This is a genomic window from Enterobacter cloacae complex sp. P16RS2 (assembly GCF_014982155.1).
Taxonomy (GTDB): domain Bacteria; phylum Pseudomonadota; class Gammaproteobacteria; order Enterobacterales; family Enterobacteriaceae; genus Enterobacter; species Enterobacter cloacae_M.
In genome coordinates this window covers 56,666-105,966 of sequence record NZ_JADCKW010000034.1, presented here as the reverse complement: position 1 = coordinate 105,966, position 49,301 = coordinate 56,666, and the positions used below count along the sequence as shown (strand labels likewise).

The 49,301-nt window shown below is 53.6% G+C and carries 48 protein-coding genes and 1 pseudogene; 21 read left to right on the top strand and 28 right to left on the bottom strand.

Going from position 1 to position 49,301, the window contains the following annotated elements:
* From INF68_RS19965 to INF68_RS19955, 3 genes are all read left to right on the top strand, one after another.
* Positions 1–329, top strand: a 329-nt coding sequence (locus tag INF68_RS19965) for a fimbrial protein (protein WP_193525404.1), incomplete at its 5' end; no start/stop codon positions are given.
* A gap of 22 nt (positions 330–351) precedes the next feature.
* The gene (locus tag INF68_RS19960; protein WP_126786868.1) at positions 352–1,164 is read left to right on the top strand and encodes a hypothetical protein; all 813 of its coding nucleotides are present in this window, start codon (positions 352–354) and stop codon (positions 1,162–1,164) included.
* 55 nt (positions 1,165–1,219) lie between these two features.
* A complete protein-coding gene (locus INF68_RS19955; protein WP_126786867.1) occupies positions 1,220–2,056 on the top strand; it encodes a hypothetical protein in 837 nt (278 codons plus the stop codon).
* A gap of 32 nt (positions 2,057–2,088) precedes the next feature.
* Here INF68_RS19955 and INF68_RS19950 read toward each other — a convergent pair whose 3' ends face one another.
* Together INF68_RS19950 and INF68_RS23315 are read right to left on the bottom strand one after the other, a co-directional pair.
* On the bottom strand, positions 2,089–2,775 hold the full coding sequence (locus INF68_RS19950) for a replication protein P (protein WP_126786866.1): 687 nt from the start codon (positions 2,773–2,775) through the stop codon (positions 2,089–2,091).
* Positions 2,772–2,993 carry a hypothetical protein gene (locus INF68_RS23315; protein ID WP_227412918.1) on the bottom strand — a complete coding sequence of 74 codons (222 nt, stop codon included), beginning with the start codon at positions 2,991–2,993 and terminating at the stop codon, positions 2,772–2,774. Before INF68_RS23315 ends, INF68_RS19950 begins: the two co-directional genes overlap by 4 nt.
* A 233-nt stretch (positions 2,994–3,226) precedes the next feature.
* Between INF68_RS23315 and INF68_RS19940 the strand changes: the two are divergent.
* Positions 3,227–3,736 (top strand): annotated as a pseudogene (locus tag INF68_RS19940) (site-specific integrase); the annotation flags it as partial.
* A 48-nt stretch (positions 3,737–3,784) separates the two neighbouring features.
* On the top strand, positions 3,785–4,720 hold the full coding sequence (gene ttcA / locus INF68_RS19935) for a tRNA 2-thiocytidine(32) synthetase TtcA (RefSeq protein ID WP_047741809.1): 936 nt from the start codon (positions 3,785–3,787) through the stop codon (positions 4,718–4,720).
* A 42-nt stretch (positions 4,721–4,762) separates the two neighbouring features.
* On the opposite strand, the gene dbpA is transcribed toward ttcA, so the two are convergent.
* From dbpA to INF68_RS19920, 4 genes are all read right to left on the bottom strand, one after another.
* Positions 4,763–6,136: an ATP-dependent RNA helicase DbpA gene (dbpA, locus tag INF68_RS19930; protein WP_126786865.1), complete on the bottom strand. Its 1,374-nt coding sequence runs from the start codon at positions 6,134–6,136 to the stop codon at positions 4,763–4,765.
* Positions 6,137–6,163: 27 nt separating this feature from the next.
* Entirely contained in the window at positions 6,164–6,337 is a 174-nt protein-coding gene (locus INF68_RS23450; RefSeq protein ID WP_305089335.1) for a hypothetical protein, read from the bottom strand.
* Positions 6,338–6,619: 282 nt separating this feature from the next.
* Complete coding sequence (zntB, locus tag INF68_RS19925; RefSeq protein WP_023312017.1) at positions 6,620–7,603, bottom strand: zinc transporter ZntB; 984 nt, start codon at positions 7,601–7,603, stop codon at positions 6,620–6,622.
* Positions 7,604–7,756: 153 nt separating this feature from the next.
* On the bottom strand, positions 7,757–8,899 hold the full coding sequence (locus INF68_RS19920; RefSeq protein WP_126786879.1) for a methyl-accepting chemotaxis protein: 1,143 nt from the start codon (positions 8,897–8,899) through the stop codon (positions 7,757–7,759).
* A gap of 456 nt (positions 8,900–9,355) precedes the next feature.
* On the opposite strand from INF68_RS19920, the gene INF68_RS19915 reads away from it, so the two are divergent.
* From INF68_RS19915 to INF68_RS19900, 4 genes are all read left to right on the top strand, one after another.
* On the top strand, positions 9,356–11,485 hold the full coding sequence (locus INF68_RS19915; protein WP_126786864.1) for a bifunctional diguanylate cyclase/phosphodiesterase: 2,130 nt from the start codon (positions 9,356–9,358) through the stop codon (positions 11,483–11,485).
* Positions 11,486–11,577: 92 nt separating this feature from the next.
* Positions 11,578–12,810, top strand: a complete 1,233-nt coding sequence (locus INF68_RS19910) for a sensor domain-containing diguanylate cyclase (RefSeq protein WP_109843986.1) — start codon at positions 11,578–11,580, stop codon at positions 12,808–12,810.
* Positions 12,807–13,025, top strand: coding sequence for an Ecr family regulatory small membrane protein (locus INF68_RS23525; RefSeq protein ID WP_126786863.1), 219 nt, complete (start codon positions 12,807–12,809; stop codon positions 13,023–13,025). Before INF68_RS19910 ends, INF68_RS23525 begins: the two co-directional genes overlap by 4 nt.
* Positions 13,026–13,242: 217 nt before the next feature.
* On the top strand, positions 13,243–13,806 hold the full coding sequence (locus tag INF68_RS19900) for a DJ-1/PfpI family protein (protein ID WP_033145709.1): 564 nt from the start codon (positions 13,243–13,245) through the stop codon (positions 13,804–13,806).
* Between the two features lie 90 nt (positions 13,807–13,896).
* On the opposite strand, the gene INF68_RS19895 is transcribed toward INF68_RS19900, so the two are convergent.
* Positions 13,897–15,513, bottom strand: a complete 1,617-nt coding sequence (locus INF68_RS19895) for an ABC transporter substrate-binding protein (protein WP_126786862.1) — start codon at positions 15,511–15,513, stop codon at positions 13,897–13,899.
* A gap of 185 nt (positions 15,514–15,698) precedes the next feature.
* On the opposite strand from INF68_RS19895, the gene mpaA reads away from it, so the two are divergent.
* Complete coding sequence (gene mpaA, locus INF68_RS19890; protein WP_126786861.1) at positions 15,699–16,412, top strand: murein tripeptide amidase MpaA; 714 nt, start codon at positions 15,699–15,701, stop codon at positions 16,410–16,412.
* Here mpaA and ycjG read toward each other — a convergent pair.
* On the bottom strand, positions 16,403–17,368 hold the full coding sequence (gene ycjG / locus INF68_RS19885) for an L-Ala-D/L-Glu epimerase (protein WP_126786860.1): 966 nt from the start codon (positions 17,366–17,368) through the stop codon (positions 16,403–16,405). The two genes, mpaA and ycjG, sit on opposite strands and share 10 nt — an antisense overlap.
* A 107-nt stretch (positions 17,369–17,475) precedes the next feature.
* Here ycjG and tpx point away from each other — a divergent pair, with 107 nt between their 5' ends.
* Together tpx and INF68_RS19875 are read left to right on the top strand one after the other, a co-directional pair.
* Positions 17,476–17,982 (top strand): thiol peroxidase, encoded by a 507-nt coding sequence (gene tpx, locus INF68_RS19880; RefSeq protein ID WP_023335907.1) that lies wholly within the window; start codon positions 17,476–17,478, stop codon positions 17,980–17,982.
* A 275-nt stretch (positions 17,983–18,257) separates the two neighbouring features.
* Positions 18,258–19,466 (top strand): aldose 1-epimerase family protein, encoded by a 1,209-nt coding sequence (locus INF68_RS19875; RefSeq protein ID WP_126786859.1) that lies wholly within the window; start codon positions 18,258–18,260, stop codon positions 19,464–19,466.
* A gap of 37 nt (positions 19,467–19,503) precedes the next feature.
* Here the strand turns inward: INF68_RS19875 and tyrR are convergent, their stop codons facing one another.
* The 3 genes from tyrR to INF68_RS19860 form a co-directional block, all read right to left on the bottom strand.
* Positions 19,504–21,045, bottom strand: a complete 1,542-nt coding sequence (gene tyrR / locus INF68_RS19870) for a transcriptional regulator TyrR (RefSeq protein WP_023335909.1) — start codon at positions 21,043–21,045, stop codon at positions 19,504–19,506.
* Positions 21,046–21,157: 112 nt separating this feature from the next.
* On the bottom strand, positions 21,158–22,210 hold the full coding sequence (locus INF68_RS19865; RefSeq protein ID WP_126786858.1) for a YcjF family protein: 1,053 nt from the start codon (positions 22,208–22,210) through the stop codon (positions 21,158–21,160).
* Positions 22,207–23,604, bottom strand: coding sequence for a YcjX family protein (locus INF68_RS19860; protein WP_023312030.1), 1,398 nt, complete (start codon positions 23,602–23,604; stop codon positions 22,207–22,209). Before INF68_RS19860 ends, INF68_RS19865 begins: the two co-directional genes overlap by 4 nt.
* 155 nt (positions 23,605–23,759) lie before the next feature.
* Between INF68_RS19860 and INF68_RS19855 the strand changes: the two genes are divergently transcribed.
* Complete coding sequence (locus INF68_RS19855; RefSeq protein ID WP_126786857.1) at positions 23,760–24,770, top strand: LacI family DNA-binding transcriptional regulator; 1,011 nt, start codon at positions 23,760–23,762, stop codon at positions 24,768–24,770.
* A gap of 34 nt (positions 24,771–24,804) precedes the next feature.
* Here INF68_RS19855 and INF68_RS19850 read toward each other — a convergent pair whose 3' ends face one another.
* The 15 genes from INF68_RS19850 to pspA form a co-directional block, all read right to left on the bottom strand.
* Positions 24,805–25,719 carry an OmpG family monomeric porin gene (locus tag INF68_RS19850; RefSeq protein ID WP_109843978.1) on the bottom strand — a complete coding sequence of 305 codons (915 nt, stop codon included), beginning with the start codon at positions 25,717–25,719 and terminating at the stop codon, positions 24,805–24,807.
* Between the two features lie 66 nt (positions 25,720–25,785).
* Positions 25,786–26,868 (bottom strand): ABC transporter ATP-binding protein, encoded by a 1,083-nt coding sequence (locus tag INF68_RS19845; protein ID WP_109843977.1) that lies wholly within the window; start codon positions 26,866–26,868, stop codon positions 25,786–25,788.
* Between the two features lie 10 nt (positions 26,869–26,878).
* Positions 26,879–27,547, bottom strand: coding sequence for a beta-phosphoglucomutase (gene pgmB, locus INF68_RS19840; protein ID WP_126786856.1), 669 nt, complete (start codon positions 27,545–27,547; stop codon positions 26,879–26,881).
* Positions 27,537–29,816 (bottom strand): glycoside hydrolase family 65 protein, encoded by a 2,280-nt coding sequence (locus INF68_RS19835; RefSeq protein ID WP_126786855.1) that lies wholly within the window; start codon positions 29,814–29,816, stop codon positions 27,537–27,539. Before INF68_RS19835 ends, pgmB begins: the two co-directional genes overlap by 11 nt.
* Positions 29,810–30,868: a Gfo/Idh/MocA family protein gene (locus tag INF68_RS19830; RefSeq protein ID WP_109844031.1), complete on the bottom strand. Its 1,059-nt coding sequence runs from the start codon at positions 30,866–30,868 to the stop codon at positions 29,810–29,812. Before INF68_RS19830 ends, INF68_RS19835 begins: the two co-directional genes overlap by 7 nt.
* An 11-nt stretch (positions 30,869–30,879) precedes the next feature.
* Positions 30,880–31,668 carry a sugar phosphate isomerase/epimerase gene (locus tag INF68_RS19825; protein WP_126786854.1) on the bottom strand — a complete coding sequence of 263 codons (789 nt, stop codon included), beginning with the start codon at positions 31,666–31,668 and terminating at the stop codon, positions 30,880–30,882.
* Positions 31,669–31,685: 17 nt separating this feature from the next.
* Positions 31,686–32,738 (bottom strand): zinc-binding alcohol dehydrogenase, encoded by a 1,053-nt coding sequence (locus tag INF68_RS19820; RefSeq protein WP_126786853.1) that lies wholly within the window; start codon positions 32,736–32,738, stop codon positions 31,686–31,688.
* 28 nt (positions 32,739–32,766) lie between these two features.
* A complete protein-coding gene (locus tag INF68_RS19815) occupies positions 32,767–33,609 on the bottom strand; it encodes a carbohydrate ABC transporter permease (RefSeq protein ID WP_126786852.1) in 843 nt (280 codons plus the stop codon).
* Positions 33,596–34,477: a carbohydrate ABC transporter permease gene (locus tag INF68_RS19810; RefSeq protein ID WP_023312040.1), complete on the bottom strand. Its 882-nt coding sequence runs from the start codon at positions 34,475–34,477 to the stop codon at positions 33,596–33,598. Before INF68_RS19810 ends, INF68_RS19815 begins: the two co-directional genes overlap by 14 nt.
* A 22-nt stretch (positions 34,478–34,499) precedes the next feature.
* Positions 34,500–35,792 (bottom strand): ABC transporter substrate-binding protein, encoded by a 1,293-nt coding sequence (locus tag INF68_RS19805; RefSeq protein ID WP_126786851.1) that lies wholly within the window; start codon positions 35,790–35,792, stop codon positions 34,500–34,502.
* A 14-nt stretch (positions 35,793–35,806) separates the two neighbouring features.
* Positions 35,807–37,504 (bottom strand): sugar phosphorylase, encoded by a 1,698-nt coding sequence (locus INF68_RS19800; protein ID WP_126786850.1) that lies wholly within the window; start codon positions 37,502–37,504, stop codon positions 35,807–35,809.
* A gap of 198 nt (positions 37,505–37,702) precedes the next feature.
* Entirely contained in the window at positions 37,703–37,927 is a 225-nt protein-coding gene (pspD, locus tag INF68_RS19795; protein WP_126786849.1) for a phage shock protein PspD, read from the bottom strand.
* Between the two features lie 12 nt (positions 37,928–37,939).
* A complete protein-coding gene (pspC, locus tag INF68_RS19790; RefSeq protein WP_126786848.1) occupies positions 37,940–38,299 on the bottom strand; it encodes an envelope stress response membrane protein PspC in 360 nt (119 codons plus the stop codon).
* On the bottom strand, positions 38,299–38,523 hold the full coding sequence (gene pspB / locus INF68_RS19785; protein WP_023312045.1) for an envelope stress response membrane protein PspB: 225 nt from the start codon (positions 38,521–38,523) through the stop codon (positions 38,299–38,301). Before pspB ends, pspC begins: the two co-directional genes overlap by 1 nt.
* A 49-nt stretch (positions 38,524–38,572) precedes the next feature.
* The gene (pspA, locus tag INF68_RS19780; RefSeq protein ID WP_193525403.1) at positions 38,573–39,241 is read right to left on the bottom strand and encodes a phage shock protein PspA; all 669 of its coding nucleotides are present in this window, start codon (positions 39,239–39,241) and stop codon (positions 38,573–38,575) included.
* Positions 39,242–39,407: 166 nt separating this feature from the next.
* On the opposite strand from pspA, the gene pspF reads away from it, so the two are divergent.
* The 7 genes from pspF (at position 39,408) to INF68_RS19745 (ending at position 46,856) form a co-directional block, all read left to right on the top strand.
* The gene (gene pspF, locus INF68_RS19775) at positions 39,408–40,385 is read left to right on the top strand and encodes a phage shock protein operon transcriptional activator (protein WP_126786847.1); all 978 of its coding nucleotides are present in this window, start codon (positions 39,408–39,410) and stop codon (positions 40,383–40,385) included.
* A gap of 88 nt (positions 40,386–40,473) precedes the next feature.
* Entirely contained in the window at positions 40,474–42,114 is a 1,641-nt protein-coding gene (sapA, locus tag INF68_RS19770; RefSeq protein ID WP_126786846.1) for an ABC transporter substrate-binding protein SapA, read from the top strand.
* Complete coding sequence (sapB, locus tag INF68_RS19765) at positions 42,111–43,076, top strand: putrescine export ABC transporter permease SapB (RefSeq protein WP_023312049.1); 966 nt, start codon at positions 42,111–42,113, stop codon at positions 43,074–43,076. Before sapA ends, sapB begins: the two co-directional genes overlap by 4 nt.
* A complete protein-coding gene (gene sapC, locus INF68_RS19760; RefSeq protein ID WP_126786845.1) occupies positions 43,063–43,953 on the top strand; it encodes a putrescine export ABC transporter permease SapC in 891 nt (296 codons plus the stop codon). Before sapB ends, sapC begins: the two co-directional genes overlap by 14 nt.
* Complete coding sequence (gene sapD, locus INF68_RS19755; RefSeq protein WP_033145732.1) at positions 43,953–44,945, top strand: putrescine export ABC transporter ATP-binding protein SapD; 993 nt, start codon at positions 43,953–43,955, stop codon at positions 44,943–44,945. Before sapC ends, sapD begins: the two co-directional genes overlap by 1 nt.
* Before the next feature lies 1 nt (position 44,946).
* Positions 44,947–45,753, top strand: a complete 807-nt coding sequence (sapF, locus tag INF68_RS19750; RefSeq protein ID WP_023312051.1) for a putrescine export ABC transporter ATP-binding protein SapF — start codon at positions 44,947–44,949, stop codon at positions 45,751–45,753.
* A 161-nt stretch (positions 45,754–45,914) separates the two neighbouring features.
* Positions 45,915–46,856, top strand: a complete 942-nt coding sequence (locus INF68_RS19745) for an ATP-grasp fold amidoligase family protein (RefSeq protein ID WP_126786844.1) — start codon at positions 45,915–45,917, stop codon at positions 46,854–46,856.
* On the opposite strand, the gene INF68_RS19740 is transcribed toward INF68_RS19745, so the two are convergent.
* Both INF68_RS19740 and INF68_RS19735 read right to left on the bottom strand, forming a co-directional pair.
* On the bottom strand, positions 46,837–47,901 hold the full coding sequence (locus INF68_RS19740; protein ID WP_126786843.1) for an ATP-binding protein: 1,065 nt from the start codon (positions 47,899–47,901) through the stop codon (positions 46,837–46,839). The genes INF68_RS19745 and INF68_RS19740 overlap by 20 nt on opposite strands.
* The gene (locus INF68_RS19735; RefSeq protein WP_045400158.1) at positions 47,898–48,602 is read right to left on the bottom strand and encodes a response regulator; all 705 of its coding nucleotides are present in this window, start codon (positions 48,600–48,602) and stop codon (positions 47,898–47,900) included. Before INF68_RS19735 ends, INF68_RS19740 begins: the two co-directional genes overlap by 4 nt.
* A gap of 271 nt (positions 48,603–48,873) precedes the next feature.
* Between INF68_RS19735 and INF68_RS19730 the strand changes: the two genes are divergently transcribed.
* Entirely contained in the window at positions 48,874–49,260 is a 387-nt protein-coding gene (locus INF68_RS19730) for a hypothetical protein (RefSeq protein WP_032668468.1), read from the top strand.
* The last annotated feature ends 41 nt before the right edge of the window (positions 49,261–49,301 follow it).

Below are 49,301 nucleotides of genomic sequence, written 5' to 3'. Positions count from 1 at the left end.
ATACCATACAAGGTAAAACAGATTTCACTTTAACATTAAATTGCAGTACAAGTGTTTCAACAGTTGAAATCACGCCTTCTGGCACCGCCATATCTAATGGCGATAATTCTCTTTTTCAAAACTCTAAGTCAGCTAAAAATGTAGGACTCCGATTGCTAGATAAAAATGGAAACATATTGACTCCGGATGGCCAAAAAAAAGTATCCTTTGATTACTTTGAATCTGGAGGTAAATATACATTCTCGGCTGGTTATTTTCCATCAGGAGCTGGTCGCGTAACAGGTGGGGGATTTCAATCCATCATAACTTTCTTGCTAGATTATAGTTAATTCATTATTAATGGTTTAAAACATGCCTACTACAAAAAAACGCTTAGCATTAGCAATCATATTATTATTGCAGACATTATTTCCAATGAAAAGTGTAGTTGCTGCTGAACTGACATGTACAAACTACGTATCAACCAAGATCGAGCCTTTTTATCAAGGAGGAGAGGATGGATACATATGGTTAACAAGATACCTAGCACCAATGAATGACTATAGTTATATGTCGGCTACTGTAACATTGACACCTACCATGGCTAAGGTATTAGAAGGAAGAGTTCTTTCAAAAATATCTTATTCCCCTCGCCCAAATGCCGCTACATCACTTAGTCGCCAAGTTACTATTTCTGCGACACAGACGACGTATGAATTTTCGCGGACCCATGTAAAACAAGATTTTGATTGGTACCAAGGGATTGTAATTTCCAAAAACCCTAAGCTACCAGAAATTAAGACGCCTAACGAAATAATCGATGCTACAGTATTTCAAGTTATAAATATAGAGAATGGCCCAACACATTATATTTCAGGGCAATTGCAACTTATTTCTGAAGAGAGAATCGCTGATTCAGTTAAGTTTCCAGACACAGTAGATCTTGGAAAACTTCAAATAGGTCAAAACAATCATGAACAACAAATTGAATACACAAACAACACCAATAACATTCCTATTAGATTCTCTAACACCAACACCAATAATTCTGATTTTATTGTTGATGGAAGGATACCTTTCTCGAGACTACATACACCACCTTTTAGTATAGGTTTGAACATCAAAGAAGGTGCCCAACCAGGTACTTATACATTAAATGTTTATCCCACGTGGACGTGCCCGTAACAATATAATCTAAATACACAGAATTTATCTGTCACGAACATAAGAGTAGATAACTATGAGATCAACGTTCCTTTTAGCCTTTTTCACATGCTTGCCAACCTATGCCGCTGAACTTTCTTGCGCCTCCTTCCATACGAGCTCTGTCCAAGGGTTATCCGTAACAGGGAAAAGTGGTACAGTTATTGGCTTTAGTAATGGCATAACTGCACCTAATCAATTGACCGTAGCTACGCAACTTAAAGTCAACCTGCCATTTGCATGGATGAAAGAAGCGCTACACGGAAACTTTTTATATCTCGAAAGACAGAATCGTATTGATGGGACTATTACACTAAGTACCCCTCTTGAAATTACCAAAGATAGAGATACCACGTATACTATAACTTTGAATTGCTATACAAGCAGAGGTGATGATTGCAGTGCGTATAATAACAACTGGTATGGATATATTTCCGGATCAAGTAATGGTATAATAACTCAACCAATAATCAATAGCGTGCCATCTCAGTCGAGTGAACTAAGTGCTGCAGTCAACATTTCTTTATTCGACGGTTCAAACACCTCTGCTATACATACAGGACAAGAAAAATTAACATTTATTTCAGAAGAAAAAACCACTGATTCAATACATATCCCTAACAATATAGATCTCGGAACACTTAGCTCTGGTTATAATAACCATACAACAAGCATACATTATCAAGAAAACACCAACTCAATTGGTCTGAAATTTTCACAAATTGCAACTAATGGCGCTCGACTAACGGTGAATAATACAATGACTACTACTATTAATACATACATTCCTCCATTAACATTTGGGTTGTATATAACTGGCGACAATCCAGGAGTTTATGAATCAAACGTAACCGCTACATGGACATGTCCGTGACACAGATTGTTAAAGAGAATTATTGCTTGAGGTTATTTAAATCGACTAACCTTCATCCGTTCATATTTAGCTTTCAAAAGCTCTGCCGGTGTCGGCCCCTTCGGCGATACCGGCGCGGCCAGCGCCCTACGAACAGGCGGGATCGGCTTACCGGCTAAAACGCGTTTCTCCCACATATCCAAAATATCTGCTGTCTCACGCTCGAGCTCTTTCTGACACAACTGACCATCAGTTCCGCGGCGTCGCAGCTCAATGCAGATATGGTAGAAGACAGGCTTCGGCCACGGATACTGCTCACTGCTCGGATACCGGAACACCAGCTTACGCCACTTCCAGTACTCAGCCATGACGTCAGCGGTGGTGATCCCTAGCACGCTGCGCCCTTCCCTGCACCACTTGATGAACTGGCCTGGCGAAGGCAGGAATGGGCGTTCCTGGCGACGCACCGCGCGCATGCCGGCCTCTACCTGCTCCATGCTGGTGGTCACGTTTTCTTTGAACGCCAGCACCCACTGGCGGCGGATCTCGTTCACGTCTTCCTGGCTGCGATTAACCAGGCTTGCAGGGAACGCGGCCGCCAGCTGCACAAACAGCCCGTTGATAATCTGCGCCACCTGCTGCGTTTGTTCGCGTTCGGTGTACTGCTCAGGCAGATTGTGCGCCAGGCGGCGAGCCTGTTCCCGGTCAAAATTGCGAATGCTCTCGGCAATGTTTTTCATTCCAGCACCCCGTCAATCCAGTCGGTATTGTGCAGGTTGATGCCGCCCCGGGAAGGTTTTGCCGTTCCGGTTTCACGCAGCCGTTTGGTGGTGAGCTGATCCCACTGCTTTCGCAGACTCGAGGGGCTCAGGATGTTGTCTTTCCAGAATTCGTCCCGGTTAGCCCACTGGAACAGGTCACAGATTTCGTAGTGAGTACGCTTATCCTGGACACGCATCAGCCTGATGGTGTTTGCCCATTCAGCTCAGTTTGGTTCAGATAGCGATGCGTTGACGGTGAGAAGCCTGTCGTAAATCCAGCGAGCGGCCTTAAGGTCGTCAGCGGATCCCCATGATTTACCTGCCGGGGTGTATATCCCGTCGGCAGCTTCTGGGTGGCGTGAGAGAAACTTTTCAGTTTTCTGATTTCGGGATTCGTCAGAATTCCGAGACGAGGATATTTTATTATTGTGATTGGGAAAAAGGCACGGCTCATATACAGCGCAATCTTAATGTCTTGGGCATGTTCGGCCCACCAAAAACTGAAGCAGGTAACCGGGTTATAACTCTTTTAGAGCCGGCACTTGAAGCCTTGAAAGCACAGCCCAAGCTAACAGCGCTGCAGCCTAAAACCGAAATTGTCTTTAATCATCGCGAGTATTGCGCTGTGGAACATCAAAGCCTGCGATTCGTTTTCATACCCTGGATGCGCAAAGGAGAACAGAAAGCCAACTACTCTTTATCGAGCATCGGTGCGAGATTCAACGCAGCTGTAAAACGTGCTGGTATTCGCCGCCGGAATCCGTACCATACGCGGCATACTTTTGCCTGCTGGCTTTTATCTGCCGGCGCTAACCCGTCTTTCATAGCCAGCCAGATGGGGCATGAAAACGCGCAAATGGTTTATGAAGTCTACGGTGCGTGGATTGAAGAAATGAATGGCGAACAGGTGCTGATGCTTAACGATAAGCTGGCACGCTGAAAAATTTTGCCCCTATTATGCCCCTATTGGCTCCGAAGGTAGTAATAAATGCAAGAAAATCAATCAAATACAAAGAAAGAGCAATACAACCTGAATAAACTGCAAAAGCGACTGCGCCGTAACGTGGGCGAAGCCATTGCAGACTTCAACATGATTGAAGAAGGTGACCGCATCATGGTCTGCCTGTCAGGGGGTAAAGACAGCTATACCATGCTGGAGATCCTGCGTAATCTTCAGCAAAGCGCACCGGTGAAATTTTCCCTGGTGGCGGTCAACCTTGACCAGAAACAGCCGGGCTTCCCGGAGCACATTCTGCCGGAATACCTCGAGAAGCTGGGCGTTGAGTACAAAATCGTCGAAGAAAATACCTACGGCATTGTGAAAGAGAAAATCCCGGAAGGGAAAACCACCTGCTCACTCTGCTCTCGCCTGCGCCGCGGCATTTTGTATCGTACCGCGACGGAGCTGGGCGCGACCAAAATTGCGCTGGGCCATCACCGCGACGATATCCTGCAAACGCTGTTCCTCAACATGTTCTACGGCGGCAAGATGAAAGGCATGCCGCCTAAGCTGATGAGCGATGACGGCAAGCACATTGTGATCCGCCCTCTCGCCTACTGCCGCGAAAAAGACATTGAGCGTTTTTCTCAGGCTAAAGGTTTCCCGATCATTCCATGTAACCTGTGCGGCTCTCAGCCGAACCTGCAGCGTCAGGTAATTGGCGACATGCTGCGCGACTGGGATAAGCGTTATCCGGGTCGTATCGAAACCATGTTCAGCGCGATGCAGAACGTCGTCCCTTCCCATCTCGCGGACGTGGAGCTGTTCGACTTTAAAGGCATCAACCACGAGTCAGAAGTCGTGAACGGCGGGGACCTGGCGTTTGATCGGGAAGATATTCCCATGCAGCCAGCGGGCTGGCAGCCGGAAGAAGATGACAATCAGTTTGAAGAGCTGCGTCTCAACGTGCTTGAAGTGAAGTAAGCGATTAGCGTCTCAGAAACACCGTCTGAGACGCTTCATTCTTTATTTCAGCAGACGTACGCGACAGGTTTTACCCTTAATTTTCCCGTTTTGCAGCTGCTTCCATGCCTTATGGGCAACAGCCTGGCGAACCGCTACGTAGACATGCGCCGGATGGACCGCAATCTTGCCGATATCCGCCCCGTCCAGACCCACATCCCCGGTCAGCGCCCCTAATACGTCACCTGGACGCATCTTGGCTTTTTTACCGCCATCAATGCACAGCGTCGCCATTTCAGCCTCCAGCGGCACTACGCTGACGCTGGCCGGTGCATTCATCCAGTTCAGCTTAATCTGCAGCATCTCAGAGAGAATGTTGGCGCGCTGCGCCTCTTCCGGCGCGCAGAAGCTGATCGCCAGACCGCTGTTTCCCGCGCGCGCGGTACGACCAATACGGTGCACGTGCACTTCAGGGTCCCACGCCAGCTCGAAGTTCACCACCAGCTCAAGGGATTTAATGTCCAGACCGCGCGCAGCGACGTCGGTTGCGACAAGAACGCGGGCGCTGCCGTTAGCGAAGCGGACCAGCGTCTGATCGCGATCGCGCTGCTCCAGATCGCCATGCAGCGACAATGCGCTCTGGCCGGCGGCATTCAGGGCATCACAGACCGACTGACAGTCTTTTTTGGTATTACAGAACACCACGCAGGACGCAGGCTGATGCTGGCTCAGCAATTTCTGCAGAAGCGAAATTTTCCCCTGCTGCGAGGTTTCAAAGAACTGCTGCTCGATAGCGGGCAGCGCATCTACGCTGTCGATTTCAATAGCGAGCGGATTTTTCTGCACGCGCCCGCTGATGGCGGCGATGGCCTCCGGCCAGGTCGCGGAGAACAGCAGCGTCTGACGATCGGCCGGGGCGAAACGGATCACCTCGTCAATTGCATCGCTGAAGCCCATATCAAGCATCCTGTCTGCCTCATCCATCACCAGCGTTTGTAACGCATCCAGCGAGACGGTGCCTTTTTGCAGGTGATCCAGCAGGCGACCGGGCGTTGCGACAATGATGTGCGGCGCATGCTGGAGTGAATCACGCTGCGCGCCGAACGGCTGTCCGCCGCAGAGGGTTAAAATCTTGGTGTTGGGCAGGAAACGCGCCAGGCGACGCAGTTCACCCGCGACCTGGTCTGCCAGTTCGCGGGTCGGGCACAGCACCAGAGACTGGGTCTGAAAAAGCGCCGCATCGATATGCTGCAACAGGCCAAGGCCAAATGCCGCCGTTTTCCCGCTGCCCGTTTTCGCCTGCACGCGCACGTCACGGCCCTCAAGGATGGCAGGCAACGCGGCCGCCTGAACAGGCGTCATCGTGAGGTAACCCAACTCGTTGAGGTTATCGAGTTGGGCGGCGGGCAGAACATTCAGGGTAGAAAAAGCGGTCACAGTAGTCTCTCGTGGTCATCTTTGCGGTCAGATGGCGCGTATCCTCGCAGATCTCGCGGTTCGATGCGACAATTTAATCGGTTCTTGATCTGGCGGTGGGTCGGGCATCGGCTGCGGACGCGGGATGGGATCGGGCATTGGCACCGGATCGGTGGGGACGGGATCGGATTGACGCGATTGTTGCAGTAGCAGAGCGTTCAGGATGCTCATCATTCCCTCCAGAATTTGCTGTCGTCCCTTTTAGGGTAGACGCTGAGAATCAGGAGGCAAAAAAAAGCCGACTATGAAGTCGGCGTCGTACGAATCAATTGTGCTATGCAGTAATTCAAAAAAGGAAGTAAGACAATATGGAGCGCAACGCCCATCGCTTGACGTTGCATTCACCTGCGGGAGTAATATTGCACCTTACGGGGTAGATGTTTATTGACTTCGCTCAATTAAAAGAGCGTTTTGATCCCGTTAAAAGCTGAAAAAAGCGTAAATTTACAGCCATTTACTACGATGCAACCACCATGCAACACCACCAATCAAAACAACTAACATCACGCAAAACGCGGTAAAGCCGTAGCGATAAGCGCCGCCCGGAATTCCCCCAAGGTTCACGCCAAACAGCCCGGTAAGAAACGTGCTGGGTAAAAACACCATCGCCATCAGGGACATCGTATAGGTTCTTCTCGCCAGAGACTCCTGCATCACCTGCGCGATTTCGTCCGCCATCACCGCCGTTCTGGCAATACAGGAATCAATCTCGTCCAGCCCGCGCCCCAGCCTGTCGGCAATATCCTGCATTCTGCGTCGCTGATCGTCATTCATCCACGCGAGCCTTTCGCTGGCAAGACGCGCATACACGTCGCGCTGCGGCGTCATGTAGCGGCGCATCACAATCAACTGCTTACGCAATAAGGCCAGAAAACCGCGGGGCGGGATCTGCTGATCGAGCAGGTTATCTTCAAGGTCGATGATTTTGTCGTGCAGTTCTTCAATAAATTCACTCGCATGATCGGTCAGGGCGTCACAGACGTCGACCAGCCAGCTGCCGCAGTCGACCGGCCCGGTGCCCTCTTTCAGATCGTTGACGATGTCATCCAGCGCCAGAACTTTTCGCTGCCGGGTCGACACAATGAGCCCGTCGTCCATGTAGACACGCATCGCAACCAGCTGATCCGGGCGTTCATCCGTGCTGCCATTAATGCAGCGCAGGGTGATCAGCGTCCCGTCCCCCATTCGGCTCACGCGGGGCCGCAGGCTTTCACCCGCCAGCGCATCGCGCACGTTATTGGGCAACAGCGGAGTCGAGGCCAGCCAGTCAGCGCTGTCCGGGTGGGTGTAGTTCAGATGTAGCCAGCAGGGATGCGCACTATCGATCGCATCATTATCTTCCAGCGGTCGCGCACCGCCACGACCATCCAGCACCCACGCAAAAACTGCGTCTGGAACGTTAAGTTCAGATCCTTTAATGCTTTCCACAGCGCCTCCACCTTTTTAGCTCTTCGGTGTCAGTCTAGCTTTCATCAGGGGTTAAGCAACAACTATGTATCCCATCGCGCTGAAATTGCTCATGAATTGTACATACCAGGCAGAGGCGTAAAAAAGCCTGGCATGCCAGGCTTTGAGGTGCTGTCAGAGAGAGTGCTCTGGCCGCTGCAGGAAAGATGGCGAGCCGCCAGGTGATGAGGACAAGGATGACTGATCGAGCCTGAAATTACGCGTTCGGGTCTGCAGCTCAATCACCTGATTACGCAATACATCAGACGAACCGTTGAGTTCCTCTGCCATTGCCACGTTACTTTGCGTAACCCGCTCCAGCTCCGATAGCGCCAGGGTAATCTGAGAAATGCCTTTCTCCTGCTCTGAGGTTGACGCGGAAATGTCGTCCATTAAGCGGCTGACATTCCCCGAACCCGTCACGATTTCATGCATATTTTTCTCTGCCTGTGACACAACGCTGACTCCCTGCGTGACGTTACTGCTGGTGACTTCAATCAGCGTTTTGATATTCTTCGCGGCCTCCGCGCTGCGGTGTGCCAGGTTTCTTACCTCTTCCGCGACGACAGAAAACCCCTTTCCATGATCGCCCGCCCTTGCCGCCTCAACGGCCGCGTTGAGCGCCAGGATATTCGTCTGGAACGCAATGCCGTCAATCAACGAAATGATCTCCGTCATCTGCTGCGCGCATTCGGTAATGGACTGCATATTGCTGGCGACCTGCCCCATGAGCTCACCGCCCTTGCGCGCCTGTAACGTCGCCACATTTGCCTGCTCGCTCGCCAGGCGGGTGTTATCGGCATTGTTTTTGGTGCTCGCTGCCATTTGCTCCATACTGGCTGCGGTTTGCACCAAAGACGCAGACTGCTGCTCGGTTTTCACCGATAGCTGAGCGCTACGTGCCGAGAGTTGGTCCGATAAGGTCATGGCGGTTTGCGATGACGCCCTGATCTCCCGCACCAGCGTCGCAATATTACCGGAAAGGCTGTTTATGCCGGGGATGAGTCGGCCCGCACAGTTATTGCCAAATTCAGGGATAGATACGCCAAGGTTACCTGCGGTCACCTCCTCAATACTTCTCTTCACCGTATTGATCGGCGTCACAAGATACTTCGTCATATAGACCCAGAGCAAAAATAGCGCAACGAAATTGATGACATTAAGCGAAATAAAGAGAGACGTATTGCTGGAAAATAGAACAACGACACCCGCACTTACCAAAAAAAGAGAGAAAAGGAACCCGATAATAAAGGTCCTGACACTAATATTTTTTAGCATGATAATACCCACGTTTTATATTTTGGTCGGCACTTAGACTTATAGCATTGGCCCGGAAGTTTTTCATCGCAAACAACGCTTGTTTTTTGTTTCGCCGTTAGCATCCTGAGATTTGTCTTAAGTCAGATAAAAAAAACGTATTAGTGAAAATGTTTTGCTCAGCATGCTGTGATACTGGTTTCCCGCCATCTTAAGCGATAGTATCGCCCGCGGTGAGACGATACGATCGCCCTCATATTTAAGGAGCTTTGCTACTGTTATTCGTTCTTGTTTAGCAATGCTTAATATATTAACAAGAGAATATATTTTATATTCTTAATAAGTTTTAGAGTATTAATATGACTGGTCATTTTTCACGATAAATAACTAATATGGTTTGAATGCGCATGTTCGTTGTCCGATAAAGATGTACCCGGCAGGCGAAATCGGTAACCCTCTCAGGCGTGGGACTGCATAATGCTCAATATATCGTGGGACCCTGTGTTAATCGCTATCTCTTATCTGGTGGCGTTTATCGCCTCCTTTGTGGCGCTGGACAGCGCCGGAAAGATCCCCCTCTCCAGCCGAAAGGCTGCCCTCTTCTGGCGTATTGCCGGTGGGGTCACGCTGGGCATTGGCATTTGGTCGATGCACTTTATCGGCATGCTGTCGATGCAAATGCCCATGATGATGAGCTACGACCTCTGGTTAACCCTTGCGTCACTGGGCGTCGCGGTGGTTGCATCGGCCACGGCACTTAATATTGCCGTGGCGGGCAAAAAACTTTCTATCTTTCGACTCCTCTTTGCCACGGCGATCCTGAGCGCTGGCGTGGTGTCGATGCACTACATCGGTATGGCTGCCCTGAAGCTGGATGGCAGCATCGTCTGGGATCGCCGCATTGTGGCGTTGTCCGTGGTCATTGCCGTTGTTGCCTCCGGTACGGCGCTGTGGCTGGCTTTTCGTCTGCGGGATAAACGCAAAGGCGTTTTTATCGATCGCATTATCGCGGCTTTCGTCATGGCTGCCGCGATTTGTGCGATGCACTATACCGGCATGAGTGCCGCGCAGTTTCAGGAAATGGCGCATACCCTCCCCGGTGGGATCGGCGAGCTGGGGTTATCCATCTGGGTTTCAGTCACCACGCTCTGCCTGCTCGGGGTGATGTTAATCATCTCACTTATCGATTCCCACCGGCGCACCAGCCGGCTGACGGATAATCTGCATCAGCTCAACCGCCAGCTTGAGCTACAGGCGCGGTTTGACGCGCTCACCGGGCTCGCAAACCGCCACCAGATGGATCTCCGCATGCAGGATTGTCTGCGCAGCGCGCTGCTGAGCAAAAAGCCCTTTGCGGTTATTTTCCTGAACGTCGATCACTTCAAACGCGTTAACGATACGTGGGGTCACAGCGTCGGTGATGAGCTATTGATCACGGTCGCGCAGCGCATCACGGCCCGGCTCACGCGAGAGATGACCCTGGCAAGGCTGGGAGGCGACGCCTTTATCCTGCTGGTGCCAGAATGTGACGACGACAGGCTCAACGCCCTGGTCACCGCGCTGCTCGAAGACGTGCGACGCCCTCTGTCTGTATGTGGGCACACGCTAAGCACAACGATCAGCGCGGGCGTCAGCCTCTATCCTCAGGATGGCGAAACGCTGCACGAGCTGAAGCTTAAGGCGGATGCAGCCCTACATCGCGTCAAAGAAGAGGGCCGCAACGGCTGGGCGATTTACCGGGCCGAGATGTCAACGGCGATCCCGGCGAAACCCGGTTTCCTGCAGGAGCTTTCTCAGGCGCTTGAGCGCGATCAGTTTGAGCTGTGGTACCAGCCAACCTGGCATGCGGGAGATAAAACCATTCACGGTTTTGAAGCCCTTCTGCGCTGGCGGCATCCTGAGCAAGGGGTTGTACTGCCCAATCTGTTTATCCCCTCCCTGGAGCAAACGGGTTTAATTATTCCGGTAGGTAACTGGGCAATTGAAGCAGCATGCCGACAGCTTCATTTCTGGACTGAGCAAGGTTTCAGCCAGTGGACGCTGTCGCTCAACCTATCCCCCATCCAGTTTGAACAGCCGGATATTTTCCAGATCATCTCGTCGATGCTGGAAAAATATAGCCTGTCTCCGTCCCGCCTGATCCTTGAGGTAACGGAAAGCACCGCGCTTAAAAATCTGGACCGCAGCATTGAGTTGCTCAATGCGTTTAATCACGCGGGGATCGTTGTCTCGATTGATGATTTTGGTACAGGCTATTCCAACCTTCTGATGCTGAGCGTGCTTCCCGCAAAAGAGCTCAAGATCGACAGAAGCTTTGTCACGTCGATGCTGGAAAATGAAAAAAGCCACAAGCTGGTTGAAACCATTATCAGCATCGCCCGGACCATGGAGATGAATGTGGTGGCAGAAGGGATCGAGACGGAAGAACAGCAGGCGGTTCTCACCCGACTCGGCTGCGATTACCTGCAGGGTTATCTTTTCTCCCGCCCCTTACCTGCCGAACAGGTACCCTGGCTACTGCTGCAGATAAACTCAGACAAACAGATTATAACCATTAATAAAATTCAAACGGACCCCGCATTTATTTCTCAAAAAAATCATGCCTGACGGGGTTAAGTGGAGTATGTTTCAAAGGAGTACACGCGAGTCAATTCTGTCATGAATGTCAGGCACATGTTGTCGATGAACAGGAAACGCCTATGTCGCAACCTTGTTTTGATGCGTTGAATGTAATTAAAACACCCGTGTGGCTCGTTTCACCCGTGTCGGAAAAGATCATTTTTGCAAATGTGGCCGCAACGCAGATCATGGGGGATAAAACGCTCGATGACCTGCGCAAAGGGATCTACTCTGCCAGTGCGCAAACCGTCCTGTCGATGTATGTATCTGAACTGAAAACAGAGCAAGAGATTGTCGAAATCTGGACAACGAGCCGGGATGGACAGGATACGCCATTAAGCTGTCGCCTCTCGCTTGCCCACTACGCGCCCTGGGGAGATGTGATTGTTTTCCAGGGCATCGCCCAACAAATACTCTCAGGATTGAAGGCCACCCGTTCCGCCACCTACCGGCGGAAAAAACAGGGTTTTTATGCGCGCTTTTTTCTGACCAACAGCGCTCCGATGCTGTTAATCGATCCGGCCCGCGACGGCCAAATCGTCGATGCGAATCTGGCCGCGCTCAATTTTTATGGTTATTCACATGATGACATGTGCAGTAAGCATACCTGGGAAATCAATACGCTGGGGCGAGATGTGATGCCCATTATGACTGCGATTGCCGCGCTGCCCGGTGGTCATAAGCCGCTCAATTTTGTTCACCGCCTTGCCGATGGCTCCACCCGCCACGTTCAGACGTATGCCGGGCCCATTGAGATCTACGGTGACAAGCTGATGCTGTGCATCATCCACGATATCACCGAGCAAAAAAGGCTGGAGCAGGAGCTGGAACATGCGGCGTTACGTGACTCCATGACGGGGTTACTCAACCGGCGCCAGTTCTACGCGATTACCGATCAAAGCAACCTGAATACACTTCCCGCGCAGCAGCAATTTAGCCTGCTGCTGGTGGATACCGACCATTTCAAAAACATTAATGACCTGTTCGGCCATCTGAAAGGCGATGAGGTGCTTATCGCCCTTTCCCGGATGCTGGAAGCCTGTAGTCGGGAGGGCGATATGGTCTTCCGCTGGGGTGGCGAAGAGTTCGTTATCCTGCTGCCCCGCACCTCTCTCGATACCGCGATGCAGATTGCCGAGTCAGTCCGCGCAGCCGTTGCCCGCATTACGATTCCGGGCCTGCCGCGGTTTACCGTCAGCATTGGCGTGGCGCGGCACAATCAGGGGGAGAGTATTGACGAGCTGTTTAAGCGTGTGGACGATGCGCTGTATCGCGCTAAAAATGACGGACGCAATAAAGTACTTGCAGCATGAAACTGGAGTATCCGGAAAAGCCCCGCTACAATGCCCACCTCGAATCAATTAGCGTCAGGTGGGTAAAAGCCGCAATGGGAAAAACAGAAATAATACTCACCTTAATTATTTTACTCCTTATTATATTGGGCTTCTGGTTTATTTTTAGCGGTGAGATCTGGCATCTCGTCGAATTTCTTGAAAATAGCCTTTACCCGACCTTTGACGCACCGTAACGCACGTTTAATCGCTTGTTTCACCTACCGAATATGTCAGGTATCTGCTTCCCTTACAGCCGCGTAAAATACGCGGCGTTATCCTCCAACAACGTTGATAACGAATCACTTATTCATTTGCTTATGTTGCCCGTGCTCTGACGGGCTTTTTTATTTCCGGCAATTCAGCCACGCCAGGCTATATCTTAATCATCTTTATTGATAGAGGTGAGGAAAGATGAGCAAGAAGATCCTGATGCTGGTTGGCGATTACGCCGAAGATTACGAAACCATGGTGCCTTTTCAGGCTTTGCAAATGATTGGTCATCAGGTGGATGCGGTCTGCCCCGACAAACCGAAAGGCGACTACATTATGACGGCAATCCATGACTTTGACGGCGCCCAGACCTACAGCGAAAAGCCCGGTCACCGCTTTACCCTCAACGCCGATTTTTCAGCCGTAAAGGAGCAGGACTACGACGCGCTGCTAATCCCCGGCGGGAGAGCCCCCGAGTATCTGCGGTTAAATGAAGACGTCTTAAAGCTGGTACAGGCATTTGACGCCGCGCGTAAGCCGATTGCCGCAGTGTGCCACGGCCCACAGCTGCTTGCTGCCGCGGGGATCCTGAAAGGACGAACCTGTAGCGCCTACCCGGCCTGCGCGCCTGAGGTCCGTCTCAGCGGCGGACACTACGCCGCTATCGGCATCGATCAGGCCCATGTAGACGGTAACCTGGTGACGGCTCCCGCCTGGCCCGCGCATCCGCAGTGGCTGGCGAAGTTTAATGCGCTATTAGAATAACAGAGACCCGGCATTGGGCCACGCATAGCGGATGAAACCGTACCGCGTATTGCAGACCTGGCGCATTCCCGCGCCAGGTCTCATAAAACATCAGTGCTTCTCAATAAACATCGTCCGGCTATACGCCACGTCTTCCGGGTTATTAATAGGGTAGCCTTTCACCCAGGGCTTAATCAGACGACCATTGGTGTACTGGTAAATTGGCGCGATAGGCGCTTTCTCCATGAGGATTTTCTCCGCCATGTTGTAGTCCGTATTACGCGCTTTCGCCGTGGTTTCCAGCGTTGCCTGGTGGATAATTTTATCGTAGGCCGGGTCGTTGAAACGCGAGATATTACCGCTGTGGGTTGAGGTCAGCAGAGACAGGAAGGTCGACGGCTCGTTGTAATCGCCTATCCATGACGCGCGGATCACGTCAAAATTGCCGGTATTACGGCTGTCGATATAGGTTTTCCACTCCTGGTTTTGCAGTTTGACGTCCACACCGAGATTTTTCTTCCACATGGACGCCACCGCAATGGCGATTTTCTGGTGGTTTTCCGAGGTGTTATACAACAGTGTCAACTTCAGCGGACGCTGAGGACCGTAACCTGCGGCCTGGAGCAACGTTTTCGCCTGAGCGTTCAGCTCCTGCTGGGACATCTGCTCGAACGGTGAAGGCTCTGGGGTGAAACCCGCCGTCACGTCAGGGGTGAAATGCCAGGCCGGCTTCTCGCCTGTACCTAATACCTTTTCTGCCATAATGCGGCGATCGATAGTCATGCTCAGCGCAAGACGAACCCGGGCATCGGCCGTCGGGCCCTTTTGCGTGTTAAACGCGTAGTAATAGGTTCCGAGCTGAGGCGGCGTATACACCTGTCCCGGAATGTCCTTCAGGAGCTTCTGATACATGTTTTTCGGGAACGATTCGGTGATATCAATATCCCCCGCCAGATAGCGCTTAGTGGCGGACGATTCCTGATTAATCGGAATGAAGGTCACTTTTTGCAGGACAGTTTTCTCGTTGTCCCAGTAGTGCGTATTCGGCACGACAACCAGTTTTTCATTCACCACGCGGTCGTTCAGGACGTACGCACCGTTGCCCACCAGGGCGCCCGGACGCGTCCACTCTTTCCCGCTTTCAACGTTCGCTTTTTGCACCGGATAGAAGGCGAAGTTCGCCGTCAGGTTGCTAAACCACGGGAGCGGTTTGTCCAGCTGGACGCGTAAGGTTCTGGCATCCACCGCCGTCACGCCCAGGGTATCTGGCGCCGCTTTGCCATCGATAATGGCCTGCGCGTTGTTGATGCCTGCCAGCGCCGCAAACCAGGCAAACGGAGACGTGGTTTTCGGGTCAACCAGACGCTGCCAGCTGTAGACAAAATCCTGCGCGGTGACGGGCGTACCGTCTGACCATTTCGCGTTATCGCGCAGGGTAAACGTCCAGATACGGTTATCGTTGCTCTGCCAGCGCGTCGCCACGCCCGGGGTCAGCTCCCCTTTCTCGTTCTGATTCACCAGCCCTTCGAAAAGATCGCGAATCACCTGAATCTCGGGTAATCCCACCGCTTTTGCCGGGTCGAGCGAAGCCGGCTCGTCTTTAATATGCCTGACCAGCTCCTGTTTTTGCGCCAGTACCGTGCCCTGGGGCACATCAGCAGCGTACGAGAGTGTAGAGAGTCCGCACAGGTACAGTGCAGCGCAGAGACGCGAAACAGGATGCTTCATATGATCCCCTTTAATAAATTCAGGTAACAAGCAGATGCGTAATTATTTGTTTCGAAACAGAGAAATGCAAATACCTTCGTCCGGAATAGTGATTTGAGGCAATTCTCAAGCGTTACGGAAACTATTTGATTAACAGCGAGTTTTGCACAACACTGCCAGTAGAGACATCTTTATCAGGATTTCGTATGGCAATCACCCGACCACGAGCGGAGCGCGGAGCCTTTCCGCCGGGCGCTGAGCAATATGGCCGCTCATTTTTAGGCGCATCGCTGATCTGGTTCCCGGCGCCCGATGCCGATCGCAGCAGCGGTTTGATCATTGCCGGCACGCACGGAGATGAGAACTCGTCCATCGTCACGCTTTCCTGCGCGCTGCGGACGCTGACGCCTTCATTGCGACGTCACCACGTGATTCTTGCCGTCAATCCGGACGGCTGTCAGCTTGGTTTACGGGCGAATGCGAGGGGAGTCGACCTGAACCGTAATTTCCCGGCGGCAAACTGGCGCGCCGGCGAAACGGTTTATCGCTGGAACAGCTCCGCCGAGGTGCGGGACGTGGTGCTGCTGACGGGAGACAAGCCCGGCTCCGAGCCGGAAACGCAGGCGCTGTGCCAGCTTATCCATAAGATCCACCCCGCATGGGTTGTCTCCTTCCACGATCCGCTGGCCTGCATTGAAGATCCGCGTCACTCCGACCTGGGCGCGTGGCTGGCGCAGGCTTTCGCCCTGCCGCTCGTCACCAGCGTGGGCTATGAAACACCCGGATCGTTCGGTAGCTGGTGCGCCGATTTAAGCCTGCCCTGCATCACCGCTGAATTCCCGCCGATTTCCTCCGACGAAGCCAGCGAAAAATACTTAAACGCGATGATGGAGCTTCTGCGCTGGCAGCCTCAGAGATGAAGCACGCCGCTGGTAAAATTAAGCGCCGGTGAAACGTCAACCGCCAGCCACGTCGGGCCATCCAGATCGGCGAAACGGACCTGATTGACCAGCGGCAGCGCCGCGCCGATCGCCCGGGATGTGCAGAGCATGCATCCCAGCATCAGGGAAAAGCCCTGCGCCTGCGCTTCCGCCGCCAGGGCCAGCGCTTCTGTCAGCCCGCCGGTCTTGTCGAGCTTGATATTGACCATCTCATAGCTGCCCTTAAGCGCGCTCAAATTCTCGCGGGTATGACAGCTTTCATCCGCACAGACGGGCAGCGGATGGATAAAATTCTTCAGCGCCGCATCATCCTTCGCTGGCAGAGGCTGTTCCAGCATCGCCACGCCCAGGTCAGCCAGCAGCTGGCATCGGGCGGCAAGCCCCTCGGGATGCCACGACTCGTTGGCATCAACAATCAGCGTGGCCGAGGGAACCGCCGAGCGAATGGCGACCATCCGCTCGCTGATCAGGCGATCGTCGAGCTTCACTTTTAACAGCGTGGCCCCGGCGTCATAGAGCGCTTTTGCGCTGGCGGCCATCTGCTCCGGCTCACCAATCACGACCGTTTGCGCCGTTACGACGGACTCCGGCAGCGCCACACCCAGCAAGGACGTCAGCGATTGCTGGTGCCTGGCGGCCTCAAGGCTCCAGAGCGCGCAGTCGATAGCATTGCGTGCTGCCCCGGCGGGTAAACGCTGCTGTAACGCCTCGCGCGTGAGCCCTTTTTGCAGCTCTGGCACCAGGGTCATGATATGCGCCATCACCGACGCAGGGCTTTCTCCATAGCGCGGGTATGGCGTACATTCCCCAACGCCTTTAAACCCCTCTTCTTCGATTTCGACTACGACCACGCTGGCTTCACTTCGACTGCCGCGGGAGATCACAAACGGGGTATGCAATGGCCAGGCTTCTTCATAGACCTTAACGCTTCTCATCACTGACTCCTTGCAGCCCGGAAAGGCGAAAAATTTGGTTTGCCGTGTTATCCGCTGATGGCATACACTAGCCCCGACGTTAACTATATGTAAACAGGAAGATATCTATGTCACAACTCGTTCATTTCCAGGGCAACCCGGTTGCTGTTGCAGGTTCCATTCCGCAGGCTGGCAGCAAAGCGCAGGCTTTTACTCTGGTGGCTAAAGATCTGTCTGACGTCACACTGGCTCAGTTTGCGGGTAAACGCAAAGTACTGAACATTTTCCCAAGCATTGATACCGGCGTTTGTGCCGCGTCCGTGCGAAAATTCAACCAGCTGGCGACTGAAATGGACAACACCGTTGTGCTGTGCATTTCCGCTGACCTGCCGTTTGCCCAGTCCCGTTTCTGCGGTGCCGAAGGCCTGAGCAACGTTATTACCCTCTCCACCCTGCGCAGCGCAGATTTCCTCGAGAAATACGGCGTCAGCATCGCGGAAGGCCCACTGAAAGGTCTGGCAGCACGTGCCGTACTGGTTCTGGATGAAAACGACACCGTTGTCTTCAGCGAACTGGTTAACGAAATCACCACCGAGCCGGACTACACTGCCGCGCTGGACGTGCTGAAAGCATAATAAGTACTTAGCATTCTATACAACTTAATCTCAACCTCGCCGCGGCGGGGTTTTTTATTATCTCAAGGCTGAATCGTTAAAGCATAAATATTCACAAATCACATTAATCATGCAATAACTTAGACAATATGTAACATGAGCGTGATCAATAACGCATAATAATCGTTAAATTCCCCTATTTTCATCCCCAGTGAAGCACATCACATTTCCCTTTTTGTCTAAACATTAGATTTGCTTACGAAAGAAAATAATCGTTTCAGCAAAAAGGATAATATATGAAGATTAAATTCGCTTTTACGCTCCTTGCGGTACTGATTTCTGGCCATGCAGCGGCTAAAACCTGGGTGCTGACAAGCGCTGAAAGCAGCGTAGAGAAAGGAAACTGGAAGATTTCCAGTGATGAGCTGAAAGTTAAAAATCAAACGTTCAGCATTGAGCAAAAAGTCTTGCATGGTGGTAAACAGGAAGGCAGCAAAGTCATCATAATTAGCAGCAAAGACGGCCTGACGATTACCCTGAGCCCGACCCGCGGGATGAACCTTCTCCATGTTGAAGGCTTTGGCACCCGACTGGGGTGGAATTCGCCCGTTAAAGAGGTTGTTAATCCGGCCTACATCAACCTTGAAAGCCGCAACGGTCTCGGCTGGCTGGATGGTTTCAACGAGATGATGGTGCGCTGTGGCTATGAGTGGACAGGACATCCGGTCACCGCTGACGGGCAAATTTACACCCTGCACGGCAGGGCCGGTAATACCCCTGTTTCGCAGGTCGAGGTTGAAATCGCGGATGCCGCCCCGCATGAGATCCGCGTTCGCGGTTTGATCAAAGAGAGCACGTTTAAAAAAGCGGATCTGCAGACCATGACCGAACTGCGCTACGTTCCCGGAAGCAACCAGTTCAGCCTGCATGATGTTCTGACCAACCATGCGGATTACCCTCATGATTACCAAATCATCTATCACAGCAACTTCGGCACGCCGATCCTCGAAGAAGGCGCGCGTTTCCTTGCGCCGGCGGCGAGCGTGAGCCCATTCAATGACTACGCCAAAGCGGGCGTTAACGACTGGCAAACCTATGCCGGGCCGACAAAAGGCTTTGATGAGATGGTCTTTAACATTAAACCGCTCGCGGACAATAACCACGAAACGCTTGCAGCGGTGGTCAATAAAGCCGGAGATAAAGGCGCGTCAATCCAGTTTGATACCCGCCAGCTGCCCGTGCTGACCTTGTGGAAGAACACCGACACGCTGAAGCAGGGCTACGTCACGGGCATTGAGCCAGGCACCAGCTACGCCTACCCCGTTACGATTGAACGCGAGCAGAAGCGGGTTAAGCAGCTGCAGCCCGGTGCCAGCGCGCAGTTTGACCTGACCTATACCCTGCTACACAGCCCGCAGCAGGTGAAAGAGGTCGAAAACAGGATTGCATCGATTCAGGGAGAGACAAAAACAGAAATCGTTAACACGCCGATGGCGAAGGAATAAACGTAAAGTAAAAAGCCTCTTTGCAGAGGCTTTTTTGTTATTCGTCGCCTTTCTTATGATTCAGACCGTACTCGCGCAGCTTATTGGCGATCGCGGTGTGCGAGACGCCAAGGCGTTTTGCCAGCTTGCGGGTGCTGGGATAGCTGCGGTACAGCTGCGTCAGCACTGAGCGCTCAAAACGGCTGGTGATATCGTCCAGCGAACCTTCCATCGCCTCTTCGCCGACCGATACCGTCCCCGCGTCGTAATCAGGCAACAGAATATCCTGCGGACGCAGTTCATAGCCTTCAAGCTGGGTCAGCGCACGATAAACGGCGTTTTTAAGCTGGCGAATGTTGCCCGGCCAGCCGTAGCGCATCAGCACCGTGCCGAGATCGGCAGACAGCTTCGGACGCGGCACCCCTTGCTCGTCGGCAAAGCGGGCAACGAACAGCTCCGTTAGAGGCATGATGTCCTGCGGACAATCGCGCAGCGGGGGAATATTCAACGTCAGGACGTTGAGGCGGTAATAGAGATCCTCGCGGAAGATCCCTTTTTGCACCAGCTCAACCAGGTTTTTCTGGGTGGCGCAAATGACGCGCACGTCCACATGCACTTCGTGATCCTCGCCGACGCGGCGGAAGGTTCCGTCGTTCAGGAAACGCAGCAGCTTAGCCTGCATGCGCGGCGACATTTCGCCGATCTCGTCCAGCAGCACGGAGCCGCCGTTAGCCTGCTCGAAGAACCCTTTCTTGCCTTCCGGCGCGTGGCCAAACAGCTCGCTTTCAACGGCATCTTCCGGAATAGAGGCGCAGTTAAGTGCCAGATAAGGCTTAGCCGCACGCGGGCTCGCCAGATGCACCGCGTGAGCCAGCAGGTCTTTCCCGGTGCCGGTATCCCCGGTAATCAGCAGCGGTGCGGTCAGGCTTGCGAGCTTGCGCGCCTGATCAACCACATGACGCATTTTCGGGCTGACGGCAATAATCTGGCTAAAGGCGCCAACATCCTGGCTGGAAATGTTCTGCAGCTGACGGCCCATGCGTAACGTCGAGCGCAGCATGATCACCGCCCCGGTCAACACGCGGGTATTCCCTTCCCCTTTCAGATAGACCGGCGTGATCTCCATCAGGAAATTCTGCCCGTTAATCACCACATGCTCGCTAAGCGTGTTCTGCGGATTGCTGTCCAGCCAGCGCTGGAAGTTAAAGCCGGGGATCAGCTGCGCGGCGTTATGATTGCTGAGCTTCTCCTGGCTCTGCGCGAAAAGCTGGCAGCTCGCGTGGTTAACGCGCTCAACTTTGCTTTTCAAATCCAGGGAGAGGAACGGCTCCGGCATGGCCTCCAGCAGCGCGCTCAGGGCCAGGTGCTCACGCTCAGAGGGCATCCAGGGAATGGTGCGTACATCCGTAACGCCAGCGATACGGCGGATTTCCGCCATCAGGCTGCTGAAGGTGTTAAATTCAATTTCGGCAAAATTGAGGTAAATTCGCCCGACAGGATCGATCTCAATGCCACGTAAATCAATGCTACGTAAAACAAGAAGATCGAGTAATTCGCGGGTCAGACCGAGACGGTCTTCACAGAAGACTTCAAGACGCATGGGAAATTCACCGTTTTAAGCCAATAACAGTAAAATGATATGTCAGAACACGGTGATCGGGAAGATGGCTGTCAACAAATATTGACAGCCAGCACGATAAGTGAACAAAACCTCACGGAGCGGGTTTCTTATTGAGCGTCTCTTTGAGCTGACCGATCAGTTCGCGCCTGAAATCTCCCAGACGGGGCTTATCGCCATCGATCCACGGCAGCGGACGGCAGACCTCCATCGCTTTAATCCCCAAACGCGCCGTTAATAACCCCGCGCCGATACCCTGAGCGGCACGAGCAGAAAGACGCGCCGCCAGATCCTGCGACATCCAGTCCATGCCCACTTCGCGCACCAGCTCACTCGCTCCGGCAAACGCGATATTGAGCAGGACCAGTTTGAACAATCTGAGCCGACTGTAATAACCCAGCTCTATGCCGTAAAGGTTCGCGATACGGTTGATCAGGCGCAGGTTACGCCAGGCGATAAAGGCCATATCGACCAGCGCCAGCGGGCTGACGGCAATCATCAGGGTGGATTCCGCCGCAGAGCGGCTAATCTCGCGCCGCGCCTGGGCATCCAGCACCGGCTGAACCATATGGGAGTAGAGCGTCACCACTTCCCGGTCATTCTGGGTTTCATTGATGGCGGCATACCAGCGCTGAAGCGCCGGATGCGACTGATCGATTCCGGCCTGGCTAGCCAGCTTTTCACAGAACGCGCGGCCTTTGCCGGTGCCGTGGCTGTGGAGCAGATCCCGCGCTTCATCACGCTCGTGCGCGCGCTGTCGCAGGCGCCAGAGCCGCCGCCACTCGGTGGCAACCGACCCGATGCCCGCCCCGACAATCAGCGCGCCCGCGGCACATCCGCCCAGCGCGACCCAGTCCTGAGTTTGCCAGGCATTCATCGTCCACTGCACGCCTTGACCAACCACGCTTACGCCAAACAGCGCCAGCCCGGCGGTGACCATCCTGCGCCACAGGCTGCGCTTTGGACGCAGGGCGGCTTCCACAACCGCCTCTGCCGGACCTTCCTCGACGCCGGGCTCCTCGATCAGGGCCGGGGAAAAGTTATCAGCCTGCGTGCCGCTGAAGGTCTGCGCGGTTTTAAACGCCTCCTGAGGATCCTGCTCAAGCGTTCCGGTAAAGTCTATGCGCGGTTTTAACGGTTCCGTCATCGCAATTTATCTCCAATCAAAAACTCCAGCGCCGCATCCAGACGGATGTGTGGTAATGGCCGATCGACGCTCATTGCCTGCGGGCGGAAGGCTTCAAACTGGAAGCCCTGGTTCTGCCAGAAGGCCTGGCCAGGCAGCCGCGCAGGCACTTCCCCCGGATAGACGGTAAGCGGTTCACCGTCGCTGAGCCGGTTCCCGCGTAATGCCGGTATTTTCTCGCCGTTAAGATCTATCAGCCCGCTTTGCGTCGCCTGCACGGACGCAAGCCCAAGGCAATCCATGCCGATCCCTTCGAAGGCGGCGTTTTGCCAGGCGTCCTGCACCAGCTGCTGCAGCAGCGATACCATATTGGCATGCTGGTCGACCGTGACGTGATCGGCCTTTGTGGCCGCAAAGAGCAGTTTGTCGATCACCGGTGAGAACAGACGGCGAAACAGCGTCCGCTGGCCGTAGTGAAAACTTTGCATCAGCTGCGTCAGCGCCAGGCGCATATCGTTGAAGGCCTGCGGCCCGCTGTTGAGCGGCTGCAGACAATCCACCAGCACAATCTGACGGTCAAATCGCAAAAAATGGTTTTTATAGAATCCCTTAACCACTTTTTCACAGTAGTAATTGTAACGCTCGCGCAGCATCCCGGCGTTAGTGTGCCTGTCGGCCTGCGCCAGCTTCGACTCACCCACCCCGTCCACGTCCGGCCAGGGGAAGAACTGAAGCGCAGGCGCGCCCGCTAAATCACCCGGCAGGACAAAGCGACCCGGCTGAATGAAGTGCAATCCTTCCTGCTTGCACTGATGCAGATACGCCGTCCAGGCTTCGGCAATGGCCGCCAGACGGTTTTCATCGGCCGGTGCAAGCGGGTCCAGGCCTTCGCACAGCTGTCGCCATTTGGCCGACCACCCGGCGCGCTGCCCCTGCAACAACCCCGTCATCTGGCGGGACCAACTGAGGTAATCCTGCGCCAGCATCGGCAGGTCGAGCAACCATTCACCGGGGTAATCGACGATTTCAAGGTAAAGCGTGGAGGTATCCTTGAAATGGCGCATCAGGGATTCATTCGAGCGAAAGCGCAGCGCGAGGCGAATTTCACTCACCCCTCGCGTCGGCGTCGGCCACGTGGGCGGATCGCCGTAGAGCTGCGCCAGCCCTTCGTCATAGGTAAAGCGTGGAATACCAAAATCACGCTGAGGGACGCGCTTCACGCCCAGCAGGCGTTCTTCCCGCACCGCGCTAAGCAGCGGCAGACGCGCGCCAGCGTGCAGGTTCAGGAGCTGGTTTACCATCGCGGTGATAAACGCCGTCTTACCGCTGCGGCTCAGCCCCGTCACGGCCAGACGCAGATGACGGTCAACGCCACGGTTCACCAGTGAATTGATTTCGTTTTTAAGTCGCTTCATCGCCGTCCTTCGTTGCCTGGAAGCCTTAAATGCATGGCTTCAGAATACAATAAATGGGGGCAGAACGTTGATTATCAATTCTTATTTATTGCTATTGCCGTTTTCTCTCCAGTAAGATGAACGGCATTGCTGTCAGTCCGGAGTGAGTAAGGTGTATGTCACCCACCATCTATGATATCGCACGGGTTGCGGGCGTATCGAAATCAACCGTTTCCCGCGTTCTGAATAAACAAACGAATATTTCTCCCGAAGCGCGTGAAAAAGTGCTGAAGGCGATTGACGAATTAAATTATCAGCCCAACAAACTGGCCCGCGCCCTGACCTCTTCAGGCTTCGATGCCATTATGGTTATTTCGACCCGTTCAACCAAAACCACTGCCGGAAATCCTTTTTTCTCAGATGTCCTGCATGCCATTACGGCAAAAGCGGAAGAAGAAGGATTTGACGTTATTTTACAAACATCAAAAAGTAGCGAAGACGATCTGCTGAAATGCGTGAGTAAAATAAAACAGAAGATGATCAAAGGGATCATTATGCTGAGTTCACCAGCAAATGAATCCTTTTTCACCACGCTGGATGCGTATGGCGTACCGGTAGTAGTTATCGGCAAAGTCGAAGGTGAGTTTCAGAATATTTATTCCGTCGACACGGATAATTTCCATGACAGCGCCACGCTGACCGAAACCTTTATTAAAAACGGACGCCGTAAAATTGCCTGTCTGCATGCCCCGCTTGATTACCATGTTTCGATCGATCGTCTTGCGGGCTATAAAGCCAGTCTGGAAAAGCACCATATTGCCCTTAACCCGGACTGGATAAGGGATGGCGGTTATACCCATGAGAGCGCGCTTACGGCGGCGCTGGAATTATTGTCTTCACCCACGCCGCCTGATGCAGTATTCGCTACCGACAGCATGAAGTTACTTAGCCTCTATCGCGCGGCGGATGAGTTGAACCTGATGATCCCGGAGCAGGTGGTCATCGCCGGATACAGTGACCCGATGCTGTCTCTCATTTTAACGCCCGCACCTGGCGGCTTCGATATCCCGACCCGAAAGCTGGGCGAAGAGAGCTGCGATCTTCTTTTCAGGCGTATTGCGGGTCAGCCCGCACCGCAAAAAGTTCTCGTTGATACCCACTTTTTACTGCCGGCCTCGCTGCGCTAAAACCAGGGGCTTAGCGCCCCTGGCGTGCCCTCGGTCAGAACGCGTAATTTACCCCAACGCCCGCATAGTGGAAGCGGTCGTTTTTACCCTCGTCATGGTTTTCCCATTCATAGGCGTATTCAAGCGTCATGGATAAACCGTTGTTGAAGTCATAGGCATACTGCATACCCAGGCGGTTGAAATCATGTCCTTCACGCTCAGGATCGTCCCGCCAGTCCCAGTTCGACCAGCGATCGAGCCCCAGCCGGGTATAAGGCGTTAAGGTCGTCTGGCCCAATGAAATAGGCAGGTAGGCGCGAATTTCCTGGGTGGAGAATTCGCCGTTATTACGCGAACCGTTCATATTGAAACCGCGCTCTAAATAGTAATTCACTTTAGCCGCAAAGGTTTCGTTAATGGTCCAGGTAAAGCCCGTTTCGGTTTCAACGCGGCTATCAGAATAACCGGTTTTCTCCAGATCGTTGGCAAACTGATACATGGCAAACCAGCCGCCAAAGCGCCAGTCATCGGTTAATTTAATATCCCAGTCAGGCTGAACTTTGTAGCGCTGCATATTCGCGCTGCCGTCTTTGGCACCATGTTCATCTTTAAAGTGGTAGCCATAATTACGGAAACCACCGGTCAGACCGAAAGTAAAATCATCGGTTCCGATAAAGCGATAGCGTAATTCAAATTCAGGACGGTCGAAATAGGTTCCACGGGTCATACTGCTGTAATCAACCGGCCCCTCCTGATACATCGCCAGCGAAATAGTCCACGCATCCCAGGTTGCATTAAACCATACGGAAGGTTCATATAATCCATCTTTATCGTCGCCCTGCCCCTCAACGTTTTCGATTTCATACATCGCGCCGATATTAAACTCCCACTGTTTCGCTGTTTCTGATGCTTGTGCACAGCTAACCCCTGCGCACAGCACGAGCGCAGCACTTCTTAGTAGAGTACCCATTTAATTTTCCCTTTATAAGTAACAAACAAAAAAACCGGAAATTTGCATTTCCGGCGAACACCTTTCTTATCTAATAGCCGCTTCGGTTTCAGCGTCGAAGAAATGGCACTTGTTCATATCGAACTGGATGTCGATATTATCCCCAGAGGCATAATCATTCGCCGCGCCAGCGCGCACAACCAGCTCATGGCCGCCAACGGTGGCGTAAAGCATGAACTCCGCGCCGGTCAGTTCGGCTACGCTGACTTTCGCCGCGATATTCTCACCTCGGCTCTGCAGCGTGAGAATATCTTCCGGGCGGATCCCAAAGACCACGGCTTTGCGCTGATACCCTGCGGCATTCAGTGAAGCGAGCTTGTCCTCCGGGATCGCCAGACGCAGCGTTTCCGTAACAAAATAGCGATCGTCGATAGCGCCGCGAATAAAGTTCATGGCTGGCGATCCAATAAATCCTGCAACAAACATGTTTGCCGGTTCGTTGTACACCTGCTTCGGTGCACCGACCTGCTGAATAATGCCGTCTTTTAAGATCACGATGCGGGTCGCCATGGTCATGGCTTCCGTCTGATCGTGGGTCACGTAAATCATGGTGGTGTTGAGCTTCTGGTGCAGCTTGCTGATTTCAGCCCGCATCTGCACGCGAAGCTTGGCATCGAGGTTGGAAAGCGGTTCATCCATCAGGAACACGCCCGCTTCGCGCACGATCGCCCTGCCCAACGCCACGCGCTGACGCTGGCCGCCGGACAGCGCGCCGGGTTTGCGCTTGAGATACTCGCGTAAACCGAGGATCTGTGCCGCCCAGTTAACGCGTTCTTCGATAACCGCAGGCGCAATTTTTTGCATCTTCAGGCCAAACGCCATGTTGTCGTAGACCGTCATATGCGGATAAAGCGCATAGTTCTGGAAGACCATCGCAATATCCCGAGACTTGGCGGGCACGTCATTCATGCACACCCCGTCAATAATTAGTTCACCCGCGCTGATCTCCTCCAGACCGGCAATCATTCGCAGCGTCGTGGATTTACCGCAGCCCGAAGGCCCAACGAAGACGATGAACTCCTTGTCTTCGATTTCGAGATTGAAATCCTTAACCACGTGGACCTGGTTATCATAGATTTTCTGAATGTGTTTCAGGGACAGTTGAGCCATTGTTAATTCCTTAGCAATACGTCCGGGATGCCCAAAACTCGGTCAGGCATTTCCAGGTCAGTTCCCGCGTTGAATGAAGTTGTAATCCCGCATGGTTCAGGCCAGCTCCAATCCCAACCGATAGCATTCCCGCCGCGTTGATCGCCTCAACGCCTGCAGGTGCATCTTCGATACCTATAGCCGCGTCAGGACGCACATTCAGGCCTAAACAGGCGGCGAGGAAGATCTCCGGGTCTGGTTTTGAGCGGCGAATACGGGAAGCATCGGCGCAAAAATCGAAGGCCTGATGAATGCCAAGCGCGTGCAGGATCCCCGGAGCATTCAGGGAAACGGAGGCGAGCCCAACTTTGACCTTCGCCGCACGGATATCCGCCAGCACGTCGCGAATACCGGGAAGCAGTGAATCCTCCGTTAGCGACGCCAGAGACTGGACATAGAGCGCGTTTTTCTTCGTCGCCACCGCGAGGCACTGCTCATCGCTAAACGTCCCCTCTTTCCCGCCATGCTTCAGGATGCGCTGAAGGGAATCCATGCGGCTAATCCCCTTCAGCTGTTCGTTAAACGCTTCGTCGAAGGTGATGCCGATTTCGTCAGCCACTGCACGCCAGGCCAGAAAATGGAGGTGCGCGGTATCGGTGATCACACCGTCCAGATCGAATACAACAGCCTTAAGCGTCATGGCGCCCCTCCGTGGTAGCGGTCCCATTTTCAGATGCAAGAAAATCCTTATAAGCGCAAATTTTCCGCCCCGATACATGTAGCGTTTTGCCCCACAGCGTCAGCGTGGCAGGTGCCGAAGCTTCTATGGTTAACACCTCATTTTCATAGGTGAAGTGCAGCGTCGCGTTCCGCCAGCGCAGAGGGAATGTGAGTTTCTGCCAGTGAGCTGGCAGTTTCGGCGCAAGATGCAGCTCCCCTTCTACAATCTGCACACCGGCAAAGCCCTGAATGACGCCGGACCAGATAGCGCCGGTCGCAGCAGCGTGAATTCCGTCATCGCAGCTGTGTGGGTCGTCCCCAAGATCAATGGCGACGCCATCGCGCCAGAAGGCGTAGGCACCTTCGACGTCACCACAGCGGGCAGTCACAATGCCGTGAATGGCCTTGCTCAGCGAAGAATCATGGATCGTGCGGGGCTCGTAGAACGCCAGATTGGCGGCGCACTGCTGCGGGGTAAACCGCTCCGGCAACAGGTAGGTGAGCATCACCACATCGGCCTGCTTAAGGATCTGCATGTCGTTGACTTCCGCGCGGGAATAATCGAGCAGAATGGTCTGCTTACCCGCTTTGGCTTTGTAGCGGCTCAGATCGATGGCAGGTTTTGCCATAAAGGTATCATCCTGCGGGATCACACCGTCTGAATTGGCCTCCGGCAGCCATAAGCGCGTCAGGAACCGTGTCGCTTTCTGCGTAAAACCTTCATCCTCGCGCCCAAACATCGTCATAAACTGACGAGCGCAGGCGACGTTGTGCCAGGCCAGATAGTTGGTATAAGCGTTGTTGTTCACATGCTCGGTGTATTCGTCAGGTCCGATAACGTCATGGATTTCGAGACGACCATTAATTTCCGTCGCGCGGCCCATCCAGAACGCAGCGGTTTCCATCAAGAGCGTCAGACCTTCATTCCGCATAAAGGTCTCATCGTGCGTCGCCTGCCAGTAAGCGACGACGGCCCAGGCGATGTCCGCCACGATGTGATGTTCCGCCAGCGCGGAGGCCACCTTCTGACGCGTGCCGGTTCGGATGTTGATAGCCGCGAACTCCGGCGTCTCTTCCAGCCCGCTGCCGGCGCTTTCCCATGGGAACAACGCGCCGGGCCAGCCGTTGCGACGGGCTTTTTCCCGCGCACCGGCCAGGTTGAGCCAACGATAGCGCAGCAGGCTACGGGCGGTCTGGGGACGCGTGAAGAGATGGAAAGGCAGCAGGAAAATTTCGGTATCCCAGAAGACGTGGCCTTTATACCCCTCGCCCGTCAGCCCTTTGGCGGCGATACTGCTTCGCTCATCATGGGCTGGCGTCATGGCCGTCAAATGCCAGACAGCGTAATCCAGCGCCATCTGATCCTGATGTTCCGTAGAGTCCACCTCCACCCGAGCGTCGCGCCAGACCTCTTGCCAGGCACACGCCGAACTCTCAAGCAAGGCGTCGTAGCCTCTTGCCGCACAGACTTTGAGATCGGCCAGCGCGTTGCGGGCGAAAGACGCCTGCGACAGTGCCTTATCACTGCGATGTGCCACCCAGACGATTTTTTCAAGCGTGACAGTGTCACCCTTCGCAATCGTCAGCGAATGATGAGCGCTGAGACGACGATTTTTGGCGGTAAAACAGCTGTCGCTCTTCGCTGAGAGCTGACAATACGCTGAAACAGCAATCTCAGACGCGCGGTCCTGCGTTTCATACACGCCCTGCATGTATTCCTGATCGAACACTCTGACCGACACTTCATCCAGATGCTGTCTGCCGCTGTTCGTTTGCGTTGCGTCAATGCCGGTTTGCAGCACGGCGTGCGCGACGGCATCGAGCGGCGTGATGGAAAGCTGCATGGCCACTAAGGGCAACTGGACCAGCGACACAAAACGACGGCTCTCCAGACGATAGCGTTTCCCGTCAGGCGAGCGCCAGACGACGCAGCGACTAAGTTCGCCATTGGCAAACGCCAGCTCGCGCTGCCACTCGAGGATTTCGCCTGACAGGAGCGTGAAATTGACGCCATCCAGCTCAACATCAATACCGATGATATCCGGCAGATTGACCAGCTCAGTGGTCTCGTTGCGACCAGCACGATGATAGAGACCCGCAAGATACATGCCTCTGGTTTGCTGGGTGTAATCTTCTTCGTGCGCAGCGCGGATACCCATGTAGCCATTACCGCAGGCCATGATGGAGGCGTATTTATTCAGGCTGTGTGGACAAAAGCCCGGGTCGGTTAATACAGACACGTTTAGCATAACGTCACGCTTTCCCCTGTTTCTGCAGATTCATACAGCGCGGCGACGAGCTGCTGTATAACCAGCCCCTGCTCCGCATCAGCGATCATGACGGGTTCTCCCTGCACATGCCGCACGAAGGCATCCATACTGCGCAGGTGGCGTTGGTCGTCAGCCTCTTCGCGCTGGGTAAGAGTTTGTAAAACACCAGCTTCGTCGTTGTAGATGTGCGCCGGGAACAGCGTGGCACCCGCCTTTTCACCACAGAATGCGACGTTCATGATCGATTGCTCGCGGATATTAAGCGCAAACGACGTGTCCAGACGCAGAATGCCGCCGTTGCAAAATTCAATCGTGCCAAACAGAGCATCTTCCACGGTAAACTGCGTGGGATCCCACGCGCCAAACTGACCGCTGCTTTTACGGTTGCCCAGCCTCTGATAGCTATGCGCGGTCACCCGTTTTACCGCCGGGAACCCCAGAACATACATTGCTGCATCAAGCATATGGATGCCGATATCAATCAGCGGACCACCGCCCTGTAGCGATTTATTGGTAAAAACGCCCCACCCTGGCACACCGCAGCGACGCAGCGCCTGCGCTATCGTGAAGTAAATTTCTCCGAGCGTTCCGTTCATTACCGCATCGCGCAGCAGCTGAGTATCCAGGGCAAAACGATGGTGAAAATCATACGCCAGCACTTTTCCCGCCTTGCGCGCAGCCAGGCGCATCCGATCGGCCTCCTGCGGCGTCATAGCAGGCGGTTTTTCACACATCACGTGGCAGCCTGCTTCCAGCGCAGCCATGACGTGCTCGAAATGAAACCGGTTAGGCGAACAGACGCTCACCGCATCCGGCTTAACCGCCTCGAGCATGTCTCGCGCATCCTGCCATACCGAGGAAATACCATGACGTTCCGCAAACGCCCGAGCCTGTTCAGGGTGGCTGTCCATAACAGCCACCATCTGAACATCACTGCGCGTGGCGTAATACGAGGCGTGCACTTTATCCGCGACCTGCCCGGCGCCAATGATGGCGACGCGCAGAGGCGAAGGTGTAGAAGCACTCATCACGCTCGTCATCCTTAGCATTTACGCAGATAAGTGAGCGAATCCCGGTATGCCTGAGCCGGATCATCGGCGCGAACACGGCACTCATATACCACGTAACCCTGGTAGTTATCCGCACGCAGCTGATCGAACAGGCTGGCAAAATCGAGGCTGCCGCTGCCCGGCTGGTAGCGGTGATTATCGGCGATGTGCACATGGCCAAGCAGATCGCGGTTCCGATGCAGCGCATCCGTCAGCGAGTCTTCTTCAATGTTCATATGATAGAAATCGCCGATGATCTGCACGTGCTTCAGACCGTTCTCTTCGATATAGCGACGCGCGTCAGCCAGGGTGTTGATCATATGATCCTGATAGCGGTTCAGCGGCTCCAGGTAGACGGTTGTTCCGGTGCGCGCCGCCACCTCATCCAGCCAGCGCAGGGAGGCGCTTACGGCTTTGCGGTCACCGTCCAGGCTGCGTGGGGAGGTCATTGGCGGCAGACGGAAGGTAAACATTCCCCAGGCAGCAGGCACGATAATGCCCTTGCCGCCCACTTCAGCCAGCGCTTCCAGAATGCGTTCGATCTGCTGTAACCCGTTCAAACGGCGTTCTTCGATGAAGTCGCCGATCCAGCCATCGTATCCGCCGCAAGCGGTCGTCACCGGCAGACCGGTGGCCTTAATCGCCGCTTTTACCTCGGCGAGGTTTTCCACCAGCAGCTTGCCGTCAATTTCATAACCATCAAAACCCATCGCTTTGATGTACTGGAATTTCTCCATGATATTGACCGGGAAAAAGGCCTGATTTTGTGTTGCGATTTTCATGTTTTGCTCTCCTTAGCTTAAAAAGTGACGCCCATTTTTATGCTCAGTTCCGGATGCTGGTCCACATATTTCATGTAGCTTTCAGCGCTGGTGGCGAAGGTCACGACCGGGTCGATCAGATCTTCACAATTGAGATAACCGTTCATCAGCAGTTCCCAGCAGGTCTCTTCGATACGCTTACGGCTCCAGCGCGGGTAGTCCGGGTTGGGTTCGCTGCAGGCGCGGGAGAAGACAATCTTCGCGTTATTGAAATGCGCTTCGCGGCCGAGGTTAAAGCCCTCCGCGAACGGTTTTGCGAAAGCTACATAGGAGATGGTGCCGCCGTAGGCAAGTCCGCGCAGCGCGGACTGCAGCGCATCTGCAAAGCCGCTGGTTTCGATGATCGCGTCCGCGCCCTGCTTCCCGGTCAGCTTTTTGATTTCCAGACCGACATCAGTGCCTATTGGGTTCAGACAGTGGTCCGCGCCGTGACGACGGGCGATCTCACAGCGGTGTTCGATTGGATCAACGCCGATAACCACTGACGCACCGGCTTTTTTCGCCAGCTGAATCGCAATCTGCCCAATGGCTCCCAGACCGACCACGACCACAAAGTCGCCCACGCGGACGTTGGCATCACGCACGCCGCTCATGGCGAACTGCGCCGGATCGTAGCAAACGGCGTTTTTCCAGGACGCACCCTGCGGCATTTTGCGCAGCTTGTAGTTGTTCACCGCGTTAACGATCACCGTTTCCTGCAGCGGGCCGTAGCAGCAGACGCTGTCGCCGATCTGATATTCAGTGACGTCATCACCGCATTCGATAATCTCGCCAACAATCATATTGCCCAGCTGGAACTTACCGAATTCGATCCCGCGGGCCGTCCCTTCTTCACGCGGCGTGAACATCTGCCACTCCGCGTTGAACTCTTCGTCAATAAACGGGCTTGCCGCGCGGAAATCCACGACTTCAGTGCCGTGCTTCGGCGCGCCAAAGCGTGCACGAATTTTCACTTCATGTGCTCCCACAGCACGATCTTCATATTCCACCAGCGCCGCTACACGAGGCGCTGTCGCAACTAATTTTTTCATGACTGACTCCTTGTTAAAATTGGCCGCCTCAGCCCTTCACGCCGCCGGCGGTCAAACCACTTTTAATAAAACGTTCAGACAGGGCGTACATGATGACCACCGGAAGCGCCGTCACCAGCGATGCCGCCATCATGCGACCCCAGATATAATCTGGCGTGCTAAAGAGCGTGTTCAGCCCGACCGGCAAGGTGAAATGGCTGGCGCTGGACAGGAAAATGGACGCAAACAGATAGTCGTTCCACGCCACCATGAAGCAGTAGACAAACACCGATACGAGCCCGGAAATCGCCAGCGGCACGGTGATGCGGAAGATGATTTGCAGGCGGTTAAGGCCGTCCATCATCGCGGCTTCTTCGATTTCGTCCGGGATGGTGTCGAAATAGCTGCGCAGCATGAACACCGCTGTCGGTAACGTTTGGGTCACCATGGTGATAATCAGCGCCAGCTCGGTGTCGTAGATCCCAAGGGCAGTGATGATTTTGAACAGCGGCACCACCAGCAATATTCCGGAGAACATGTAGACGGTGTAAAAACTCGCGTTGATCGTCGTGCGGCCCTTAAAACGCAGTTTGGACAAGGCGTAAGCCCCCAGCGTGCCGAGAAACACGGCAATCACCGAGGAGGTCAGCGACACCACCATGCTGTTTTTGAAATAGTCCACGAACGGGAAAATCAGCGGATTAAAGATGTCGACGTAATGCTGCAGCGTCCACGCCTGAGGCAAAATGGTCGGGTTAAGCGATATCGCCTCTTTCGCGCTCTTGAATGACGTCATCAGCATCACGAAGAACGGGAACAGCATGATGACCAGGAATACCGCCAGACCGAGATAAAAACCAATACGGCTCAGTACGCGTTTATTTGTTGCCATTGAGGTTTACCCTTTTTCTGGTCAGCAGAATCACCGCGAAGATGATCACAAACAGCACGACGGAGATCGCCGCAGCCTTACCCAAATCGTTGAAAGCGAATGCCGTTTTGTAGAGGTAGACGCCCAAAATATCGACCTTAGTCGTCAACAGATAGACATCCGCAAACATGTAGAACATCCAGATAGTGCGGAGCGTCACTACCGTTGCCAGCACCGGCATAATCGCGGGCAGCGTAACGATTCGAAAACGCTGCCAGGCATTCGCGCCGTCCATTTCCGCCGCTTCATACAGCGACTTATCAATGGTCTGCAAAATCGCGAGGAACGAAATGAACGCGTACGGGAAGTAGCGCCAGATGGCGAACAACACCACCAGCACAAAGCTGCTGCCAGGATTGTCGAACCACAGGGGGGCCTGGTCATACAGATGCAGCAGGTCAACGCCCAGATAGTTCACAATGCCGTAGCCGTTGTTGAACATGTATTTCCATGCAAACACCAGCGAAATGGACGGGGTGACGTAGGACAAAATCACCAGTGAACGTGCCGTTTTCCGCAGACGGAATTCACGGTTAAAGAAGATCGCAACCGCCAGACCCAACCCCGTGCTGCCGATCACCACCAGCGCGGTGTACCAGAACGTCATCCACAGCGAGTGCCAGAATGCTGCATCACTGAGAATGCGAATGTAATTATCCAGCCCGACAAACACAGCGCTAATGCGCGGGTTAAGCGGCAGACGTAAGAAACTGATTTCAATATTGGAAATCATTGGCCAGGCCACCAGGCCCCCCAGCAAAATCAGGCTGGGGGCCAACAGCAGCATGGCGAAAGGCATATCTGAACGACCAGAAAACAACGTCTTCATAATTTCCTTCCGCAGAGCGCTCCTATCGTTGTGAAATCAGATCGGTCAGACGCTTCTGGCTGTTACTAAGCGTGTTGCTGAGATCTTTTTTCCCCACCGTGACGTTATGCACCATGGAACTGATGATGCCGGACCCGGTAACATCGCCCATGCGTGTGAAGTTTTTGTCCCCCACCGCGCCAAACACCTGCACATTCGGGAACTGCGCAATCAGTTCGTAAGGCAGTTGTCCAAACGCTTTAATCACATCGTTGTTTTTCCAGGTATCGGTGCACACCACCAGCTTGTTCACCGGCAGTGCCGCGCCGGGCGACATCATGACCCAGTCAGTTGCGTTTTGAGCCTGCTCCATCCAGGTCACAAATTTCTCAGCCGCCTGAGTTTCATCTTCGGTTTGACCGGTGGTAATCGTCAGCGACGTGACCATGCCGTAAACAGCAGAAGAGGTTTCTGTTGGGACGACGAAGCCCAGATTGGCAGGGTTTCCGTCCTGGAATACCGCCGGAAGGATGTAGGTGGAGTAAACCGCCATAGGCGCAGAACCGTTCATGAAGGCATCTTTGATCTCCATGACGTCGTTTGAACCCGGCATGGTGGTCGCGGCCAGATCTTTGTAAAACGCCAGGGCTTTTGCCATTTCAGGGGTATCGATGTCGACGTTCCCTTTGGCATCAAAAACGTTCGCGCCGCCGGAAAGCGCAAACTGGGAGAATGCCTGCTCTGTCATCACGCTTTCGGCGGTGGGCAGCGCAATGCCGTAATGTTTTTTGGCCGGGTCGTTGAGCCTCTGGCTGGCTTTCAGCAGCTGTTCCCAGTTATGCGGCTCCTGGATACCCGCCGCAGCAAGCGCATCTTTGTGATACCAGACGCCGGATAGCCAGGCGCTGACTGGCACCCCCGTCCAGGCAGAACCGTCTTCCGTACGAACAACACGCAAAATGCCGTCATAGAAGGTGTCCTCGCCTACCGCTTTAATGGCTTCGCCGATAGCTTTGCGATCCAGCAGTTGTTCCTTGTCCATAACTTTCGCGTAGTCATGGCTGACTTCAATCACCTCTGGCAGCGCGCCCGTTCTGGCGAGCGTAATGACCTTGGTATTGTAGGCATCCTCTTCGACCGGCACCTGTTTCACCGTGATGCCGGGGTTCTCTTTCTCGAACTTTTCGATAAGCTTCGTGATTACCGCCTGGCGCTCCTGCTCAACTGACGAGTGCATAAACTCAATAGTGACAGCAGTCTTTTTGTCGTCCTTGCAGCCTGATAACAAGGCGCACGAAACCAGTGCTGAAATCAGCACGATTCTGGGCATTTTCATTTTTAAGGTCCTTTTTAGTTTTCTTTAATCCACAACACCTGCCATGGATATAGGGTCAGTTTTTTGTCTGTAATATCGTTTCCGGTGATCAAGTCATTTCCGGATTGAATATCGGATTCCACCGTTTGAATGCCGTCACTGAAATTAAACAGCGCCATTATTTTTTCACCACAACCCGCCACGCGAACGATTTTTAAAACATGTTCACCTGACGCGCTAAAATAAGCCTCACTGTCAGGGTGAAATGCTTTCTCTGCCCGACGCAGCGCAATTAACTGGCTTAACGAGCAATAGATCTGAGAGCGCAGGCTATTTTTATCTTCAAGCTCACCATCAATTTTCCCTGCCGTGTATTTCTCACGATTAATCGCACGGTTGTATCCCAGGCGCTCAACACCTGCATAATCATTACGGGAACCGAGAATGCTCTGGATATAAACCGCAGGTACGCCGGGGAAGCTTAAAAGGACTGCATGCGCCAGAATAAAACGGGCAATCCGTTGGCTGTCAGGACTGTTACGCGTACTTAATGCATCCAGATAGGTCACATTAATTTCATAAGGACTGCGTGTGCCATCCGGGTTATTTTTCCAGTTAACCAACGCTCCTTCAGCCTGAAGTTTTTCCACAAGCGAGAGGATTTCCGACTCGGGTAAAATTCCGCGTAACGGATTCAGACCAATCCCGTCATGCGAGGCAAGGAAGTTAAACCAGGTGGTTTTCGTGGAAGGCAACGTCAGCGACGCCGCCCACTGGCTCAGCGTCCGGACGTTCTGACAATGCACCGCATGCAGCACCAGCGGCGGCAAAGAGAACTGATAAACCATCTGCGCTTCATTTTCACCGTTACCAAAGTAAGCAACGTTATCTTTATGCGGAACGTTCGTCTCGGTGATAATCACCGTTCCCGGGGCGACAGCCTCGGTAATGGCGCGGAAAAGCTGGATGAGCTGATGGGTTTGCTCAAGGTGGATGCAGTTTGTTCCGGGTAGTTTCCACATGAAGCCTACAGCATCCAGACGAATGTATCGCGCCCCTTCAATAAGATAATGCAGCAGCACGTCGACCATCGCGATCAGCACATGCGGAGAGGCGAAATTGAGATCAACCTGGTCCTCGCTGAAGGTGGTCCACAGGTGTCGCACGCTGCCGTCATGCAGCGTGAAAGGCGTAAGAAGCGGTAAAGCACGCGGACGCGTCACCGCGGATAAATCTGTTTCAGGATCGACAGAAATAAAGAAATCGCTATACCCAGGAATTTGCTTCAGGTAATTAGCGAACCATTTACTTTTGGCCGACATATGGTTGCATACGAAATCGAACATTAAACTGGCTGACTGTTTTAATTCGGCAACGTCTCGCCACGTTCCGGTTTCCGGTGCAACCTCATGATAATCAATAACAGAAAACCCGTCGTCCGAAGACCATGGATAAAAAGGCAAGAGATGGACATGAGAAAAAGAATGAGAAAGCCACCTGTTATAAAAACGTGTAAAAACAGGCAGCGCCTTCTCCCCTTTCGCTGAAAACTGATCGGCATAGGTGATGAGGACAACGTCTTTTTCATCCCAACCCGTTTTACGTTTTTCCGTAATAACAGAAGCGGCCTTTTCAATATTTTCCAGCAGCACATTAAGATGGGCTTCAGAAAACGTTTCCCCGTAAACAAAATTAATGATCTCTTTAATTTTTGTATCCATTTTATTTTCCATGGTAGCGGTCCCACGAAGTGGCAATCTACTCCCATGAAAAATATCTGTCAACGGACCAGAGAGGAGAAAAAGGTGATTGCAAAGCAGCTCAGCGCAATATTGTGAGCTGCCGCAAAGAAAGAACGGGGAAAAGAGGAAACGCGGTTAACCGTCGCCAGTCCCTCCCCCCGTCAGGGTAAGGGCTAACGCCTGCGGGAATTATTGGGATAAGTAGCGGCGAGAAAGCCGTTTTGCCACCTTTTGCAACAGCGGTTCGAGCGCCACGGCCAGCACCATTCTTACCGGCTTGCGGGCAACGGATTTTATTGCCCAGCCCGCGACACCTGCCGGGCCGAACCGTAACGCGGTCAGCAGGACCAGTTTACCTGCGATTTTCAGGCCGGGTTTTACCCTCTGACCGGCCTGTTGCCAGTGTTGTTTCATCTCATCTCTCTCTTAAAGCTGACGAAAGCGACTTCTCAGCGTAAAGGTATCCGACGTGACATAGCGTTCCATTTCCCGTAGCCGCTTCTCACCGGCGGCGAGTTGCTCATCAACGGCATTGAGAAGATCGCTGCTGGTCGGGGCTCCCTCCACAGCCAGTTCTCCTTCCGGCATCGGGTCAAGAACAAACGACAGGACGATGTATGCCACCAGGGTAATAAACGCCAGGCCGAAGAAGATCGATAGCACCGCGACCACGCGGACAAGTTTAACCGGGACATCAAGATAGTGAGCCAGCCCGGCGCAAACGCCGCGCACCATGCCCTGCTGTGGAATTCGCCACAGCTTTTTGTTCAGATTCAGTCCAGACATTAACGGTCCCTCCAGTTTGGATGCTCAGCATCCAGGATGGCTTCCAGCGCCTGAATGCGTTCGCGCATTTTGTTCGCTTCGTCGGAGAGCTGCACCAGACGCTGTTGTTCACTCTGGGAGAGTTCGCCCCGAGAAGAACGGTTGCTGTAGTGCAGCCATAGCCAAATTGGCAAAACGAACAGCACGAAAATTGTCAGGGGAATGGCCAGAAAAAGCGCGCTCATGTGTACTCCTTGTCTTATGATGCGGCACGCTCAGGTGCCGCAGGAATTATTATTGGTTGTCTTGCTTCATTTTGGCTTTCAGTGCAGCCAGCTGCTCGCTGATTTCATCATCAGCCTTCAGATCGGCGAACTGTTGATCCAGCGACTTCTGCTTGCCGATGCCGTGGCTTTCGGCTTCCGCTTCCATGTGGTCGATACGACGTTCAAACGATTCAAAACGCGCCATCGCTTCATCGAGCTTACTGCTGTCCAGCTGACGACGCACGTCGCGGGAGGAGCTTGCCGCCTGGTGACGCAGGGTCAGCGCCTGCTGACGCGCGCGGGTTTCGCTCAGTTTGTTTTCAAGCTCACCAATCTCTTTCTTCATACGGGTGAGCGTGTCGTCCACCAGCGTCACTTCATGCTCGAGCGTCGCGACCATATCGGCCAGCTTCTGTTTTTCGATCAGCGCCGCACGGGCCAGATCTTCTTTATCTTTGCGCAGCGCAAGTTCCGCTTTTTCCTGCCATTCGTTCAGCTGAGCGGTAGCTTGTTCAATGCGACGCGTAAGCTGTTTTTTCTCCGCCAGCGCGCGGGCGGAGGTAGAACGCACTTCAACCAGCGTGTCTTCCATCTCCTGAATCATCAGGCGTACCAGCTTCTGCGGATCTTCTGCTTTCTCAAGCAGCGAGTTGATGTTGGCGTTCACGATGTCGGCAAAACGAGAAAAAATACCCATAATCAAATCCTCATAGTTCTGTTATCGGGCTATGCCCTGCTGTGCAGATAATACAAACATCATGCCAACTTTTTATCTTATTGATTTTACTAACACTGATTGATTTTTATGCAGCAACGGACTATTCTTCACTGGTGAATATCGCTAAGGAGTGGTTAATTTCATCATGCCCGGATACAAAGACAATTTACTCGGCGAAGCAAACAGCTTTCTCGAAGTGCTGGAACAGGTCTCTCGCCTGGCGCCGCTCAACAAACCGGTGCTGATCGTCGGTGAACGTGGAACGGGGAAAGAGCTGATAGCCAACCGTCTGCACTATTTATCCGGGCGCTGGGATGGTCCCTTTATTTCCCTTAACTGCGCGGCGCTGAATGAAAACCTGCTCGACACCGAGCTCTTCGGCCATGAAGCAGGGGCGTTTACCGGTGCCCAGAAACGCCATCCCGGACGCTTTGAGCGCGCCGACGGCGGTACGCTTTTTCTGGATGAGCTGGCCACCGCGCCCATGCTGGTGCAGGAAAAACTGCTGCGCGTGATTGAGTACGGCGAGCTGGAGCGCGTCGGCGGCAGCCAGCCGCTGCAGGTTAACGTACGCCTGGTGTGCGCCACGAACGCCAACCTGCCGGAGATGGTGGCGGAGGAGAAATTCCGTGCCGACCTGCTTGACCGCCTGGCCTTTGACGTCGTTCAACTTCCTCCGCTGCGCGAGCGCAGAAGCGACATCATGCTGCTGGCAGACCAGTTTGCGATTCAGATGTGCCGCGAGCTCGGACTGCCGCTGTTCCCCGGCTTCAGCGATTATGCACAAGAAACACTGCTGGCTTACCACTGGCCGGGAAATATCCGCGAACTGAAAAACGTCGTGGAGCGCTCCGTCTATCGTCACGGCAGCAGCGAGACGGAGCTGGACAATATTATTATCGATCCTTTTCAGCGCAGCGCGCCGCCGCTATCCGCACCAACGTCTTCAGGCGATGCCCCTACTCTTCCCCTTGATTTACGCCAGTTCCAGAACGACCAGGAGAAACAGCTGCTGGAGCAAAGCCTGAAGACGGCGAAATATAACCAGAAACGGGCGGCTGAACTGCTGGGTCTGACCTACCATCAGTTAAGGGCATTGCTCAAAAAGCATCAAATGCGCTGACAATATCAGCACTTACCCGCAGACATTTTTACGAAGCATGCGTAAGTGCGATACACTTTGCAGATCAAACCTAAAAACCTTAAAAATTATGCGTCTGGTTTTATCGTCCTTTTTTGCTCTCGGTCTGTTTAGCAGCCTGGCCTTTGCCGCGCCCGGGCTAACTCCGCAGCCTGACATTCGTGACAGCGGCTTCGTCTATTGCGTAAGCGGCCAGGTGGACACCTTCAACCCGCAAAAAGCGGGCAGCGGCCTGATCGTGGATACCCTGGCCGCGCAGCTTTACGACCGTCTGCTTGATGTTGATCCTTACACCTACCGTCTTGTGCCTGAGCTTGCGGAAAGCTGGGAAGTGCTGGACAACGGCGCAACCTACCGTTTTCATCTGCGCGATGACGTCGCATTTCAGCGCACACCGTGGTTTACCCCCACGCGCAAGCTGAACGCGGATGACGTGGTCTTTACCTTCCAGCGCATTTTTAACCGTAACCATCCGTGGCACAACGTTAACGGCAGCAGCTTCCCCTATTTTGACAGCCTGCAGTTTGCCGACACCGTCAAAAGCGTGCGTAAGCTGGATAACCGCACGGTCGAATTTACGCTGACGCGCCCGGATGCCTCCTTCCTCTGGCACCTGGCGACCCACTATGCGTCGGTCATGTCCGCTGAATATGCGGCGAACCTGACGAAAAAAGATCGTCAGGAGTTGCTCGATCGTCAGCCAGTCGGCACCGGTCCGTTCCAGCTGGCCGAATACCGCGCCGGGCAGTATATTCGCCTGCAGCGCCATGAGCATTTCTGGCGCGGCACCCCGCTGATGCCGCAGGTGGTGGTCGATCTCGGTTCAGGCGGGACAGGACGTCTGTCAAAACTGCTCACCGGGGAGTGCGACGTACTCGCCTGGCCCGCGGCCAGCCAGCTCACCATTTTGCGTGACGATCCGCGCCTGCGCCTGACGTTACGTCCCGGCATGAATATCGCTTATCTGGCCTTTAACACCGATAAGCCGCCGTTGAATAACCCTGCCGTACGTCACGCTCTGGCGCTGGCGATTAACAACCAGCGTTTAATGCAGTCGATCTACTACGGCACGGCGGAAACCGCCGCCTCAATTTTACCGCGCGCCTCGTGGGCCTATGACGGTGAAGCTAAAATTACGGAATACAATCCGGCCAAAGCACGTGAACAGCTGAAGGCGCTGGGGGCGGAAAACCTCACGCTGCAGCTTTGGGTGCCCACCAGCTCCCAGGCGTGGAACCCGAGTCCGCTCAAGACCGCCGAACTGCTGCAGGCAGATATGGCACAGGTGGGCGTCAAAGTGATCATCGTACCGGTTGAGGGCCGTTTCCAGGAGGCGCGCCTGATGGACATGAATCATGATTTAACCCTGACCGGCTGGGCGACCGACAGTAACGATCCGGACAGTTTCTTCCGGCCGCTGCTAAGCTGCGCGGCGATTAATTCGCAGACCAACTACGCCCACTGGTGTAACCGGGAGTTTGACGCCGTGCTGCAAAAAGCGCTGGCTTCCCAGCAGCTGGCCTCACGCATCGACGCCTATGATGAAGCGCAGAAGATCCTTGCCCAGGAGCTGCCGGTGCTGCCGCTGGCCTCTTCCCTGCGCCTTCAGGCCTATCGTTATGATATTAAAGGTCTGGTGCTGAGTCCGTTCGGCAACGCCTCGTTTGCCGGCGTGTCGCGTGAAAAAGAACAAGAGGTGAAAAAACCATGATTATTTTTACCTTACGTCGGCTCCTTTTGCTGCTGGTGACGCTCTTTTTCCTGAACTTTGTCGGCTTCAGCCTGAGCTATTTCACGCCCCACGCCCCGCTCCAGGGGTCGTCGCTGTGGGATGCCTGGCTGTTCTGGTTTAACGGGCTGCTGCACTGGGATTTCGGCGTGTCCAGCATTAACGGGCAGCTGATTTCCCAGCAGCTGAAAGAGGTTTTCCCGGCCACGATGGAGCTGTGCATTCTGGCTTTCGGCTTTGCCCTGATGGTCGGCATCCCTGTGGGTATGCTGGCCGGGATCTATCGCAACAAATGGCAGGATAAGTTTATCAGCGCCCTCGCCCTGTTCGGCTTCTCCATCCCGGTATTCTGGCTGGCGCTGCTGCTGACGCTGTTCTTCTCGTTGACGATGGGTTGGCTGCCGGTTTCGGGTCGTTTTGACCTACTCTATACGGTTAAAACGGTGACGGGGTTTGCCATCATTGACGCGTGGCTGTCCGATTCGGTGTGGCGCCATGAGATGATCGTCAGCGCCGTGCGCCATATGGTATTGCCGGTGCTGACGCTGGCGGTTGCGCCAACAACCGAAGTGATCCGCCTGATGCGCCTGAGCACTATCGAGGTGTTTGACCAGAACTATGTCAAAGCCGCCGCCACGCGCGGGTTGTCCCGCCTGACCATACTGCGCCGCAACGTCCTGCACAACGCGCTGCCGCCGGTAATTCCGCGTCTGGGATTACAGTTTTCCACCATGCTGACGCTGGCCATGATCACCGAGATGGTCTTTAGCTGGCCGGGCCTGGGGCGATGGCTAATTAACGCCATCCGCCAGCAGGACTACGCCGCTATTTCTGCGGGCGTGATGGTAATTGGCTCGCTGGTGATTATTGTTAACGTGTTGTCCGATATTCTGGGTGCCATGGCTAACCCATTGAAGCATAAGGAATGGTATGCCTTACGATAGCGTATACAGTGAAAAGCGCACGCCCGGCGTGCTGCGTACCGTGTGGCGTAAATTCTATGGTGACACCACGGCAATGATCGGCCTTTACGGCTGTGCCGGCCTGGTGTTGCTTTGCGTCTTTGGCTCGTGGTTTGCGCCGTACGGCATCGACCAGCAGTTCCTTGGCTATCAGCTGCTGCCGCCTTCCTGGTCGCGCTACGGCGAAGTCTCTTTCTTCCTGGGGACGGACGACCTGGGACGCGACGTGCTGAGCCGCCTGCTGAGCGGTGCTGCCCCGACGGTGGGCGGCGCATTTGTGGTCACGTTCGCGGCCACTGTCTGCGGACTGGCGCTCGGTATTTTTGCGGGATCCACCCATGGCCTGCGTTCGGCGGTGCTTAACCACATTCTGGATACGCTGCTGTCGATTCCGTCTCTGCTGCTGGCAATCATTGTTGTTGCCTTTGCCGGTCCGCACCTGTCGCACGCCATGTTCGCCGTCTGGCTGGCTATCCTGCCCCGCATCGTGCGCTCGGTTTACAGCATGGTGCATGATGAACTCGAAAAAGAGTACGTCGTCGCAGCGCGTCTGGACGGCGCGACGACCTTCAACATTCTGTGGTTTGCCGTACTGCCCAACATCGCCGCCGGGCTGGTCACAGAGATCACCCGCGCCCTGTCGATGGCAATCCTGGACATCGCGGCGCTCGGCTTCCTCGATCTCGGTGCACAGCTGCCGTCGCCCGAATGGGGTGCGATGCTCGGCGACGCGCTGGAGTTAATCTACGTGGCACCGTGGACGGTCATGCTGCCGGGTGCGGCCATTATGGTGAGCGTGCTGCTTATCAACCTGCTGGGCGACGGTATTCGCCGTGCAATTAACGCGGGGGTGCAATAATGCCGCTTCTTGATATTCGCAACCTCACCATCGAATTCAAAACCGGTGAAGGCTGGGTTAAAGCCGTCGATCGCATCAGTATCACCCTCGCGGAGGGTGAAATTCGCGGGCTGGTGGGGGAATCCGGCTCGGGAAAAAGCCTGATTGCCAAAGCTATATGCGGCGTGGCGAAAGACAACTGGCGCGTGACGGCAGACCGTATGCGTTTTGACGATATCGATCTGCTGCGCCTCTCCCCCCGCGAGCGGCGTAAGCTGGTCGGGCATAACGTCTCGATGATTTTCCAGGAGCCGCAGTCCTGTCTCGATCCGTCCGAACGCGTGGGTAAACAGCTCATGCAGAACATTCCCGGCTGGACCTATAAAGGCCGCTGGTGGCAACGCGTTGGCTGGCGCAAGCGCCGCGCCATCGAGCTTTTACACCGCGTCGGGATCAAAGATCACAAAGATGCGATGCGCAGCTTTCCTTATGAGCTGACCGACGGCGAATGTCAGAAAGTGATGATTGCCATCGCGCTGGCAAATCAGCCGCGTTTGCTGATTGCGGATGAGCCCACCAACGCGATGGAACCCACCACGCAGGCGCAAATTTTCCGCCTGCTGTCGCGTCTCAACCAGAATAACAACACCACCATTTTGCTGATCAGCCATGACCTGCAAATGCTCAGCAAATGGGCGGATAAAATTGACGTCATGTACTGCGGGCAAACGGTCGAAACCGCGCCGAGTGAAGATCTGATCGGCGCGCCGCACCACCCGTATACGCAGGCGCTTATTCGCGCCATTCCGGATTTCGGCAGCGCGATGCCGCATAAGAGCCGCCTGAATACCCTGCCGGGGGCGATTCCGCTGCTGGAATCCCTGCCGATAGGCTGTCGTCTGGGGCCGCGGTGCCCCTATGCTCAGCGTAAATGTATCGAGACACCACGCCTGACCGGGGCCAAAAATCATCTATACGCCTGTCATTTCCCGCTGAACATGGAGAGAGAGTGAAATGGTCGAAACCTTACTGGAAGTCCGCAACCTGAGTAAGACCTTTCGCTACCGCACGGGGCTGTTTCATCGTCAAACTGTCGACGCGGTGAAGCCGCTGAGCTTTACGCTGCGTGAAAAACAGACTCTGGCGATCATCGGCGAGAACGGTTCCGGGAAATCTACCCTGGCGAAAATGCTCGCCGGCATGGTTGAACCCACTGCAGGCGAAGTTTTGATTGACGATCATCCTCTGACGTTCGGCGACTATTCTTTCCGCAGCCAGCGCATCCGCATGATCTTCCAGGATCCGTCTACCTCGCTTAACCCGCGCCAGCGCATTTCTCAGATCCTCGATTTTCCGCTGCGTCTGAACACCGACCTGGAGCCAGAGGCGCGCCGTAAGCGCGTATTTGAAACCCTGCGTATGGTTGGGCTCTTGCCGGATCACGAAAGCTACTACCCGCATATGCTGGCACCAGGCCAGAAACAGCGTCTGGGTCTGGCGCGTGCGTTGATTTTGCGGCCAAAAGTGATCATTGCGGATGAAGCACTTGCCTCGCTGGATATGTCGATGCGCTCGCAGCTGATTAACCTGATGCTGGAATTGCAGGAAAAACAAGGGATTTCGTATATCTACGTTACCCAGCATCTGGGAATGATGAAGCACATCAGCGATCAGGTGATGGTCATGCACCAGGGAGAAGTGGTCGAGCGCGGCAGCACGGCGGATGTGATGGCCTCTCCGCTTCATGAGCTGACAAAACGGCTGATTGCCGGTCATTTCGGTGAAGCATTAACCGCCGATGCGTGGAGAAAGGACCGCTAAGCGCGACGCTCCACAAAAACTGCCCCATTAAATTAATGGATTAAATAGCCTGCGTGCGCTATTTAATCCTTTAATTTTCGTCTCCATCCCTGCTCCATATTTTAAGCAATATCAATCAACAGTTCTTCTCCAGAATATCCGGACATTACGGAGGAGAAGAAATGAACACCGCCACTTACGTTTTAAAATACACAGAGTATCTCATCAGAAAATGCCTCTCATTTTTAATGACGGACCTGCACTTTCATACCGTGAGGCTTAAGAAAGCAACCGGGGAAACTCCTGACATTAACTCGCCCACGACGTTGAGTGAAAAAATATGTCATCGTCTGGTCTATGACCATAATAACTTCTACACGATGCTTGCCGATAAACTCGCCGTTCGGGCATACGTTTCCTCCAGAACAACGCGCGTGAAAACGGTGCCATTAATTGGCGTTTATACCCGGCCGTCGCAGATTGATTTTTCAATTCTTCCTGACAAATTCGTCCTTAAGTGCAACCATGACAGCGGCAGCACAATAATATGTACAAACAAAGCGCAATTTAATGAAAAAGAAGCGTGTAAAAAGCTGAGCCTCGCGTTAAAGAAAAATCTTTACTACACCACGCGCGAATGGCAGTACAAAAACATTACGCCGAGCATACTTTGCGAGCCGTTTGTCGATCTCTTCGACGATGCTGACAGAAACACAACGCCCGAAATGCTGAGGATCCACTGTTTTCATGGCGTTGCCCACTATGTAGAAGCAGATTTTACGGATGATAACGGCAAAGGGTTTATCAACGTTTATGACAGGCAGTGGAACTTACAACCCTTCCGGATGGAATATCCGAATACTTCAGCAACGCCTGGCGAACCGCTCTTGTTCCGTCAGGCACTGTTGGCCTCCCAGGAGCTGGCGGATGGAATTGACTACTGCCGCGTTGACCTTATGCTAAAAAAAGATGAAATCTATTTCAGCGAAATAACCTTAAGCCCGAGACGCGGTAAGCTGACGATTACCCCGCAGGAATGGGATGCTAAGTTAGGAAAAATATGGCATTTATCGCCGGCAGGCAGATTTGACCTGCCGCTGAAGCTCACGAGTCGGGCCAGGTGAGTTTAAATATCGAGTGGTTTTGCGTCGATAAGGTATAGGAAACATCGCCACCATGAGCCAGCATGATGGCTTTTACTACCGACAAGCCCAAGCCACAGCCTTCCGGGTTCACATGTCTGGCGCCATTATCGCGCTGAAACGGCTGAAATAAGAAATCATGAAACTCCCTGGGGATGCCCGGTCCCCCGTCCTGAATAAGGATATAATTGCCTTTATCAGAAACGCCATTTTTCACGATGAGCGTGCGCGAGGTTGAATAGTGTAAGGCATTATCAAATAAAACGGTCAAACACTGATTGATGCGTAATGGATCGAATACGCACTGCTGCTCCCTCAGGTCTGTATTGACGGTAAATGCCTTACGGCTGAACTCGGGCATGAACGTATCGAGTGCGTTCTGTATTGTCCCTTTTAGATCCGTTCTTGACTGGCATAACGTGTATCCCGCCCCGCCATCCGAACTGACAACCCGGAGATCTTCAATCAGGCGGGTTAACCCTTCCGTCTGTTTGAGAAGATTATTAAACAGCACCGGGTCCGGGGTAAAAACGCCGTCAACCAACCCCTGAAGCCGTCCGCGTAAGATAGTAACCGGGGTTCTCAGCTCATGCGCGATAGCGGCATTCCAGGATTTCCTCTGAATATCCAGCGTCTGTAATTTTTCCGCCATTTCATTGAAATCCGTCACCAGGTGATTGATCTCACCCAGCCGGGAACTGGCGCAAAATGCCCTGGCGTCCAGATCGCCCTGAGAAATCTTTTTCAGGCTGGACGCTACCGCGTTTAGCGGGGTGAGTATCCGCGATGAAAGTTTGACCGTGAAAAAGAGGGCAATAATCATACTGATCGTAGTCGCGGTCCCAATCCATGCCCAGTCCCACATAGTCATCTGCTCGTCATCGCCCGCTGCAGGGCCGCCCGGGAGGTGATCCAGAATAAAGGAGTAAAAAAACCAGGAGCCGAGTATGGCGATGGCAATAATCGTAAACGTCAGCAACAGCATATACGTTAAGATCTGACGACTCAGGACAGACTCTTTGTTCATTTCTTTTCCCCAAGCCGGTAACCCATGCCTCTGATGCTCTCGGGAACACCGTAAAGGCCGGCCAGCTCCAGTTTTTTACGCAACTTGCTCATATGGCTATCGACCGTTCTGTCGAGTGTATCCCCTTCCGGCAGACACGCGTTGAGTAGCTCTTCGCGTGAGCAGACCTTTCGCGGATATCTCACCAGGTATGTGAGCAATTTAAATTCGGTCGTCGTTAATACCGGGGAGACAACCTCTGCCCCCACGGTGACTTCCACGTAGAAGTCATCCGGGTAGACCGTAATAAATGGCGTTCTGAGCGGCTGAGAACCCGCCTGCTGAAGCGCGGGTTTTGTCCTGCGCAGCACCGCCTCAACCCGGGCGACGACTTCAGAAGGGTTGAAGGGTTTGATCACGTAATCATCCGCGCCCAGCCTCAGCCCCATGAGCTTATCGACATCCTGATCGAGAGCGGAAACCATAATGACGGGGACAGCGCTTTCCTGACGAAGCGTGGTAAGTACGCTCCAGCCGTCACATACGGGCAGGTGAATGTCCAGCAATATGAGATCCGGTTTATGGAGGCGATTGAGCGTTATGGCCTGCTCGCCCTGCCTGGCTCTGAGCGTTTTCATTCCCGAACGCTCTAAGTAGCTCATCAGTATATCGGCGATTTCGTCTTCATCTTCAACAATAAGGATCAGCGTATTTTTGTGCATTTTATCTCCGTGGGTGAAATCCCTTTGAGCACGCTATCAGATATCTTTAGCACAATAAGACACAGCCTCCGAGAAAAAGTGCCGTGGTCTCGAAAATTTCCCGGTTGATTTAAATGCCCGGTTATTTCTCCACACAGCCTACACATTCAGTCAATAAAGACTCGACAATGTCCGCGCATAATCGCTATTGAGGCATAGTCCTTTGTGCATTGCGCGTTGCAAATTACCACTGTTTCTTAAAGATTTTATGAAGTTGGCTGAAATAATGAACATGGAACTTTCTAAATATTTCTCTCCTAAAAAACTGGGTATATATTCCCTGTTCCTGCTGCTGTCGTGGGGATTACTTTATACCTGGCTGGTACTGGTGCACAGAATGGATGAAAAAGTCGCCTCGACGCTGCTCTCTTCACCCATTATCTATGGCTGCATCGCATTATCGGTGGTCTCTCTGATGATCCAAAATAAAGCCGGCGCGTTGACTGAGCTACTCGTCGTCGCCTTCTGGCTGATGATGATTTTTGTCTATCTCATTATTACGTTCACCGTACTGTTAAACGCGATGCCCGATATCGAAGATCTGATCTTTTACTACGAGTGTTATTTGATCATTTTTTTTGGCGGAGCACCGCTGTACCTCATTATGAGAATGATTTGAGCCGCTGCTCCACACGTCCTCCATAAACCGCCCATGTCCGC

Bases quoted from the DNA above. Each gene is read 5' to 3' on its own strand.
- tpx (WP_023335907.1), top strand. From the start codon at position 17,476: ATGTCACAACTCGTTCATTTCCAGGGCAACCCGGTTGCTGTTGCAGGT.
- INF68_RS19950 (WP_126786866.1), bottom strand. From the start codon at position 2,775: ATGAAAAACATTGCCGAGAGCATTCGCAATTTTGACCGGGAACAGGCT.
- pspD (WP_126786849.1), bottom strand. From the start codon at position 37,927: ATGAAACAACACTGGCAACAGGCCGGTCAGAGGGTAAAACCCGGCCTG.
- INF68_RS19910 (WP_109843986.1), top strand. From the start codon at position 11,578: ATGTCGCAACCTTGTTTTGATGCGTTGAATGTAATTAAAACACCCGTG.
- INF68_RS19845 (WP_109843977.1), bottom strand. From the start codon at position 26,868: ATGGCTCAACTGTCCCTGAAACACATTCAGAAAATCTATGATAACCAG.
- INF68_RS19825 (WP_126786854.1), bottom strand. From the start codon at position 31,668: ATGAAAATCGCAACACAAAATCAGGCCTTTTTCCCGGTCAATATCATG.
- INF68_RS19875 (WP_126786859.1), top strand. From the start codon at position 18,258: ATGAAGATTAAATTCGCTTTTACGCTCCTTGCGGTACTGATTTCTGGC.
- pspC (WP_126786848.1), bottom strand. From the start codon at position 38,299: ATGTCTGGACTGAATCTGAACAAAAAGCTGTGGCGAATTCCACAGCAG.
- INF68_RS19865 (WP_126786858.1), bottom strand. From the start codon at position 22,210: ATGACGGAACCGTTAAAACCGCGCATAGACTTTACCGGAACGCTTGAG.
- INF68_RS19860 (WP_023312030.1), bottom strand. From the start codon at position 23,604: ATGAAGCGACTTAAAAACGAAATCAATTCACTGGTGAACCGTGGCGTT.
- INF68_RS19900 (WP_033145709.1), top strand. From the start codon at position 13,243: ATGAGCAAGAAGATCCTGATGCTGGTTGGCGATTACGCCGAAGATTAC.
- INF68_RS19855 (WP_126786857.1), top strand. From the start codon at position 23,760: ATGTCACCCACCATCTATGATATCGCACGGGTTGCGGGCGTATCGAAA.
- pspA (WP_193525403.1), bottom strand. From the start codon at position 39,241: ATGGGTATTTTTTCTCGTTTTGCCGACATCGTGAACGCCAACATCAAC.
- INF68_RS23315 (WP_227412918.1), bottom strand. From the start codon at position 2,993: ATGCGTGTCCAGGATAAGCGTACTCACTACGAAATCTGTGACCTGTTC.
- pgmB (WP_126786856.1), bottom strand. From the start codon at position 27,547: ATGACGCTTAAGGCTGTTGTATTCGATCTGGACGGTGTGATCACCGAT.
- INF68_RS19895 (WP_126786862.1), bottom strand. From the start codon at position 15,513: ATGAAGCATCCTGTTTCGCGTCTCTGCGCTGCACTGTACCTGTGCGGA.
- ycjG (WP_126786860.1), bottom strand. From the start codon at position 17,368: ATGAGAAGCGTTAAGGTCTATGAAGAAGCCTGGCCATTGCATACCCCG.
- sapD (WP_033145732.1), top strand. From the start codon at position 43,953: ATGCCGCTTCTTGATATTCGCAACCTCACCATCGAATTCAAAACCGGT.
- sapA (WP_126786846.1), top strand. From the start codon at position 40,474: ATGCGTCTGGTTTTATCGTCCTTTTTTGCTCTCGGTCTGTTTAGCAGC.
- INF68_RS19820 (WP_126786853.1), bottom strand. From the start codon at position 32,738: ATGAAAAAATTAGTTGCGACAGCGCCTCGTGTAGCGGCGCTGGTGGAA.
- INF68_RS19740 (WP_126786843.1), bottom strand. From the start codon at position 47,901: ATGAACAAAGAGTCTGTCCTGAGTCGTCAGATCTTAACGTATATGCTG.
- INF68_RS19915 (WP_126786864.1), top strand. From the start codon at position 9,356: ATGCTCAATATATCGTGGGACCCTGTGTTAATCGCTATCTCTTATCTG.
- INF68_RS19800 (WP_126786850.1), bottom strand. From the start codon at position 37,504: ATGGAAAATAAAATGGATACAAAAATTAAAGAGATCATTAATTTTGTT.
- INF68_RS19850 (WP_109843978.1), bottom strand. From the start codon at position 25,719: ATGGGTACTCTACTAAGAAGTGCTGCGCTCGTGCTGTGCGCAGGGGTT.
- INF68_RS19810 (WP_023312040.1), bottom strand. From the start codon at position 34,477: ATGAAGACGTTGTTTTCTGGTCGTTCAGATATGCCTTTCGCCATGCTG.
- pspF (WP_126786847.1), top strand. From the start codon at position 39,408: ATGCCCGGATACAAAGACAATTTACTCGGCGAAGCAAACAGCTTTCTC.
- INF68_RS19960 (WP_126786868.1), top strand. From the start codon at position 352: ATGCCTACTACAAAAAAACGCTTAGCATTAGCAATCATATTATTATTG.
- INF68_RS19735 (WP_045400158.1), bottom strand. From the start codon at position 48,602: ATGCACAAAAATACGCTGATCCTTATTGTTGAAGATGAAGACGAAATC.
- sapC (WP_126786845.1), top strand. From the start codon at position 43,063: ATGCCTTACGATAGCGTATACAGTGAAAAGCGCACGCCCGGCGTGCTG.
- mpaA (WP_126786861.1), top strand. From the start codon at position 15,699: ATGGCAATCACCCGACCACGAGCGGAGCGCGGAGCCTTTCCGCCGGGC.
- INF68_RS19835 (WP_126786855.1), bottom strand. From the start codon at position 29,816: ATGCTAAACGTGTCTGTATTAACCGACCCGGGCTTTTGTCCACACAGC.
- INF68_RS19745 (WP_126786844.1), top strand. From the start codon at position 45,915: ATGAACACCGCCACTTACGTTTTAAAATACACAGAGTATCTCATCAGA.
- INF68_RS19920 (WP_126786879.1), bottom strand. From the start codon at position 8,899: ATGCTAAAAAATATTAGTGTCAGGACCTTTATTATCGGGTTCCTTTTC.
- INF68_RS19815 (WP_126786852.1), bottom strand. From the start codon at position 33,609: ATGGCAACAAATAAACGCGTACTGAGCCGTATTGGTTTTTATCTCGGT.
- INF68_RS19805 (WP_126786851.1), bottom strand. From the start codon at position 35,792: ATGAAAATGCCCAGAATCGTGCTGATTTCAGCACTGGTTTCGTGCGCC.
- INF68_RS19730 (WP_032668468.1), top strand. From the start codon at position 48,874: ATGGAACTTTCTAAATATTTCTCTCCTAAAAAACTGGGTATATATTCC.
- pspB (WP_023312045.1), bottom strand. From the start codon at position 38,523: ATGAGCGCGCTTTTTCTGGCCATTCCCCTGACAATTTTCGTGCTGTTC.
- ttcA (WP_047741809.1), top strand. From the start codon at position 3,785: ATGCAAGAAAATCAATCAAATACAAAGAAAGAGCAATACAACCTGAAT.
- sapF (WP_023312051.1), top strand. From the start codon at position 44,947: ATGGTCGAAACCTTACTGGAAGTCCGCAACCTGAGTAAGACCTTTCGC.
- sapB (WP_023312049.1), top strand. From the start codon at position 42,111: ATGATTATTTTTACCTTACGTCGGCTCCTTTTGCTGCTGGTGACGCTC.
- INF68_RS19955 (WP_126786867.1), top strand. From the start codon at position 1,220: ATGAGATCAACGTTCCTTTTAGCCTTTTTCACATGCTTGCCAACCTAT.
- INF68_RS23525 (WP_126786863.1), top strand. From the start codon at position 12,807: ATGAAACTGGAGTATCCGGAAAAGCCCCGCTACAATGCCCACCTCGAA.
- tyrR (WP_023335909.1), bottom strand. From the start codon at position 21,045: ATGCGTCTTGAAGTCTTCTGTGAAGACCGTCTCGGTCTGACCCGCGAA.